55 protein-coding genes (2 of these 55 running past the window's edge) are annotated in these 57,671 nt (G+C 38.9%); 30 read left to right on the top strand and 25 right to left on the bottom strand.

The window, feature by feature from the left end; translation table 11 throughout:
• From tnaA to KSK37_RS11190, 3 genes are all read right to left on the bottom strand, one after another.
• Positions 1-1,147, bottom strand: the 5' portion of a protein-coding gene (gene tnaA, locus KSK37_RS11200) for a tryptophanase TnaA (protein WP_217201577.1). The gene continues 230 nt to the left of window position 1, outside the view; the window shows 1,147 of its 1,377 coding nt (coding positions 1-1,147); the start codon lies at positions 1,145-1,147; its stop codon lies beyond the left edge, outside the window.
• 70 nt (positions 1,148-1,217) lie between these two features.
• Entirely contained in the window at positions 1,218-1,838 is a 621-nt protein-coding gene (locus tag KSK37_RS11195) for a DUF502 domain-containing protein (RefSeq protein WP_088359216.1), read from the bottom strand.
• Between the two features lie 70 nt (positions 1,839-1,908).
• Positions 1,909-2,487, bottom strand: coding sequence for a MiaE family protein (locus tag KSK37_RS11190; protein ID WP_088359217.1), 579 nt, complete (start codon positions 2,485-2,487; stop codon positions 1,909-1,911).
• 156 nt (positions 2,488-2,643) lie between these two features.
• Here KSK37_RS11190 and KSK37_RS11185 point away from each other — a divergent pair, with 156 nt between their 5' ends.
• A complete protein-coding gene (locus KSK37_RS11185; RefSeq protein WP_088359218.1) occupies positions 2,644-2,895 on the top strand; it encodes a hypothetical protein in 252 nt (83 codons plus the stop codon).
• A 36-nt stretch (positions 2,896-2,931) separates the two neighbouring features.
• On the opposite strand, the gene KSK37_RS11180 is transcribed toward KSK37_RS11185, so the two are convergent.
• A complete protein-coding gene (locus tag KSK37_RS11180) occupies positions 2,932-4,023 on the bottom strand; it encodes an acyltransferase family protein (protein ID WP_217201575.1) in 1,092 nt (363 codons plus the stop codon).
• Positions 4,024-4,224: 201 nt separating this feature from the next.
• Here KSK37_RS11180 and rplU point away from each other — a divergent pair, with 201 nt between their 5' ends.
• The 4 genes from rplU (at position 4,225) to KSK37_RS11160 (ending at position 6,915) form a co-directional block, all read left to right on the top strand.
• Entirely contained in the window at positions 4,225-4,650 is a 426-nt protein-coding gene (rplU, locus tag KSK37_RS11175) for a 50S ribosomal protein L21 (protein ID WP_088359220.1), read from the top strand.
• Between the two features lie 26 nt (positions 4,651-4,676).
• Positions 4,677-4,934 carry a 50S ribosomal protein L27 gene (gene rpmA, locus KSK37_RS11170; protein WP_088359221.1) on the top strand — a complete coding sequence of 86 codons (258 nt, stop codon included), beginning with the start codon at positions 4,677-4,679 and terminating at the stop codon, positions 4,932-4,934.
• 82 nt (positions 4,935-5,016) lie between these two features.
• Positions 5,017-5,949 (top strand): hypothetical protein, encoded by a 933-nt coding sequence (locus KSK37_RS11165; protein ID WP_217201573.1) that lies wholly within the window; start codon positions 5,017-5,019, stop codon positions 5,947-5,949.
• A gap of 120 nt (positions 5,950-6,069) precedes the next feature.
• Positions 6,070-6,915 carry a UDP-2,3-diacylglucosamine diphosphatase gene (locus KSK37_RS11160; RefSeq protein WP_217201571.1) on the top strand — a complete coding sequence of 282 codons (846 nt, stop codon included), beginning with the start codon at positions 6,070-6,072 and terminating at the stop codon, positions 6,913-6,915.
• Between the two features lie 48 nt (positions 6,916-6,963).
• On the opposite strand, the gene thiL is transcribed toward KSK37_RS11160, so the two are convergent.
• Together thiL and KSK37_RS11150 are read right to left on the bottom strand one after the other, a co-directional pair.
• Positions 6,964-8,016: a thiamine-phosphate kinase gene (gene thiL, locus KSK37_RS11155; RefSeq protein WP_217201568.1), complete on the bottom strand. Its 1,053-nt coding sequence runs from the start codon at positions 8,014-8,016 to the stop codon at positions 6,964-6,966.
• A gap of 51 nt (positions 8,017-8,067) precedes the next feature.
• Positions 8,068-8,595: an acyl-CoA thioesterase gene (locus KSK37_RS11150; protein WP_088359459.1), complete on the bottom strand. Its 528-nt coding sequence runs from the start codon at positions 8,593-8,595 to the stop codon at positions 8,068-8,070.
• Positions 8,596-8,725: 130 nt separating this feature from the next.
• Between KSK37_RS11150 and KSK37_RS11145 the strand changes: the two genes are divergently transcribed.
• Both KSK37_RS11145 and KSK37_RS11140 read left to right on the top strand, forming a co-directional pair.
• Positions 8,726-9,931: a BaiN/RdsA family NAD(P)/FAD-dependent oxidoreductase gene (locus KSK37_RS11145; RefSeq protein WP_343216990.1), complete on the top strand. Its 1,206-nt coding sequence runs from the start codon at positions 8,726-8,728 to the stop codon at positions 9,929-9,931.
• Positions 9,932-9,998: 67 nt separating this feature from the next.
• On the top strand, positions 9,999-10,322 hold the full coding sequence (locus KSK37_RS11140; RefSeq protein ID WP_144264859.1) for a bacteriophage spanin2 family protein: 324 nt from the start codon (positions 9,999-10,001) through the stop codon (positions 10,320-10,322).
• A 77-nt stretch (positions 10,323-10,399) separates the two neighbouring features.
• On the opposite strand, the gene KSK37_RS11135 is transcribed toward KSK37_RS11140, so the two are convergent.
• From KSK37_RS11135 to rsfS, 7 genes are all read right to left on the bottom strand, one after another.
• Positions 10,400-12,517, bottom strand: coding sequence for a cation:proton antiporter (locus KSK37_RS11135; protein WP_217201566.1), 2,118 nt, complete (start codon positions 12,515-12,517; stop codon positions 10,400-10,402).
• A 3-nt stretch (positions 12,518-12,520) separates the two neighbouring features.
• Complete coding sequence (locus tag KSK37_RS11130; RefSeq protein WP_217201564.1) at positions 12,521-13,075, bottom strand: hypothetical protein; 555 nt, start codon at positions 13,073-13,075, stop codon at positions 12,521-12,523.
• 85 nt (positions 13,076-13,160) lie between these two features.
• The gene (locus tag KSK37_RS11125; protein ID WP_217201562.1) at positions 13,161-13,814 is read right to left on the bottom strand and encodes a phosphatidylserine decarboxylase family protein; all 654 of its coding nucleotides are present in this window, start codon (positions 13,812-13,814) and stop codon (positions 13,161-13,163) included.
• Between the two features lie 6 nt (positions 13,815-13,820).
• Positions 13,821-14,696, bottom strand: a complete 876-nt coding sequence (locus KSK37_RS11120) for a phosphatidate cytidylyltransferase (protein WP_217201560.1) — start codon at positions 14,694-14,696, stop codon at positions 13,821-13,823.
• 60 nt (positions 14,697-14,756) lie between these two features.
• Complete coding sequence (locus tag KSK37_RS11115) at positions 14,757-15,338, bottom strand: LUD domain-containing protein (protein WP_217201559.1); 582 nt, start codon at positions 15,336-15,338, stop codon at positions 14,757-14,759.
• Positions 15,339-15,454: 116 nt separating this feature from the next.
• Positions 15,455-17,449 (bottom strand): ATP-dependent zinc metalloprotease FtsH, encoded by a 1,995-nt coding sequence (gene ftsH / locus KSK37_RS11110; RefSeq protein WP_217201557.1) that lies wholly within the window; start codon positions 17,447-17,449, stop codon positions 15,455-15,457.
• Positions 17,450-17,500: 51 nt separating this feature from the next.
• Positions 17,501-17,863: a ribosome silencing factor gene (gene rsfS, locus KSK37_RS11105; RefSeq protein ID WP_088359232.1), complete on the bottom strand. Its 363-nt coding sequence runs from the start codon at positions 17,861-17,863 to the stop codon at positions 17,501-17,503.
• Between the two features lie 87 nt (positions 17,864-17,950).
• Here rsfS and KSK37_RS11100 point away from each other — a divergent pair, with 87 nt between their 5' ends.
• Complete coding sequence (locus KSK37_RS11100) at positions 17,951-18,667, top strand: biotin--[acetyl-CoA-carboxylase] ligase (RefSeq protein WP_217201555.1); 717 nt, start codon at positions 17,951-17,953, stop codon at positions 18,665-18,667.
• On the opposite strand, the gene KSK37_RS11095 is transcribed toward KSK37_RS11100, so the two are convergent.
• The 4 genes from KSK37_RS11095 to KSK37_RS11080 are packed head-to-tail and all read right to left on the bottom strand — an operon-like array spanning position 18,661 to position 21,994.
• Positions 18,661-19,755: an LptF/LptG family permease gene (locus KSK37_RS11095; RefSeq protein WP_088359234.1), complete on the bottom strand. Its 1,095-nt coding sequence runs from the start codon at positions 19,753-19,755 to the stop codon at positions 18,661-18,663. The two genes, KSK37_RS11100 and KSK37_RS11095, sit on opposite strands and share 7 nt — an antisense overlap.
• 19 nt (positions 19,756-19,774) lie before the next feature.
• Entirely contained in the window at positions 19,775-20,911 is a 1,137-nt protein-coding gene (gene tgt, locus KSK37_RS11090; protein WP_217201553.1) for a tRNA guanosine(34) transglycosylase Tgt, read from the bottom strand.
• Between the two features lies 1 nt (position 20,912).
• Positions 20,913-21,281, bottom strand: coding sequence for a DUF4296 domain-containing protein (locus KSK37_RS11085; protein ID WP_217201551.1), 369 nt, complete (start codon positions 21,279-21,281; stop codon positions 20,913-20,915).
• The gene (locus KSK37_RS11080) at positions 21,278-21,994 is read right to left on the bottom strand and encodes a polyprenol monophosphomannose synthase (RefSeq protein WP_217201549.1); all 717 of its coding nucleotides are present in this window, start codon (positions 21,992-21,994) and stop codon (positions 21,278-21,280) included. Before KSK37_RS11080 ends, KSK37_RS11085 begins: the two co-directional genes overlap by 4 nt.
• Positions 21,995-22,137: 143 nt before the next feature.
• Here KSK37_RS11080 and KSK37_RS11075 point away from each other — a divergent pair, with 143 nt between their 5' ends.
• The 4 genes from KSK37_RS11075 (at position 22,138) to KSK37_RS11060 (ending at position 26,055) form a co-directional block, all read left to right on the top strand.
• Positions 22,138-22,779, top strand: a complete 642-nt coding sequence (locus KSK37_RS11075; RefSeq protein ID WP_246566526.1) for a DUF4271 domain-containing protein — start codon at positions 22,138-22,140, stop codon at positions 22,777-22,779.
• 10 nt (positions 22,780-22,789) lie between these two features.
• The gene (locus KSK37_RS11070) at positions 22,790-23,530 is read left to right on the top strand and encodes a uroporphyrinogen-III synthase (RefSeq protein ID WP_088359462.1); all 741 of its coding nucleotides are present in this window, start codon (positions 22,790-22,792) and stop codon (positions 23,528-23,530) included.
• A 127-nt stretch (positions 23,531-23,657) separates the two neighbouring features.
• Positions 23,658-25,712 (top strand): S9 family peptidase, encoded by a 2,055-nt coding sequence (locus tag KSK37_RS11065; protein WP_217201547.1) that lies wholly within the window; start codon positions 23,658-23,660, stop codon positions 25,710-25,712.
• Entirely contained in the window at positions 25,702-26,055 is a 354-nt protein-coding gene (locus KSK37_RS11060) for a hypothetical protein (protein WP_088359239.1), read from the top strand. The genes KSK37_RS11065 and KSK37_RS11060 overlap by 11 nt, the downstream gene beginning before the upstream one ends.
• Before the next feature lie 20 nt (positions 26,056-26,075).
• Here the strand turns inward: KSK37_RS11060 and KSK37_RS11055 are convergent, their stop codons facing one another.
• Positions 26,076-26,570 (bottom strand): SRPBCC family protein, encoded by a 495-nt coding sequence (locus KSK37_RS11055; RefSeq protein ID WP_217201545.1) that lies wholly within the window; start codon positions 26,568-26,570, stop codon positions 26,076-26,078.
• Between the two features lie 191 nt (positions 26,571-26,761).
• On the opposite strand from KSK37_RS11055, the gene KSK37_RS11050 reads away from it, so the two are divergent.
• Together KSK37_RS11050 and KSK37_RS11045 are read left to right on the top strand one after the other, a co-directional pair.
• Positions 26,762-28,312, top strand: coding sequence for a sensor histidine kinase (locus KSK37_RS11050; protein ID WP_217201543.1), 1,551 nt, complete (start codon positions 26,762-26,764; stop codon positions 28,310-28,312).
• A gap of 97 nt (positions 28,313-28,409) precedes the next feature.
• Positions 28,410-29,096 (top strand): response regulator transcription factor, encoded by a 687-nt coding sequence (locus KSK37_RS11045; RefSeq protein ID WP_088359242.1) that lies wholly within the window; start codon positions 28,410-28,412, stop codon positions 29,094-29,096.
• 72 nt (positions 29,097-29,168) lie between these two features.
• Here the strand turns inward: KSK37_RS11045 and KSK37_RS11040 are convergent, their stop codons facing one another.
• Complete coding sequence (locus tag KSK37_RS11040) at positions 29,169-29,696, bottom strand: SPOR domain-containing protein (RefSeq protein WP_217201541.1); 528 nt, start codon at positions 29,694-29,696, stop codon at positions 29,169-29,171.
• Between the two features lie 187 nt (positions 29,697-29,883).
• Between KSK37_RS11040 and KSK37_RS11035 the strand changes: the two genes are divergently transcribed.
• From KSK37_RS11035 to ypfJ, 12 genes are all read left to right on the top strand, one after another.
• A complete protein-coding gene (locus tag KSK37_RS11035) occupies positions 29,884-31,251 on the top strand; it encodes a c-type cytochrome (protein WP_217201540.1) in 1,368 nt (455 codons plus the stop codon).
• A 21-nt stretch (positions 31,252-31,272) separates the two neighbouring features.
• Complete coding sequence (locus tag KSK37_RS11030; protein ID WP_217201538.1) at positions 31,273-34,371, top strand: TAT-variant-translocated molybdopterin oxidoreductase; 3,099 nt, start codon at positions 31,273-31,275, stop codon at positions 34,369-34,371.
• Between the two features lie 20 nt (positions 34,372-34,391).
• Positions 34,392-35,792: an NrfD/PsrC family molybdoenzyme membrane anchor subunit gene (gene nrfD / locus KSK37_RS11025; RefSeq protein ID WP_088359246.1), complete on the top strand. Its 1,401-nt coding sequence runs from the start codon at positions 34,392-34,394 to the stop codon at positions 35,790-35,792.
• The gene (locus KSK37_RS11020) at positions 35,779-36,300 is read left to right on the top strand and encodes a DUF3341 domain-containing protein (protein WP_088359247.1); all 522 of its coding nucleotides are present in this window, start codon (positions 35,779-35,781) and stop codon (positions 36,298-36,300) included. The genes nrfD and KSK37_RS11020 overlap by 14 nt, the downstream gene beginning before the upstream one ends.
• A gap of 1 nt (position 36,301) precedes the next feature.
• Positions 36,302-37,009 (top strand): c-type cytochrome, encoded by a 708-nt coding sequence (locus KSK37_RS11015; RefSeq protein ID WP_217201536.1) that lies wholly within the window; start codon positions 36,302-36,304, stop codon positions 37,007-37,009.
• Between the two features lie 13 nt (positions 37,010-37,022).
• Positions 37,023-38,354 carry a quinol:cytochrome C oxidoreductase gene (locus KSK37_RS11010; RefSeq protein ID WP_088359249.1) on the top strand — a complete coding sequence of 444 codons (1,332 nt, stop codon included), beginning with the start codon at positions 37,023-37,025 and terminating at the stop codon, positions 38,352-38,354.
• A 77-nt stretch (positions 38,355-38,431) separates the two neighbouring features.
• Positions 38,432-39,574: a hypothetical protein gene (locus KSK37_RS11005; RefSeq protein ID WP_088359250.1), complete on the top strand. Its 1,143-nt coding sequence runs from the start codon at positions 38,432-38,434 to the stop codon at positions 39,572-39,574.
• A 1-nt stretch (position 39,575) separates the two neighbouring features.
• Positions 39,576-40,112 (top strand): adenine phosphoribosyltransferase, encoded by a 537-nt coding sequence (locus tag KSK37_RS11000; RefSeq protein WP_088359251.1) that lies wholly within the window; start codon positions 39,576-39,578, stop codon positions 40,110-40,112.
• Positions 40,113-40,241: 129 nt separating this feature from the next.
• The gene (locus KSK37_RS10995) at positions 40,242-40,952 is read left to right on the top strand and encodes a YfgM family protein (protein ID WP_217201534.1); all 711 of its coding nucleotides are present in this window, start codon (positions 40,242-40,244) and stop codon (positions 40,950-40,952) included.
• A gap of 15 nt (positions 40,953-40,967) precedes the next feature.
• Positions 40,968-41,486, top strand: coding sequence for a 6,7-dimethyl-8-ribityllumazine synthase (gene ribH, locus KSK37_RS10990; protein WP_217201533.1), 519 nt, complete (start codon positions 40,968-40,970; stop codon positions 41,484-41,486).
• 64 nt (positions 41,487-41,550) lie between these two features.
• Positions 41,551-43,629: an LTA synthase family protein gene (locus KSK37_RS10985; protein ID WP_217201531.1), complete on the top strand. Its 2,079-nt coding sequence runs from the start codon at positions 41,551-41,553 to the stop codon at positions 43,627-43,629.
• Positions 43,630-43,676: 47 nt separating this feature from the next.
• Complete coding sequence (gene ypfJ / locus KSK37_RS10980; RefSeq protein ID WP_088359255.1) at positions 43,677-44,528, top strand: KPN_02809 family neutral zinc metallopeptidase; 852 nt, start codon at positions 43,677-43,679, stop codon at positions 44,526-44,528.
• A 121-nt stretch (positions 44,529-44,649) separates the two neighbouring features.
• Here the strand turns inward: ypfJ and KSK37_RS10975 are convergent, their stop codons facing one another.
• From KSK37_RS10975 to KSK37_RS10965, 3 genes are all read right to left on the bottom strand, one after another.
• Positions 44,650-44,892: a YtxH domain-containing protein gene (locus KSK37_RS10975; RefSeq protein WP_088359256.1), complete on the bottom strand. Its 243-nt coding sequence runs from the start codon at positions 44,890-44,892 to the stop codon at positions 44,650-44,652.
• A gap of 214 nt (positions 44,893-45,106) precedes the next feature.
• Positions 45,107-46,732 carry an L-glutamate gamma-semialdehyde dehydrogenase gene (gene pruA, locus KSK37_RS10970; protein ID WP_217201529.1) on the bottom strand — a complete coding sequence of 542 codons (1,626 nt, stop codon included), beginning with the start codon at positions 46,730-46,732 and terminating at the stop codon, positions 45,107-45,109.
• Positions 46,733-46,817: 85 nt separating this feature from the next.
• Positions 46,818-47,468: a metal-dependent transcriptional regulator gene (locus KSK37_RS10965; RefSeq protein WP_217201528.1), complete on the bottom strand. Its 651-nt coding sequence runs from the start codon at positions 47,466-47,468 to the stop codon at positions 46,818-46,820.
• A 340-nt stretch (positions 47,469-47,808) separates the two neighbouring features.
• Between KSK37_RS10965 and KSK37_RS10960 the strand changes: the two genes are divergently transcribed.
• Both KSK37_RS10960 and KSK37_RS10955 read left to right on the top strand, forming a co-directional pair.
• The gene (locus KSK37_RS10960) at positions 47,809-48,840 is read left to right on the top strand and encodes a threonine aldolase family protein (RefSeq protein ID WP_217201526.1); all 1,032 of its coding nucleotides are present in this window, start codon (positions 47,809-47,811) and stop codon (positions 48,838-48,840) included.
• The gene (locus KSK37_RS10955; protein WP_217201525.1) at positions 48,837-50,180 is read left to right on the top strand and encodes a M20/M25/M40 family metallo-hydrolase; all 1,344 of its coding nucleotides are present in this window, start codon (positions 48,837-48,839) and stop codon (positions 50,178-50,180) included. Before KSK37_RS10960 ends, KSK37_RS10955 begins: the two co-directional genes overlap by 4 nt.
• A 231-nt stretch (positions 50,181-50,411) precedes the next feature.
• Here KSK37_RS10955 and KSK37_RS10950 read toward each other — a convergent pair whose 3' ends face one another.
• On the bottom strand, positions 50,412-52,466 hold the full coding sequence (locus KSK37_RS10950) for a DUF5689 domain-containing protein (RefSeq protein WP_217201523.1): 2,055 nt from the start codon (positions 52,464-52,466) through the stop codon (positions 50,412-50,414).
• 17 nt (positions 52,467-52,483) lie between these two features.
• Positions 52,484-55,207, bottom strand: coding sequence for a TonB-dependent receptor (locus KSK37_RS10945; protein WP_217201522.1), 2,724 nt, complete (start codon positions 55,205-55,207; stop codon positions 52,484-52,486).
• Positions 55,208-55,445: 238 nt separating this feature from the next.
• On the opposite strand from KSK37_RS10945, the gene KSK37_RS10940 reads away from it, so the two are divergent.
• Both KSK37_RS10940 and KSK37_RS10935 read left to right on the top strand, forming a co-directional pair.
• Entirely contained in the window at positions 55,446-56,648 is a 1,203-nt protein-coding gene (locus KSK37_RS10940; RefSeq protein ID WP_217201520.1) for an endonuclease/exonuclease/phosphatase family protein, read from the top strand.
• An 81-nt stretch (positions 56,649-56,729) separates the two neighbouring features.
• On the top strand, positions 56,730-57,146 hold the full coding sequence (locus tag KSK37_RS10935) for a DUF6146 family protein (protein ID WP_217201519.1): 417 nt from the start codon (positions 56,730-56,732) through the stop codon (positions 57,144-57,146).
• 74 nt (positions 57,147-57,220) lie between these two features.
• Here the strand turns inward: KSK37_RS10935 and KSK37_RS10930 are convergent, their stop codons facing one another.
• Positions 57,221-57,671 carry the 3' portion of a superoxide dismutase gene (locus KSK37_RS10930; RefSeq protein ID WP_217201517.1) on the bottom strand. It continues 146 nt past the right edge of the window, so the window shows 451 of its 597 coding nt (coding positions 147-597); its start codon lies off the right edge, out of view; its stop codon occupies positions 57,221-57,223.

Raw genomic sequence — 57,671 nt, 5'->3', positions numbered from 1 at the left:
CGATCTCTACGGTGCGGATGCCGGCTTCCTTATAAATTTCGTTTGCCAAAGTCTGTGCAGGATATTCTTCTCTTGGGATATTCGGCAAAAATTTCAGGGAATCTACGAACACGGCATGTCCGCCAATCGGCTTCTGCACGGGGATTCCGAACTCAATCAGTCTGTTCCCAAGATATTCCACCTGGGAAATACGGCTTTCGAGGTATTCGAATTCTGTAGCTTCATTCAAACCAACAGCCAGCGCAGCCATGTCGCGGCCCGCCATTCCGCCGTAGGTGATGAAACCTTCGTAAATAATGGTAATGTTGGAAGCGGCTCTGAAAATGTTTTCGTCATTCAAAGCGATAAACCCGCCGATGTTGACAAGGCCGTCTTTCTTGGAACTCATCGTCATCCCAACACCGTAAGAGAATACTTCTTTCGCAATGTCTTTGATGCTGCGGTTTTCCTGTCCGGCTTCTCTTTTCTTGATGAAGTAAGCGTTCTCCGCAAACCTCGCGGAATCGAAATAAATGGGGATTCCGTAACGGTCTGAAAGTGCTTTTACCGCTTTCATGTTTTCCAGGGAAACGGGCTGTCCGCCGGAAGAGTTACAGGTAATGGTAATCATGCAGAACGGAATTTTTTCTTTCGGATAGCTTTTATAAACTTCCTCGAGTTTTACGAGGTCGATATTTCCTTTGAAAGGGTGGAGGTTTTCAATGTCGAATGCTTCATCCACGGTACAGTCGATGGCATGGGCTTTCCTGATTTCGATATGTCCTTTGGTGGTATCGAAGTGAGAGTTACCGGGAACCACATCGCCTTCTTTCACCAAAACGGAAAACAGCACATTCTCCGCGGCGCGTCCCTGGTGGGTTGGCAATAAATATTTGTATCCGGTAAGATTCTGCACGGTTTGATGCAGTTCTTCGAAACTTCTGGAGCCGGCATAACTTTCGTCTCCGGTCATCAGTGCGCCCCACTGACGGTCGCTCATCGCCCCGGTTCCGGAATCGGTCAACAGATCGATAAAAACCTGCGACGATTTCAGGTTGAATAAATTATAATCGGCTTTTTTCAGCCAGAGCTCTCTTTCTGCTCTGGTAGACTGGCGAATTTCTTCGACCATTTTAATTCTGTAAGGTTCTGCGTAAGGTAATTTCATTGGAGGTATAAGTTTAAGGTTGAAGAAAAAAAATTGAGATTAACAATTAATCTCAATACTTAGCCTCAACTCATTCCGGCGCTTTGAATACATTATCATCCGAATGGAAACCTGCTACACCGCCGCTTACGGCAAACTTCATCGCCTGCGCCGCACTCACGTTTTCAAGCAGCACGATATTCTCCGCAAGCACGAAGACCACCCAACCGGAAACAGCGTAAGAGTGGGGAAGGTATACCGAAACATAATCGGGAAAACCTACGGACGAAAGATCTTTCTGGGTAAGAAAACCGATGCGCCAGACTTCAGGGTTATCAGCGGTTTTAATAAGAACCGGCTGGTTGAATTTCTTTTTATCCCCAACGAAGGAGGTCATTACGTCTTTCAGTGAGGTGTAGATGAATTTGATGCCGGGTGTGTGTTCCAGAATGTAATCGAAACTGTCAACCACGATGCGGCCGATGATGAATTTATTTCCTAAATATCCTACCAGCGCTGTTCCCAGAATAACGATGAGGAAAGTAATTCCCGGATATAATTTTTCGGAAACGGCAGGTATAATATTGTCGATACTGGAAACAATGTACCAGATAATCCAGATGGTGACAGCAAACGGACCGATAATTAATAATCCCTGAAAGAAAGATTTCGCCAGGGTATTGAGGAGTTGTTCGAAGCGGTTGCGGTCCATTTTAAGTTTTCAGCATTTTTTGTTATGGTGGTAAAAATACTAAAATTCCGAAAATATCCGTTAAAAACTTCTACCCGTGGATGGTTTCTTTTTTACCGTAGGATTTGATGATTTCGGCTTCATAATCCAGCCATTCTTCCCATCTTTTATTCACGGTTTCCGGATCGCCGAGCTGTCTTGCAAATCCGATAAAGGTGGTGTAATGTCCGGCTTCGGAAATCATTAATTCTTTGTAGAAAACCTTCAGTTCTTCATCCTGGATGTTTTCTGTAAGCACTTTGAAGCGTTCGCAGCTTCTGGCTTCGATCATCGCTGCAAAAAGAAGTCTGTCGATAATATATTCTTCCCGGGTTCCCTGAACGAGGAATTTGTAGAGCTGTCCGACGTAATCGTCTTTTCTTTCCCTGCCGAATTCGTAGCCGCGTTTTTTAATGATCTCGTGAACCATCTGAAAATGTTCGAGTTCTTCCTGCGCAATTTTTAAAAGCTCGGTGATGATTTCGGGATATTCCGGCATCATGGTAATGAGCGTAATGGCGTTGGTGGTTGCTTTCTGTTCGCACCATGCATGATCGGTAAGGATTTCCTGAAGATTTCCTTCTGCAATATTGGCCCAGCGCGGATCGGTTAAGAGTTTCAGTTTAAACATCGGTAGAGTTTATGGCAAATTTAATTAATATTTATTCTTGGTTTCAATATGATTTCGGCAAGCAAAACGAAAGATATTTAATGATTATGGAATTTAAAAACCAATTTCTGGCATAAATGTTGAATATTAAAAATTATAACATTAAAAAATAAAATTATGAACACGCAATTATTAGCAGGCAAGCTCGAAAAATTCGGAATTTTAATTCTTACTTTCTTCTTCAGTGTTATGGCATTCGCACAGGATGCAACGAAATCTCCGGATCTTAACGTTGACGTTACTACAACCAAAAGTACTACAACAACAGAACAGTGGTTTACAAATCCTATTTTCTGGGTTATCGGTGCACTAGTGCTTATCGTTATTATCGCTATCGTAGCAAGAGGAAACAATACAAGCAGAGACTAATATTATATTTTAGGTATAATAAAAGGCCGTTTCAGTTTATGCTGAAGCGGTTTTTTTTCGCAGGATCTCCAAGATTTTCCACCCGAAAACATCAAGTTTTTTCAGGCCTCCAGCAATCAGAACCGCCAACCCTACATTGATGAGGTAGATTAATATCATCAGCATCCACCACTGAATTTTATCTTTCAGACCCACCACGATGAAATATACCAGTGAAGAACTCATGCCTTGGGCAAAATAGAAAAAGATGGCATTTTTCCCGATATAAGTAATGAAGCTTTCTTTGGTGATTTTCAATCTGTTGTAAAGCACAAAAAGCGTCAGAAGTGAAAAGCATGACCAGAAAATATAAAGCAGTTTCGGCGGAAACTTTGCCTTATTCATTTTCATGAAAAGTTCTTTTCCTGAATTCCAGAAAAGAAAGATGAAAACCAAAAGTAAAATTCCATATAAAAAAGGAATCCATTTGGCTGGAATTTTTTTTCCTTTTAACTGATGAGCCGATAAAAATAAACCGAGATAGAATGCGACATAACCAACCTGTCCTGTGGGATAAAACTGCGGCAAAACATTGAAAATCAATGTAAGTCCGAAGCATATTCCGATAAGCCAGTTGATGTGTTTCGGGAAGAACCTTAAGATGAGAACGCCGAAAACCGTCAGGATAAAATATACTTTCAGGTACCAGAAACTTCCCATCACAACGGGAAAAGTGTCTGCATTGGTGTATTGATGAAGATACCAGTTCCCCAGATTTTGCCATTGCGGAACATCGGAAATACTTTGCGGAACATATTTCGCCCCGAAAGTGGAATAAAAATCTCTCATCCATTGCAGCCCGAAAACATTCAGGCCGAAGACCTTGAAAAGGTAATCGAGAAAGAAAAGAAAGGTTACAAAAATCATGAAGGTGATCTGCAGTTTCAGGAGCCTGTAAAGGGTTTTCTCTACATTTCCGCCCGAAGTAAGCCCGCTGAGCGCATAGAATAACGGCACATCAATCAGCAAGGAAAGAACCCGGACTTCTGTCGGAATATAAAACTGCCCGGACCAGAATGCGGTGTGAATAAAAATAATGGCTAATGTGGCAAAACCTTTGGCAAAATCAATGTATAAATCTCTTTTCATGGTGCTAAGAAAATCAAATTTAATTAAAAATTGTTTCGAAATTATTTTTCTCAGAAAATATTAATGGGTTTTAAATCATTATAAAATTAATTTTCAGTGCTTTCTAAGCAAGTATTCTCAAAAAAAATGATAGTCATTGTGGATAACCCGAAAATATTTCTTACTTTTGCACCTCGAATTAACTAACAAAATTTATAAACAATGTTTGCAATTGTAGAAATAGCAGGGCTTCAATACAAAGTTGAGCAAGACCAGAAGTTGTTTGTGAACCGTTTAAAAGGAGATAAAGGAGGAAAAGTTTCTTTCGATAAAGTTCTTCTTACTGTAAACGGTACTACAACAATCGGCGCCCCGGCTGTAAGCGGTATCACTGTTGATGCTGAAATCTTAGATCACGTGAAAGCTGATAAAGTAATCATCTTCAAAAAGAAAAGAAGAAAAGGTTACGAAAAGAAAAACGGTCACAGACAATCTTTAACTCAAATCGTTATTACAGGAATCACTGGTTTCGATAACGGTAAAAAAGAGAAAAAAGCTGAGCCAAAAGCAAAAAAAGAAGCGGTAGCAACTGAAGAGAAGCCTGCTAAAAAAACAACCAAAAAAGCAGACAGCGAAACTGCTGAATAATTTTAACCCAAAAACCTTAAAATAAAATGGCACACAAAAAAGGAGTTGGTAGTTCCAAAAACGGTAGAGAATCTCATTCCAAAAGATTAGGTGTGAAGATTTTCGGAGGTCAGGAAGCTATTGCCGGTAACATCATCGTGAGACAGAGAGGTACACAGCACCACCCAGGTGATAACGTGGGAATGGGTAAAGACCACACTCTTCACGCACTAGTTGACGGAAAAGTAGTTTTCAGAAAGAAACAAAACAACAGATCTTTCGTATCTATTGAACCAAACGCATAATTATTAGCGTTATAAAAAATAAACCTGACTGCATTCGCGGTCAGGTTTTTTTTATATTTTTACTGCCCAAAATAAAAAATCTATGAATTTGAAATCTACCGTTTTTGCTTTACTGCTTTCTTTGCTTATTTTTATGGGATGTTCCAGGGATGAAGGCCAAACGTCATCAAACAGCTGCGGAAAAGTGACCAATGTAAACTTTCAAACTTATCCGAAAAGTGTTGTGTTAAATTTTGCAGCAGGAAGCGGTGCTAATTCATATAAGATTGAATACGGGCCTACAGGTTTCTCGCAAGGCAGCGGAAAATCAGTAACCACTTCAAATACAAATTTGGAAGTTGGAGATTTAAGTTCTTCAACCACTTACGATTTCTATATTACCGGGATCTGCAGCAGTTCGGAAACTAGCGCTCCGTACAAATTATCCAGCGTTACCACACAGCAGAGCAATTGCAATGGGACGACAACCGCTCAGTTTTATCAGTATGATCCTATTCAAACGATTATGCAGATTTCATACAACGGCGGAAGTTTTTCTTATCACGAAGTTGAGTTCGGACCAAGTGGTTTCAACATTGGCTCCGGAACAAGAATCAAGGGAGGTAACGGCGAAAACAGTCTGTATTTTAATAATTTAGAGCTTAATAAAACGTATGATTTCTATGTAAAAACGACTTGCCTTATAGGGGATTCCAATACTTTTAAGAAATTTACTTACACCGCGACTCCGACCTGTCCCAAACCGTTCAATTTAAACAGTTACGTTATTTCCGGAAGTTGCAATGTAGGTTTGGGCGCCACAAGAGGCTTTTCATGGAGTTCCTACGGTTCTCCGCAAAGCTATACAATCTCTATCGTTCAGGGGGTTACCGATCCTCCGGGAGCGCAAACCTTTACCACTTCGAACACATCCATCGCGATCAGCAACATGTACTGCAACTGGAAAGCTTTTTATGTGAAAGCAAATTGCTCCAATGGTACAGGCGGCGAATGGGCGGGGCCATTTGTTTTCTGATAAAAACTGTGAGAAACCAAAATGTTTTCCCAGCTGAAAGGTTGGGATTTTCCGTTCATAAAACTTAAACTTCCATTCACTATTATTTCACATTCAAATATTAACTTTGGAAAAACTCAAATGGAAAAAAGAGAGGTAGAAATCGTTGTGCTTTCAGACATACATTTGGCGACTTACGGCTGCCACGCGACCGAATTGGTGGCTTATCTGAAAAGTATCAAACCGAGGCTTCTCATTCTGAACGGCGATATTATCGACGGATGGGCATTCTCAAAGAAATATTTCCCAAATTCCCACATGGCGGTGCTGAGTGAGTTTTTCCGGATGATGAAAAGCGAAACTCAAATCATCTATATTACCGGAAACCACGATGAATTCCTAAGGAAATATTCAGATTTAGCGATGGGAAACCTCTTCCTTACCGATAAATATCTTCTGGAAATCAACGGAAAAAAACACTGGTTTTTCCACGGCGATATCTTCGATCACACCACAAAAGGCGGCGCTAAATTTATTGCAAAAATCGGAGGAATCGGTTATGACTGGCTGATTCTTGTCAACCGCGCGATCAATTTCCTTCTGGAAAGCATGGGACGGAAAAAAGTTTCTCTCTCCAAAAAAATTAAAAATTCAGTAAAAAATGCGGTGAAATTTATTGGAGATTTTGAGGAGAAAGCCATTGAGCTTGCCATTGAAAACAAATATGACTATGTGATTTGCGGACACATTCATCAGCCTGCAGACCGTTTGGTAACCAAAGAAAACGGTTCTGTTCATTACCTGAATTCCGGTGACTGGATTGAAAACCTATCCTATCTGGAATTTAATAACGGCGAATGGAAGCTGCTGTTTTTCGACGAAACCCAATTTGAAAAGCCGGAAATTGAAACCAACGATATTTCTGTAAATGTGCACGAACTCATTCATCCGAATGTTTTCGCTGCTTTTGTGGGGAACAAAGTCTGATCCTTTTGAGACAGCGAAAACATTGAAAAATAAGCGGCAGATACTTAATTATTTATTCAAAAACGCATCCCAGCCCTGCGCATTTAAAGCAATCAGTTCATTGCTTCCTCTTGCTACAAGGAAATTTCCCTGATCCAGTTCTACGGCATGACCGATAATACTGAAATCCGGATGATTCCTGATTTTCTCGAAATCATCAGGTGAAATTGTAAACAGCAATTCGAAATCTTCGCCGCCGTTCATCGCGCACATTGCGGGATTCAGATTCAATTCGTCCGCAGTAGAAATCGTTAAAGAATCCATAGGGATTTTCTCTTCATACAGTCGGAAACCGACTTTGCTTTGATCCGACAGATGCAGGATTTCCGAAGATAAACCGTCAGAAATATCAATCATCGAGGTAGGCCGAATGCCCAGCTCTTTGAGTGTTTTTTTGATGTCGGTTCTTGCTTCCGGTTTCAGCTGCCTTTCCAGGATATAATCATAACCTTCCATTTCTGGCTGCATATTCGGATTGGCAAGATAGACGGAATGTTCTCTTTCCAGGATTTGCAAACCAAGATACGCGCCGCCTAAATCTCCCGTTACCACCAGCAGATCATTAGGTTTTGCGGAGCTTCTTTTAACTATGTTTTCAGAATTTTCCAAACCAATCGCCGTGATGCTCATCACCAAACCTGAAGTAGAGCTTGTTGTATCGCCTCCGACTAGATCCACTTTATAGTGTTTGCAAGCGAGGGCAATTCCCTCATAAATTTCTTCCAGTGCTTCCACCGGAAAACGGTTGGAAACGGCTAAAGAAATAAGGATTTGAGTTGGCGTTGCATTCATCGCTGCAATGTCACTAAGGTTCACTACAACAGCTTTATAACCTAAATGTTTCAACGGAACATATCCCAAATTAAAATGAACACCTTCCGCCAGCATATCAGTGGTAATCACCATTTTTTGGTTGGCCGGATCAATCACCGCAGCGTCATCACCAATGGAAACTTCAGTCGATGAGTTTTCAAAACTAAATCTTTCGGTTAGATGTTTGATTAAACCAAATTCGCCGTACGCGGAAATTGGAGTAAGTTTCGGACTTTTATCTTCGAGCATATTTGTAAAATTTGAGAACGTTTAAAATGAGAAAATTATGTGGATAAGAAGTTAATCTTCTTTCGTTTTTCTCCACGTAAAGGTATCTTTTTTATGAAAAGCCTCCACATTTTCGGGTTTGAAAGGTAAGTTTCTGAGGTCATCACGCGTTAAAACTTTTGTGGTTTCGCTGCTGAATTCCTTCATTACCTCCAGAATATCATCAGGTGGCGAAGTGGATTTTCTAAGCATGGTGTCAATCCATACTCCTGTGGCTTCAGAGGTAGCGCAATGCGTGCCGTCCGGAAGATAGAATTTGTGAACAAACTGGTAAATACTCGCGTCCTCAGACATTCCTGATATTTCCGCGCTTACGTAAACAGTCTGGTCGGCATAAATTTCTTTGAAAAAAGAATATCTTTCGTGCAGAATCACAGGGCCGATTCCCCATCTGCTGAGTTCCTTCAGGCCCATTTTATGGGTGTTCATAAAAGCCATTCTGGTCTGCGCGCAGTATTCGACGTACGATGAATTTGCCAGGTGCTTGTTGGCGTCGATATCGCTCCAGCGAACTTCAAATTTATAATGATAAAGAGACATTTGATATTTTTTGTAAGGAGCAAAATTAAGCATTAATCATGGGTTAGAAAAATCGTATTTTTGCATGATTCCCGGGGAACCAAAATTAAGACCCTAACGTAAAATAAAAGCCCGCGGAGAGCGAAATCTTGTGAAGAAACAAATCATCATTATTGGCGGAGGAGCTGCAGGTTTTTTCTGTGCGGCTAATTTGGACGAGAATAAATTCCATGTCACAATTCTGGAGCAAAATTCAGATGTTCTACAGAAAGTAAAAATTTCCGGAGGCGGAAGATGCAATGTTTCTCATGCCTGTTTTGATCCCAGAGAACTGGTGAATTTTTATCCGCGCGGAAATAAAGAGTTACTGAGTATTTTTCATAAATTTCAGCCTGGAGATACCATGGACTGGTTTGAACAGCGGAATGTTGCCCTGAAAATTGAAAACGACAACCGGATTTTCCCCGAAAGCAATTCCTCACAGACAATTATCAATGCATTGGTGAACGAAGTTTCAGGGAAAAGATTCACGGTCAAAACGCAGTCTGTAGTATTATCAATTGAGGCCACGGAAACACAGTATCTTATTAAGACGAATAATGCAGACTATCTAGCGGATTATGTAATTTACTGCACCGGAAGTTCTCCGAAATCATTAAAAATGCTGGAAAATCTTGGTCACAAAATGGTAGAGCCCGTTCCTTCGCTTTTTACATTTAATATTAAAAATGATGTTCTGAAAGATTTAATGGGAACCAGTTTTTCTAACGCAGAAGTTTCGATTCCCAAATTAAAAATGGACGAATCGGGACCGATGCTGATTACACACTGGGGCCTTTCGGGGCCTGCAGTCCTGAAAATTTCTGCATGGAAGGCAAGAGAACTTGCGGACTTGAAATACCGCTTTGAAATACTTGTCAATTTTCTGGGAATCGATAGTGAAGATGCGGAACAGATTTTCAAAAAATACCGGCAGGAAAATCCTAAAAAATCTATCGGCACCTCCAAAATTTTCGACATTACCACCAGATTCTGGCACCGGATTCTTTGGCTTTCGAAGGTGGATTTAGACAAAAATATTTCGAGTATTTCGTCTAAGGAACTTCAGCTTATTCTGCAGCACCTGTGTAAAAATTTAATGACAGTTTCAGGAAAATCTACTTACAAAGACGAGTTTGTAACAGCCGGCGGAGTAGATTTAAAAGAAATAAATTTTAAAAATATGTCGTCGAAAATCTTGAAAAATTTCTATCTGGCAGGGGAAGTTCTTAATATTGATGCTGTTACGGGTGGGTTCAATTTTCAGGCCTGCTGGAGTGAGGCATGGCTAATGGCTCAGGATTTGAATACACTCTGATATTATTGCCTCACAATGATTTTTTAAAGATTTATTTTTATTAAATTTGAAAAAATAAATAAGTATAATGAGAAGATTAGCACCCATATTAGCTTTACTGATATTTTTCACTATTGCCTCTTGCCATACACGGGTTGTGAGCAGTAACAGACCGATGCAGAACAACTCTCTTGAACTGTACCAAAAATATACTTTCCAGACGAATGATGCGAGGATCATAAAGATGGAGGTTCTGAAAATGGACGCGGAAAATATTTACGGGAAAACCAAAACAGGTGAAGAAGTAGTATTGAGCAAAAGCAATGTAAGGGAAGCCAAAAAAGTCGACGTGCTGTCATCAATTGCAGTAGGCCTTGCTGCGATCGCAGCTGTAGTTTTTGTTCCTATTTAAGGATATTTCATACATGAGAAAAAAGGAAGCAGTCGTAAACTGCTTCCTTTTTTTTATGCTTAACAGAAAGGGTAAATTTATTTGAAAATCTTCCCTACAATGTTCCCGATTTCCACAAAGTCATCCGCATTTCCGATATCGCGGGTGTGCTTACGGTATTCGGTTTCATTTTTTCGGTACGGGAAAATCAGGAGATAGTTTCTGTTTTTGAAATATTCGTTAAGGTAAGCCGGAACGTTTTGCATCTGCGGCAGAAATGAGACCATTTCACGGTTTGCCATAAATAAGATGAACGCATCATCATCCTTCATTTTATCGAAGATTTTCTGCATTTCAGTCCAGTCATTGAAAATGATAAAAGATGCATCGATATTAACTTTTGCACGGATATTTTCGATCACTTTAATCGTTTTTGCGCCCCCATAAAATTCTATCTTCGATCCTGAATTTCTGGCTATATTCCATACTTTAAGCAATGAATGGAAAAAGCCGGCTTCCAAATGTGCGTTTTCCGGCAGAACTACAAAATATTTCTGAACCGTAGAAATGGGCTGAATGGCATGATACACCAGCGTATTTACAGAAAAATTATTGAGGTAACCACCGTACAGATTAAAAACAAAACTTGCGGACAAACCTTTATCCGGATCTACGGCGATTAGAAGGTCTGTGATTTTATGTTCCTTAATTTCGTTGCTTATCCCCGCCTGGACATCATTGTCAAATCGCTTTAGTGGGGTGATTTTAACATCGGCGGAGGCGCCAATTCTTACAGAATTATCCAGTACTTTGCCGGCGTTTTTTTCAGAAGACTCATTACTGTCATTATTAATAACATTAATTGCGAATAGGTTTTCGGTATTCTTTTTAGATTTTAAGAGAAGTGCGAGATTTGTCATCGCAGCCACTGTTTTCTCATAATGCAGAGCCAGAAGAATTCTCTCATCATCGGGATCCGTTTCCGATATCATATTTTCATTATCAGCCTCGATAATTTTTTCAGCATTTGTCTGTGTGATGAATGAAGAGATCGTGCAGGACACTAAAATTAAAAGGATACTTCCGTTCAGCACACTCTCATTTAGAAGTCTGATAGGCTCTCCGGTTTCGGTTTCACCAATCACAATGTTATATCCTACCATTACCGCGGCCAAAGTTGCTGCTGCTGAAGCAGAACTCAATCCAAAAATAATTCCGCCTTCAGGTTTTGTAAAAGAGAAAGTTCGCTGAGTAGCAACGGATGCAAGGTATTTCCCGCCTATAGACACGGAAATCATTACCAATGCCACTTTAATGGTTTCAAAATCTTTAAAGAACACTTTAGCGTCTATTAACATTCCCACACTGATTAGAAAGAAGGGAATGAAAATAGCGTTTCCTACAAAATCTACCCGGTTCATCAGTGCGGAATTTTGCGGGATCAGACGGTTCATTGCTAGACCTGCGAGAAACGCACCTATAATAGCTTCAATACCTGCCATCTCCGCAAGAAGAGCGGCGAGATAAATCATTACCAGTAAAAAAATATATTGGGAAATCTTATCTTCTACCTTTTTGAAAAACCAACGGCCTATAATAGGAAAGCCAAAAAGAACAACTGCGCCAAATAGGATAATACCCACTGAAAGCTGGATCCAGAAAGAAGCGTTCACTTCACCGGTCGTCATTCCTACCACCACTGCCAATACGAGTAACGCCAGAATATCTGTAATCATGGTGCCTCCTACGGTTATGTTTACCGCAGCATTTTTAGCAACTCCCATTTTACTGACCATCGGATATGATATCAGCGTGTGAGAAGAAAAAAGACTTGCAAACAGAAAGGAAGTAAGTAGGTTGAAGTCTAAAAAATAGTATGCTGTAAGAATTCCCAGTATAAACGGAATGACAAAGGTATAACCGCCGAAGCCTAAACTTTTCCATTTGTTCTTTTTAAATTCCGCCAGATCTATTTCCAGACCAGCCAGAAACATGATATAGAGAAGTCCGGTTGTTCCTGTTACCACAATGCTGCTGTCTCGTGCGAGAATATTGAATCCGTTCGGTCCTACGGCCGCACCGGCGATAATTAGACCGAGTAAATGCGGGACTTTTATCTTATTGAGCAAAAGAGGTGCAAAAAGAATGATAATCAGCACCACTAAAAACTTCAGGACAGGATCCTCGAGTGGGAATGTGAGATGTGAGAAATCCATGATTTATTTTTGGTTTTTTTCTAATTCAACAGAGAATTTCGCTACGCAGCCGTCTTTACCGGTAAAATCGCGGCTTCCTTTTATTTTTCCGTCCTGAAAGCTATTGAGCTTAAAAGTAATCTGGGAACTGTTATTGAGATTTGCACTCGGCTCTGAGGAAAATATAAGGTCATCACCACTTATTTTTGCGGTAAACAATCTTTCGCCGCCCGTCTTATTCGTCATCTTTAGTCCTTGGGGCATAAATTCCCATACATCATTTCTCTGGTCGCCGATTACATGTTCTGGGCAGGTAGATTCTGTGCAGATCATTTTGCCATTCCATTTTCCTAAAATATTCAGGGGTAAACTATTATTTGCGATGGCAGAGTCGTTTGCATTTTTCAGGCTGTCGCGCATCGCGATCAGTTCCTGAAATTCGGCTTCTTTAGCTGCAAATTCTTTTTCTTTAACTATTAATTCCTGTTCCCTCGTGTTAAGATTATTTTCTTTCTGGGATTCTGTGCAGGAATGGAATACTAAAAGCGCAGCAATACATATAATAGATGGAAGTTTCATTGAAAGGAATTTAATATTTTTAAAAATAACAAAAAAAGCCATGACCCGAAAATCATGACTCTACTATTTTTTATAAAAGCGTGTATTAAGCTTTCATTTTTGCAATGACATCAATTCCACCTTTAGTTTTATCACCTATTTTACAGGTTATTTCCGTATCTAACGGTAAAAAGACATCCATTCTGGATCCGAATTTAATAAAACCGAATTCATGGCCAGCTTTAGCCGTATCATTTTCGTTACAATAGAAAACAATCCGCCGGGCAACATACCCTGCAATCTGGCGGAAAACCACTTTATGATTGGTTAAACTTTCAACAGCGACTGTTGTTCTTTCGTTTTCGGTAGATGATTTCTCGTGCCACGCTACGAGGTATTTCCCGGGATGGTATTTTTTGTAAATCACTTTTCCCGAAACCGGATATCTGCAGATATGAACGTTCAGCGGAGACATAAAAATAGAAATCTGAATCGCTTTTCCTTTTATGAATTCATCTTCTTCCACTTCTTTGATCATTACTACCTTTCCGTCAACCGGCGCAATCACATTTTCTTTATGATCCTGAATATCACGGTTCGGAACGCGGAAAAACCAGAAAATCAATCCGTAAATAATCAATAGGGGAAGGATAATCAAAAGAGACCATTCTTCCAGAAAATAAACCGAAAGAAATGCTGCTACTGTAAAAGCGATGCTTGCAACAAGAATGGTTCCGGTAGATTCTTTATGTAATTTCATGAGTTTTTATATAAATTTTTCTAAAATAAAATACAAATATACGACAGGAGCGCAGATAATAAAACTGTCGAGTCTGTCTAAAATTCCTCCGTGTCCCGGAATAATATTTCCGGAATCTTTTACCCCGAAGCTTCTTTTGAGCTGGCTTTCAACCAAATCTCCCAATGGTGCAAAAATAGAAATTAAAAATCCTACTACCATCCAGTTTCCGCGTAAATCCGGATTAAATTTTTCAATAAAAAAAGCGACCACTAATGTCAGTATAACACCGCCTGCAAAGCCTTCCCAGGTTTTTTTCGGTGAAATTTTTGGAGCCATTTTATGTTTTCCGAAAAATTTACCGGTGAAAAAAGCGAAAGAGTCACTGCTCCAGATCAGCACGAAGAGGAAGAAAACCTCTAACGTAAAAGTTTCATCAACGGAAGAAAATTTAGGAAGTCCTAGTGCAAAGCCAAACGGAAGCGCCAAATAAATCACAGTAAAAATGAGTTTTCCGTTATCGTAATATAGTTCCTTGGAGAATCTGAAGAGGGTAATAACGGCAATCACAATAAGTGAAAGTGCTAAAATTTCCGATAAGTTAAAATCGAAATAAAAGCCGTGAAGGAAGAATCTCTTGGAAAAACGGTAAAAAATCAAAAGAATCAATGGGAAAACCAGCCATTTCTCCCAGCTTTTGGGATTGAATTTCATCATCTTCATGCATTCCCATGCTCCGATGAAAAGGAAAAATGTGATTAAGCCATAGAAGAGATTTTGCTGCTGAACAAGGTTTGTAGAAACTTTATTAATAAGTTGTGCGCCAAGCGGCGTAGTACAGAGAACAACGAGCAAACCGTAAATTGCGCCTCCGAAAATCCGTTGAACTAAATTTTTATCCAAGATTTAATGATTATAAGTTAGGGGAATATTTCTTTGAAATTTTTGAAAAAGTCAGAGAATTTAATCTTCGAGCAAAAGTAAGAAAAGTTTTGTATTGTCCTTGTTCGGAGTGTCTAATTTAGAATTGCTTCCGCTGATTGAGGTAAGGTTCCGGATATTTCCGTTGCGTTTTATCTTGCTCATCGCATCATTCAGATTGGTGACAATCTGTGATACATTGGCCATGATAATAATTTTACTTGGAAGTCTTGAAGAATGATAGTGGAGAATATTATTGTGGGAAAGCATAATTCTGCCGTCGTAAGCAATTAAATATTCGCAGGTGATGAAGGCAGCATCATTAAAGAGCTCAAGTTCTTTTGTGTAGGGAACTTTCACCACATCGAGAAAGTTTTTCAAATCGTGGTCCCAACAGAAAACAGATTTCACATCTTCAATTTTCAGAATGTGATTAAGGGTTTGCAAAGCTTCAGCTTCATCTGCACAGTAATTAAAAAATCCGCCGGAATGCGTAAAAAGCTGCGCAAATTTATAATCAAGATCAGCGTTTTTCAACTGATCTCCAAGTTTCACCAAATCCTGATTATCTTCCTCATCAGGCTGGTTTAATATTTTTCCGACAATTTTTTTGAAAAGACTCAATTTCTATTGAATTATGCGATTGTAACTACAAAAATAAAAAATATTATTTGAGGAACTAAATTTATAAAAAAAATCCTGATAATTTGTATGTTAACGTAATTATCAGGATAATATTTTTAAATCTGCGTATTTGATTCAGGTCCCAGAACTGTTTCCGGGGAGTCGCTTTCCGTATGCTGGGTGTTGGATACCGGATGTTCGGTCAGTTCCGGATCCCATGCTCTCTGTCCGAAAACCTCTTCCAGATCTTCTCTGAAAATGACTTCTTTTTCCAGAAGTTTTGACGCAAGAGCATCCAGTTTGTCTTTATTGGCTGCTAAAATATCTAAAGCTCTCTGGTATTGAGTTTCAATGATTTTAGAGATTTCTTCATCGATCATATTCGCAGTGCGTTCAGAATAAGGTTTTCCAAAACTGTATTCTGACTGACCTGAACTGTCGTAGTAAGAAATATTGCCTAATTTGTCATTCAGACCGTAGATCGTCACCATCGCCTGAGCCTGTTTTGTCACTCTTTCCAAATCGGAAAGGGCTCCGGTTGAAATATTTCCGAAAATCGTCTGTTCTGCTGCTCTTCCGCCTAAAGTCGCACAAAGTTCATCGTACATCTGTTCGGTAGTAGTTAGCTGTCTTTCTTCAGGTAAGTACCAAGCTGCACCCAGAGAACGTCCTCTCGGAACAATGGTTACTTTCAGAAGCGGAGCAGCATGCTCAACAAGCCACGAAATAGTAGCGTGACCCGCTTCATGATAGGCAACTCTTCTTTTTTCTGAAGGCTTAATGGCTTTGTTTTTCTTTTCAAGTCCACCGATGATTCTGTCTACTGCGTCAAGGAAATCCTGCTTAGTAACTGATTCGTGACCATTTCTTGCAGCAATTAATGCAGCTTCGTTACAAACGTTAGCAATATCAGCACCGCTGAATCCCGGGGTTTGTTTTGCGAGGAATTCTCTGTCGATATTATCGTCAAGTTTTATTTTAGCCAGATGAACGTTGAAAATTTCTTTTCTTTCATGAAGTTCAGGAAGGTCAACATAAATAGAACGGTCAAAACGGCCAGCTCTCATTAATGCTTTATCCAGAATATCCGCTCTGTTGGTTGCTGCCATTACGATAACGTTGGTATCTGTTCCGAAACCATCCATTTCTGTAAGCAGCTGATTCAGGGTGTTTTCTCTTTCGTCATTTCCGCCTGTGAAATTTCCTTTTCCTCTTGCTCTACCAATCGCATCTATTTCATCAATAAAGATAATCGCAGGAGATTTTACTTTAGCCTGAGCAAATAAATCCCGAACTCTTGAAGCTCCAACTCCGACAAACATCTCTACAAAATCAGAACCTGAAAGGGAGAAAAACGGAACTTTAGCTTCACCCGCCACAGCTTTTGCCAAAAGGGTTTTACCTGTTCCCGGAGGACCAACCAAAAGAACTCCTTTCGGAATTTTACCTCCTAATTTGGTGTATTTTTCTGAGTTTTTAAGGAAATCTACGACCTCCTGAACCTCTTCTTTTGCACCTTCCAGACCGGCAACATCTTTAAACGTTACCTGAACTTTATCTTTTTCATCAAACAGTTTCGCACGCGATTTTCCGATGGAGAAGATCTGTCCGCCGGGACCGCCGCCTCCGCCGCCCATCATTTTTCTGAAAATAACGAAGTAGAACAGTGCCATAATCGCGATCCAGAATAAAGCTGTGAAAAGCAGTTCGGTCATCGGGTTTTTGCCGATTCCGTAGTCTTTTTTCGCAATGAGTGTTGGGTTTTCCTGTTTGATTTTATCAAATTTTTCAAGGAAAAGCTGCAGATCACCAAAACTTAAAGTATAATCGGGTTTTGGAGCAAAATCAAATGCGGAAAAAGGGCTTTTTTCTTTTGCTGTCTGTTTGTTCGCAAGCTCTGTTTTAGCCGCTTTTGTAAGAAATACATCAGCTTTTTCCGTGTCTTTGTATATCATTACATCCTGAACCTTTCCCTGCTGCAGTAATTGGTAAAAGCCTTCTTCATCAATCGTATTCGAAGCGGAGTCTCCGTTTAGATTCGAGAAGAAGAAAAGCAGTACCGCTGCGATCAGTATTGGGAAAAACCAGTTAAATCCTTTATTGTTATTCATATCTTTTTTATAAAAAATTTTGACGAAAAAGGATTCCGTCAAATCTGTAAATTAATTTTCTATTTTGGTGATTTTTGCATCTCCCCAAAGTTCTTCAATATCATAATATTCCCTGGTTTCTCTTTGGAAAACGTGTACGACAACAGAAACGTAATCCAATAAAATCCACATGGCGTTTTCAGTTCCTTCTACATGCCAAGGACGGTCCTGTAATTCGTTTCTTACTTTTTTCTCAATATTTCCGGAGATTGCTGAAACCTGTGTGTTAGAGTTTCCTGTGCAGATGATGAAGGTCTGTGCTACCGAATTTTCGATGTTCGATAAGTCAAAAATCATGATGTCCTCACCCTTTGTATCTTGTATTGCCTCAACGATTTTTTCTGTAAGCAACTGTTTTTCTGTAATTCTGTTCATTAAAAATTTTGTATAATCTGCAAATTTATTGTTTTTTTATTTAATTTAGGTCAAATTTGCCCGTTCTAACTCTTAAAGTTTTCATAAATGACATCAATTATTTACCTGAAAGAATGCGCTTCAACAAACGAAGAAATTTCTCATTTTCTCACTCCTGATGACATTGATTTTCATGCGGTTTACACTTTCAGTCAAACGAAAGGCAAAGGGCAATATGGTAATTCCTGGGAATCTTCAGAAAATTTAAATTTAGCTTTTACGCTTGCGGTTCCTTCTGACCGTATTAAAATACCGAATAATTTATTCAATTTTCATACCGCGGTACTGTTGGCTGATTTTATTGCCATAATGACAAAAATTCCGGTAGAAATAAAATGGCCGAATGATATAATTATTAAAAATAAAAAGGTATCGGGGATTTTAATTGAGAAAAAAAACATGCACGGAACTCCGTATTTTATCATCGGAATCGGACTCAATATTTTGCAGACTGATTTTGTTCATCTTCCGAAAGCGGGTTCACTATTGACGCAAACGGGTTTGACATTCAATCCGGACGAAGTGGCTCACTCGCTCTATAATTTTTTACTGGAGCATTTAGCGCATGAAATTGCAGAAGAAGAAATTCTTGAAAAACTCAATCAGAAATTATTCAGAAAAAATGTTGTTTCGGTTTTCAATCTAAATGGGTTAAGACAAAATGGCATTATTAAAAATGCTGATGAAAACGGTTTCCTTTGGGTGGAGCTGGAAAATGACGGTCTGAAAAAATTCTACCATAAAGAAATTGAACTTCTTTACTGATTGGCGCGCTTAAAATAAAGAAAGAGCGCAACCGGACCGAATACAAGATTTGGCAGCCACATAGCAAACAGTGGTGTTAAAGTCTTGTTTTCTGAAACTACTTTCAATACTTCAAAAGAAAAGACAAATACAAAGGCCAGCGCAATTCCGATGGCGAGGTTAAGACCAAGGCCGCCACGTTTTTTCTGCGATGATAAGCTCAGTCCCAAAATGGTGAGAATAATTACCGAAATCGGCATTGAGGTTCTCTGGTAAAGCTCATTCAGGTAACTGTTCAGGTTGGCGTTTCCTTTTTCTTTTTCGCGGTTGATGAATTTAATAAGTTCCGGCGTGGTTTTATTCTGGCCCAGCAAAACATCAGGGAAAAGCTCTTCGGGCGGATGTCCGAAACTTTTGGTCATTGAATTTCCGTTGGACAGTTTTTCTGTTTCGTCCTTATTAATGGTTTTTTCCAGGTAATTGTTCAGTAGAAAGTGATTTTTTGTCTTTTCCCAGGAAAATTCGTTCGCATTGAGCTGATAAATTAATTTCCTGTTTTTATCAAACTTCTGATAAATAAATCCTGATCCGCGTTTTTCTTTTTTGTTGTAACTTTTAATGAAAATATATTCGGTTTTCGATAGTTGTGTGGATACTTCGGCGCTGCCCGTGAACTGTTCGCGGTTTACTGCGCTGTAAGTATAAGGTTCGAGTTCATTTTTCTTAATATTGGCGAGCGGCAGCACAAAATGATTGATAAGGAGTGCAATAACCGCAATGAAGCTTGAAGTCATCAAATACGGTCTTGCAAAACGGTGGAAGCTGGCTCCGGAGCTGATTACAGCGACAATTTCAGTGTTGTTTGCAATTTTTGAGGTAAAGAAAATAACCGAAATAAAAACCAAAATCGACATGAAAGTAATGATCAGGTTGATGATCCAGTAAGGATAAAAGTTAACGAGGAATTCAGTTACGGTAAAACCGTTGGACTCAATCCTTGGCGCTTTCGCCTGCACATCGATGACCAAGACAATAATCGTCAGCAAACCCAACATGAACCCAAAAGTCCCGAGGTATTTTTTGATGATATATAGATCTATTATTTTCATTGAATTTCAGAGCAAATTTTTAAAGTCTTTGTTTGAGCACAGGAATAACAGAATCTTTCCATTCATAAAAATCGCCTGCTACGATGTGCTCTCTTGCCACTTTTACCAATTCCAGATAAAATGCAAGGTTATGAACCGAAGCGATCTGTTTTGCTAAATACTCTTTCGCCACAAAAAGATGACGGACATACGCTTTCGAATATGCTGAATCTACATAACTCGTACCGAATTCATCCAAATTCGAAAAATCGTTTTCCCACTTTTTGTTTTTCATGTTCATGATGCCGTTCCAGGTGAAAAGCATTGCATTTCTTGCGTTTCTTGTCGGCATCACGCAATCCATCATGTCAACGCCAAGTCCTATAGATTCGAGGATATTCCACGGAGTTCCTACTCCCATTAGATATCTCGGTTTGTCTTTCGGTAAAATATCGGTTACTTCATCGGTAATTCGGTACATTTCCTCTTCCGGCTCGCCTACTGAAAGTCCGCCAATCGCGTTTCCTTCAGCATTTTGTTCCGAAATAAATTCTGCAGAAATTTTTCTCAAATCAGAATAGGTAGAACCCTGGACGATTGGGAATAATCTCTGTTTATGGCCGTAAATTTCAGGGTTTTCGTTCGTCCAGTTGATGCAGCGTTTCAGCCACCGGTGGGTCATTTCCATGGAGTCTTTTGCCAGATTGTAATCACATGGATATGGCGTACATTCGTCAAAAGCCATGAAAATATCTGCTCCGATCTGGCGCTGGATTTCCATTGATTTTTCAGGAGAAATAAAATGAAGGCTTCCGTCAATATGAGATTTAAATTTCACGCCTTCTTCGGTAAGCTTTCTTGATTTTGACAAAGAAAACACCTGATAGCCGCCGGAATCTGTAAGGATAGGCAAATCCCAGTTCATGAATTTATGTAAACCGCCCGCTTCCTGCATGATCTCCATTTTAGGGCGCAGATTAAGATGATAAGTATTTCCCAGAATAATCTGTGCTTTTATGTCTTCTTTAAGTTCGCGCTGGTGCACTGTTTTTACTGAGGCCACCGTTCCCACAGGCATAAAAATTGGGGTTTGGATGGTTCCGTGATCTGTAGAAATGGTTCCGGCTCTCGCTTTTCCGGTTGTGGTTTTGTTGATTTCGAAAAATGGGGACATCATATTATCTTGCAAACGCAGGTACGTTTTTGTTTTCTTTTAATTTTTTCTCAATATATTCTTTAGCAGCCGGGTCTTTTGTCAAGACAATTTCCTGGGCATTGTTAAGGATTTTGTCTATGTCTCCGGTTGCAGTGTAAAATTTGTAACTTTCAATGAAATCAGCAGCATTGATATTTTGCTTTTTCAGTGCATATCGGGTTGCGTTTTCAATATTGGTATCAGGGATGAAATTGTTGAGCTGATCATTCATCGCAAATTCTGCAATAAGTTCGGACATCTTATCTTTTTCAATAAGGTTTTTGGGTGGATCTATCAGTTCGGAGCAGCTCAGCATCAGAAATGATAAAATAACAAAAAACAGATTTTTCATAATTTCCCGATGATTGATTTCCATTTCAGGTTTAAAACCCCAAAAACGGCTTCGTGAATAATGCCGCCATTCATTTTGCTTTCACCCAATTCTCTGTTGGTAAAAATGATAGGAACTTCAACTATTTTAAATCCTTTTTTAAATGCGCGGAACTTCATCTCGATCTGAAATCCGTAACCTTTTAACTTGATATCATCCAAGCCGATTTCTTGCAGCACTTTTCTCGAAAAACAGACAAATCCTGCAGTGGTATCGTGAATGGGGATTCCTAGAACAGCGCGGACATATTTGGACGCGAAATAGGAAAGTAAAACTCTTCCCATCGGCCAGTTTACCACATTTACTCCTTTGGAATAACGCGAACCAATGCTCATGTCGGCCTTTTTACAGGCTTCAAATAATTTGTTCAGATCTTTCGGGTTGTGTGAAAAATCGGCATCCATTTCAAAAATGTAATCGTAGCTGTTTTGCAGCGCCCATTTAAAACCGTGGATATATGCTTTTCCTAGCCCGTCCTTTACTTTACGGATGCTTAAATGCAGAACGTGCGGGTGGTTTTTCTGTAAGTTCTTTACGATTTCAGCCGTTCCGTCGGGTGATGAATCGTCGACGATAAGGATATGGAAATCCTCTTCCAGCGTAAAAACTGCTGAAATAATACTTTCAATATTTTCCTTTTCGTTGTACGTCGGGATAATGACGAGTTTCTTCATCCGTGTAATTAATTTGCAAAGATAAACTTTTCCTGCTTTCTTTTTTTGCAATTTCTGTGCACCGGAATAGCCATACTTTTAATTGGTAATAAAACTCAGAATTTATTGCTTTTATATTCTTATTTTTGCAAAAAATTGATCAATTGATAAGAATTGCACAGCAAAACGATTGGGTTGTATTTATACTGATCGGCTGTATTTTCCTTTATATATTTATGCTTATTTCTTTGCGGCGGGATTCTACTGTGTTAGAGTTTCTGACTCAGAAGTTTGCTGATTCCACCAATAATTATCTGAGCTGGATCATTATAAGCATTGTATTTTCCATTGTGTTTGCCGTATTTCTTTCATTTTATGTGCCCACAGTTCCTCAAAAGGTAAGCGAGATAAAACTTTCAGGATATGAACTGAATAATTTCGGATTTACATTCCTGACGGTAGGATCATTTTATTTTGTAAAAAACATTTTAACCTATATTTTCTTTGCCGGAACTGGATCTATAAAAAAATGGCAGCTTTTTTATTTTACAGCCTCCAAGTTTTATTTCTGTTTCTCGTTGGTGGTGATGATCTTATGTGTAGTGAACAGCTTTTATACGGTAGATCAGTTACAGATGTCGAGCTACTGTTTTATCGGGTTTTCGCTGATCTTTTTGTTTAAACTCCTTTATTACCTCTTCCACAATAATGGCATCCTGCCCGAAGCATGGTATTATAAATTTTTGTATATTTGCACCCTCCAAATTATACCGGTTTTGGTACTTTGGAAAGTATTATTTTTTTAATTATTTGATGATGAAAATTAAATCTATATTAGTTTCGCAACCTGCGCCCAACGAATCTTCACCATATCTGGAGATGGCAAAAAAGGAAAAAATCAAAATTGATTTCAGACCTTTTATTCATGTTGAAGGCGTAGATGCTAAAGAACTGAGAACACAAAAAATTGACCTTACCCATTACACAGGTATAATTTTCACCAGCAAAAATGCAGTGGATAATTATTTCCGTCTTGCGGAAGAAATGCGTTTCGCGGTTCCCGATTCAATGCGGTATATCTGCCAGTCGGAAGCTATTGCGAACTACCTCCAGAAGCATATTGTATACAGAAAAAGAAAAATTTCTTTTGGTGAGAAAACTTTCGCTGATCTGATGCCGCTGTTCAAGAAATTTCCGTCGGAGAAGTATTTGCTTCCAGCTGCAGAAACTTTAAGTCCGGATATTCTGAAAGTTTTAGAAGCTTCGCCTATTGACTGGACGAAAGCAACAATGTACAGAACGGTATCCAGCGATCTGAGCGACATCAGTATTAAAGATTACGACATGCTGGTATTTTTCAGTCCTCAGGGAATCAGATCTTTAGGAATGAATTTTAAAGATTTCAAACAGGAAGACACCAAAATTGCTGTTTTCGGTAATACTACGGAATTAGCCGCTACAGAAGCCGGGCTGAGAGTTGATGTAATGGCGCCAAGCAAAGAAACTCCGTCGATGACGATGGCTATTGAAAAATACATTAGAACGATGAATAAATAATATTTTATTCCGATTTTGATATTTAAGGCCGTCTTTTTCTCTGATTAAGATGGTTTTTATTTTTTATAAATCATAACTTTATGGGCTTTTTAATCAAAAGAAAACGTCCATCCAATTACGCTACATTATGAATGCTCCAAAAGCAAAAAAGATAGAAAAATTTCTCGAAATTCATGGCGACAGAAGAGTTGATGATTATTTCTGGATGAATGACAGAGAAAATCCGGAGGTTATCAAATATCTGGAAGATGAAAACGCTTACTGCGATTTCGTAATGAAAGATACTGAGGAATTTCAGAAGTTTCTTTTTGATGAAATGAAAGCCAGATATAAAGAAGATGACGAAAGTCTGCCTTATTTTTTCAATGAATACTGGTATATTGTAAGATATGAAAAGGGAAAAGAATATCCGATATTCAGCAGAAAATATCAGACTTTAGAAAACGGAGAAGAAATTCTGCTTGATGTAAATATCCTTGCGGAAGGGGAAAAATTCTTTGAAATAGGAAGCGTCGCCGTTTCTCCCAACAATAAACTCATGTCTTTTTCCTCGGATAATTTGGGAAGACGCATTTATACCATCAGTTTTAAAAATCTTGAGACTGGTGAAGTTTTTCAGGATCAGATTTTAAATACAACAGGAAAAGCGGTTTGGGCAAATGACAACGAACACGTTTTCTACATCAGAAAAGATCAGAATCTGCGTGCCTTTCAGGTTTTTATGCACAAGCTGGGAACCGACGCCTCACAGGATGTTTTGGTTTTTCATGAAGAAGATGAAACTTTTGATGTGAACGTTTTTAAAACCAAATCTTTAGAATATATTTTCATTTCAAGTTCAAGCACTATTTCTGATGAGATGCGTTTCATTCCTGCGGACAATGTTTTGGCGGACTGGACTATTATTCAGCCAAGAATTGATGATCTGGAATATTCTGTGGAACATTACGAAGATGAATTTTATATCATTACCAATACCGATGAGGCCACTAATTTCAAGATTGTAAAAACGAAAGTTGCACATCCGGGAATGGAAAACTGGGTAGAAGTAATTCCGCACCGGAAAGAAACTTTATTGGAAGGTTTTGAGATTTTCAAAGATTACCTGGTTATTGAAGAAAGAACCGAAGGGCTTCTTTATATTAAGATTATAGAAAACCAAACCGGGAACTCGCATTATCTGGAATTTTCAGATCCGACTTACACTGCTTATATTGGGTTGAATTTAGAATTCAATACCGAAAAACTGCGGTTTGGCTATACTTCGCTGACGAAACCAAGTTCTACTTTGGAATACAACATGAAGGAAAGAACCACCAAAATTCTTAAAGAGCAGGAAGTTTTAGGCGGAAAATTCTCCACTGAAAATTATATTTCCGAAAGAATCTGGGCGCCTTCCCGAGACGGAAAAAACCAGGTTCCGATTTCTTTGGTTTATCACAAAGACACCAAAAAATCTGCAGATACTCCGTTGCTTTTGTACGGTTATGGAAGTTACGGTCACACTGTGGACGCAAGTTTTTCAAATGTGAGACTTTCAATTCTTGACAGAGGATTTATTTATGCAATTGCCCACATCCGCGGAGGCGAATATTTAGGAAGAGAGTGGTATGAAGACGGCAAAATGCTTTATAAAAAGAATACTTTCTTCGATTTTATTGATGCAGCCAAGTATTTGGTTTCCCAAAATTATACCTCAGAAAAACATCTTTACGCAATGGGCGGAAGTGCGGGCGGACTTCTGATGGGTGCGGTGATTAATTTCGAGCCGGATCTTTTTAACGGAATTGTAGCGCAGGTGCCTTTTGTGGACGTGGTGACGACAATGTTGGATGAGACTATTCCTCTGACGACTGGCGAATTTGACGAGTGGGGAAATCCGAAAAAGAAAAAATATTACGATTATATGAAATCGTATTCGCCCTATGATAATATTGAGGCCAAAAATTATCCGAATATGCTCATCACGGCAGGTTTGCACGATTCTCAGGTTCAGTATTGGGAGCCCGCGAAATGGACGGCAAAACTCCGGGAGCTGAAAACAGATTCAAACATGCTGCTTTTCAAAACCGATATGAGCGCTGGTCACGGCGGTGCTTCAGGAAGATTCGAATCTTTGAAGGAGGATTCTTTAGAATATGCTTTTTTACTTAAATTAGAAAATAAAATCGATGGAAAATAAATCAGACAGCCAGCTTTGGGAAGAAGTGGAAGCGTTTTTCGTTGAAAATTTTGATACCGATAAACATCCGCAGATCGACACCATATTGTTTTTAATCGGTGTTCAGGAACTGGGAAGCGGACAGCAGAAATATACGAAAGACGACAAGCTCAATATCCTGCATATTGCGGTTTGCAGGCTTTTAGAACCTTTCGGGTACTTTAAATTTTCGCATTACGATGATGACGGTTATCCGCATTTTGATGAAGTGGAACAGTTGCCGGAGCTGAAACCGAATGAACAGCAGATTCTGATGAAAAAAGCGATCATTCAATATTTTATGGATGAAGAGCTTTTCAAATAACAAAAAGACTGATTGTGAGATCAGTCTTTTTTAATGAGAAGTTCTGAAAGCTGATTCAAGCCTGTTTTGAAACCTTCTTCAAAACCCATTTCTAGAATCTGTTTCATGTCATTTTCAGAATTGAAATGGATATTCACGGTCAGTTTTGTGCCTTCTTCAACGCCGGTAAAACCGATCAGCCAGTTCACCGAAGGAAATTCAGTGTTGAGATTTCCGTTTTCGTCCGTGAAAAAGTCGGAGCAGGAAATGCTTCTGTGGAAAGTGATTTCCTGATAATTTACGCCGGCAAAATGCGTTTCGTTTTCCGGTCCCACCATTGCGTAATTCCAGGTACCGCCTTCACGAAAATCTAATTTTCTGGTTTCGCATTTCCAGGGTTTTGGTGCCCACCATTGATCCAGCAGTTCTGGTTTGGTAAAATAATCCCAAACAATTGCGACGTCCTCGTTATAAACATTCATGAGGTAAATGCTCGCCGTATCAAAATCCTTATTAAATACAATTTCAGATTCCATAATGGTAAATTTTAACAAATTTAATCCTTTATTTTTTATGTGACTGATTTCAAATAAGATATATTAGGGTTTTAGAAATAATATGTTAAAAAAAAGTATTTTAAGAAATTAAACACAATATTTGTACGTTTTTTATGTTTTAATAATCATAAAATCAGTAATTTTAACAATTCAAAATTAAAAATTCTGTAATGAATAATAAGTTTATTCCGTTTATCTCTGTACTGATGACGATTTCAATGATTGTTTTCGTCACGTTACAGTTGTACTGGATTAAAGAACTCTACTCCGCCCTTAATCAGGATTTTTCGAATAAGGTATATTCTGCATTAGAATCGTCTTCATTAAAAACGCAGCAGCTGGAAGTGGAAAAATATCTGAATAAGGATTATAAAAATTTCGCCAAAAATGTTGTAGACAGCAGCAATCAGCCTACGCAAACATATATTCAGCAGAACTCGGATTCTGCAAACAGATCTACCATTACTTTCCAGAAAAGTATTGTCGAAAACCAAAATTTCCCAATCTCTCAGAAGGGCGACAGTTTGAAACTTACCAAACTTTACACAGACGAAGGTATTCTGAAAATCAAAAAAGAGCGGAACTCTTCGCAACCGCTAACCGCGCAGCTAAGCAAAGACATCAATAACAATACTTACGCGCTGAAGGAATTTGCCAAACTGAGTGCTTCAAATTTACCTATTGAAAAAAGGGTAGATGCGGAAACGCTGGATTCTGTGCTTTCAAAAGAATTAAAACTGAACGGACTCAATACCAAATTCGGTTTTGCAGTGATGGACAGTAAAAACAGAATTACCAAGGTAGTGAACAGTATTTATGTTGACCAAAAAGACAAAGGAAATTACACTTATCCGCTTTTTACTGACAGCAAAGACCGTACGCTTTATACCATTTCCCTGGTTTTTCCGCGCAAAGATTATTCACTGGCGAAAAATAATCTGCCGATGCTTCTCGGAACTTTCATGTCGTTATTGACGATTTTAGGAATTTATATTATTTCCATTAATTATATGATGCGTCAGAAAAAAATTGCGGAGGTGAAAACCGACTTTATCAACAACATGTCGCACGAGTTTAAAACGCCGCTTGCAACCATTTCTGTAGCTACCGATTCTTTGGCGAATGATAAAATTGCAACCAATCCGGAAAAAGTGAAATATTATTCGGGTCTGATAAAACAGGAAAATCTCCGGATGAAAAAGCAGGTGGAAAACGTGCTGAACATGTCCAAGCTTGAACGTAATGAAGTGAAATTATTCCTTAGAGAAACCGATGTTAGATCCCTGATTAAAAGAATTACAGAATCTTTCGGTTTGATTGTAGCTCAAAGGAACGGAACGTTAACCCAGGAATTTAATACGGAAAAGTATAATTTCAAAATTGATGAATTTCATATTTCGAATGCCTTGGTGAATTTACTCGACAATGCCAATAAATACTCGCCGGAAGTGCCAGAAATTAAAGTAAAAACCAGAAACGAAGGAAGCTGGTATGTCGTGGAAATTTCAGATAAAGGAATGGGCATGGAAACTGATAACCGATCTCGGATTTTTGAAAAATTCTTCCGCGAAGAAACCGGAAATATTCATAATGTAAAAGGACAGGGGCTTGGGCTTTCGTATGTGAAAAAGATTGTCGAACTGCACAAAGGACAGGTTATCGTAGATTCCCAAAAAGGAAAAGGAAGTACCTTTACGATAAAGCTGCCGATGAATCTTTAACTGTATTGAGTAATTAAGTGATACTATTTTAACATCAAAAATTAAGGCAGGAAGGAGACTTTTAACCTTAATCAACCAAATTTAAATAAATGAAATTATGAGCAACAGAATCTTATTAGTAGAAGACGACCAAAGTTTTGGGGCTGTTTTAAAGGATTATTTAACCATAAATAATTTTGAAGTCACCCTTGCAACCGATGGCGAACAGGGATTGAAAGAATTTACAGAAAACGAATTCGATATTTGTATTTTTGATGTCATGATGCCGAAAAAAGACGGTTTCAGTCTTGCGGAAGATGTAAAAAGAATTGATAAAAACACCCCGATTATTTTCCTCACGGCAAGAAATATGCGCGAGGATATTCTGAAGGGCTACCAGTTAGGCGCGGATGATTATATCACCAAGCCTTTTGATACGGAGCTTCTGCTTTACAAGATTAAAGCGATTTTGCAGAGAAGTGCAGTTCTGGAAGATGAAGAGCAGGAGCAGTTCAAAATATCCAATATTTTCTTTGATTCAATGCTGCGTCAGCTGAGAGTTGGCGATAATGAATACAAGCTTTCACCAAAGGAAAATGAATTGCTGAAATTGCTTTGTATGCACAGAAACGATTTCATGCCGAGAGATCTGGCCTTGAGAAAGATCTGGAAGAAAGAGAATTATTTCACCGCAAGAAGTATGGATGTTTATATCGCGAAACTGAGAAAACTTTTGCGTGACGATGAAGGTCTGGAAATCATCAACGTTCATGGTGAAGGTTTCAGACTGTTGGTGAAAAATTAATTGCCGATAAGACAAAAACTAAAAAAAGCTCCGGAACTTCCGGAGCTTTTTATTTGGTTGATCAGATGTTTATTATTTTGCTTCTACACAGAAAACACGGTATTGAATAGCAATTGCGCCGTTAAAATGCTGCTTGATTTTCGCAAGATCAGCTGCAGCGCTTTGCTTCGTCAGATAACTTCCTGCAAGCACTTTATAATTAGGTCTTAAGGATGCGTCAATTTCTACTTTCATATTGGGGAACCTTCTGCGGAAGAACATTCCGACTTCCCGGGCTTCTTCATTGGTTTTTACAACAGAGAGCTGAATCTTGTATCCCATAATTCTTGGGTTTCTTCTGCATATTTCCGCTCTGGAAAGTTCTTTTTCGGGTACAACAATCTTTGGAGCTGTAGATTTCGGAGCTCTATCTTCACCGTAACCTATGTTGGTGGTGGCACATTTGTCTTCGATATTTACCAGCAGATCATTCACTTTTTTATCCATGCTGATGGTAAGTGGAGTTCCGGATATGGTGTCGTTTTTTACAACTTGCTGTGCGTCAATTACATTAATTACAAAGAAAGAAAGGGCGGTGAATATTTTAAGAATATATTTCATCAAACATTAATTTGGGCAAATTTATAACAAATAAAAATTATACCAACATTTGTTATTTAGAATTGATACAAATTAACCCAAATGATGGATTGCTCATTTTTTCTGCCGTTAAATTTCTGTTAAAAGTCTTATTTTTGCCCAATTGAAAAGTAAACTCAAAATATTTTACTAACCCAAGATTTTATAAATGATTAGTTGGAGAAAGCATTACAAAAGGAGTCTTATCGCAATAGGATTATTGCTGTCGACCAGTGCTTCTATTTACGCTCAAGGAGATGCCAAGAACGGTGAAAAGCTTTTTAAAGCAAACTGTACGGCGTGTCACGCATTAGATAAGCAACTTGTTGGTCCTGCATTAGGAGGCGTAGTAGACAAGCTTAAAAAGGAGCAGAATCTGGATACAGACTGGCTTCACAAATGGATTAAAGACAATAAGGCATTAAGAGCTTCTGGTGACAAGTATGCCAATGAAGTTTTTGAGAAGTTCAACAAAACTGAAATGCTTCAGTTTCCTAATCTTACAGATCAGGATATTAACGACATTTTAGAGTACACCACCAATCCTCCAGCGGCCGCACCTGCTGCAGAAGCGGGCGCAGCGGCAGCAACTGATACCAATTCAGTGGCAGCTCTGGAAGCAGCAAAAAAAGAATCTGTTAATTCAAAAATTATCCTGATTTCATTGCTTGCTATTGGCGGTCTCTTGCTTTGGTTGCTGTTAAAACTGAGGCAGTTGGTAAAACTTCAGGAAAGTGAAGAATTATCAGTGCTTAACGCGACAAGAACTACTTCTCTTGCAGATCTTTATAAGAGATATCACTTTGTAGGAAAAGGTATTCTGGTTGTATTAGGAGTATTAGCTGCTTACGGAATATGGAACTGGATGATGTGGATTGGGGTATATAAAGGATATAAGCCTGAACAGCCGATTCACTTCTCTCACAAGATTCACGCAGGTGAAAATAAAATCGACTGTCAGCTTTGTCACTCTTCCGCGAAATACGGTAAAGTATCAGAAATTCCTTCGATGAACGTTTGTATGAACTGTCACCGTACGATTTCCGAATATAACGGAAAATATATGGAGCCAGGTAAAGATAAATCTTTCTACGACGGAGAAATCCAGAAGATATATGCTGCTACCGGATGGGATCCTGCGAAACAGCAGTACACCGGCAAAACTCAGCCTGTTGAATGGACAAGAATCCACAATATGCCTGATTTTGTTTACTTCAACCACTCACAACACGTTGTGGCAGGAGAGCAGGCAATTATCACTTCATACAACAAGAAAAACCCTGAGGCTAAGATTGATGTAGTTTGTAAAGCTTGTCACGGACAGGTGGATACCATGAATGTGGTGCATATGGCAAACGACTTCACCATGGGATGGTGTATCGAATGTCACAGAACAACAGAAGTTGATATGAACAACGGTTATAATAAAGAGTACTTCAAAAATCTACACGAAAAACTGAAAAAACAATACGGTTCAGGTACTAAGATTACGGTAGATGCTATTGGAGGGCTTGAGTGTGGTAAATGTCATTATTAATAACAAAAATTAGAAGTATCAATGGCTTCAAATAAAATACAATTCAGAAGTATTCACGAACTGAAAGATCCAAGCTTAAACGGTAAGCTGGCTCAGAAAGAGTTTCAGAACGAAATTCCGGTGGATGAATTATTGGGAGACGATCAGTCGAAAGAGTCAGGAACTTCAAGAAGAGATTTTCTTAAGCTTTTAGGATTCTCCACAGCTGCAGTTACTTTGGCTGCCTGTGAAGCTCCGGTGATCAAAACCATCCCTTACGTGGTGAAACCCCACGAAATCATCCCGGGAGTTCCAAATTATTACGCATCAACCTATTTTGACGGGTACGATTTCGCAAGTGTTTTAGTAAAAACCAGAGAAGGAAGACCAATCAAAATTGAACCGAATCCGTTGGCTAAAGAATTGGGTAAAACCAATGCAAGAGCACAGGCAGCAGTACTTTCACTTTATGACAATGATAAAGTAAAACAGCCAAAACTTGACGGTAAAGATGAAACCTTCGATAAAGTAGATGATTTCGTTCTTAAAGGTTTATCAGATGCGCAGGCAGGAGGAAAGAAAATTGTGATTTTATCACATTCTTATGCTTCTCCGACTTTCAAAAAATTATTTGCAGATTTTAAAGCAAAATATCCTACTGCGGAACTGGTTACTTATGATGCAGTTCCTCACACCGCAGCTTTAGATGCTGCGCAGGAAGTTTTCGGACAGAGAGCATTGCCGGTTTACGATTTATCGAAAACACAGTTGGTGGTTTCTTTCCAGGCAGATTTCTTAGGCGACTATAACGGAGGTTCATTAGAAACTTCATATGCCGCAGCAAGAAAGCCAGGTCCGGATATGTTGAGACACATTCAGATTGAGTCCAACATGTCTTTAACAGGTGCCAACGCTGATACCAGAATTAAATTGAAGCCAAGTGCAGTAAACAAAGTTCTTGTTGAAGTGTACAACGGTCTTAACGGAGGTACAACCAGTAAGGAAGCTGCCGAAATCGTTAAAGAATTACAGGCAAAAGGCAGCAATGCTGTTGTTTTTGCTGACGGTTCTAAAGCGGCTCACGTTTTAGCACATTTAATCAATCAAAAATTAGCATCATCTGCTTTCACAGGTAAAGCAAACTTCCTTAAGGAATTTGATGCTGCTAAATATCAGGAATTTTTAGGTTGGATGAATTCAGGTCAGGTTGGGGTATTGATTACCAACAATGTAAACCCGATTTACTCCAGCAATAGAGGTGAAGATTTCAAAAAACTGTTGGCAAAAGTGACTTGTGTAGTTGCTGTCGCTGATAAGAAAAACGAAATGTACAAAGCGGCAAAAGCTGTTATTCCAGTAGCAAACTGGCTGGAGTCATGGGGTGATATGGCGCCTCAGACAGGTATCTATACCTTAATGCAGCCAACCATTCAGAAAATTTACAAATCAAGACAGATCGAAGAATCTCTATTGGTTTGGATGAACGGTAAAAACAATGCAGCCAATAATTATTACGATTATTTAAAAGCGAATGCAGCCACTCTCATCGGTGGAACTACTTTCAATAAAGCACTTTACAATGGTGTAATTGAAGGTGGAAGCGTTATAGGATCACTTTCTTATACAGGCGGTAATGCTGCACAGGCTGCCACTGAATTAAATAACTTTAAAGCATCCGATTTGGAATTGGTGCTTTATACCAAAACTTCGATAGGAGACGGAACTCAGGCAAACAACCCTTGGCTGCAGGAATTACCGGATCCAATTACGAGACTTTCGTGGGATAACTATTTAACGATTTCTCCAAGAGATGCTCAGAAATTAGGTATTGACAACGACCTGAACGCAAGAATGCAGTTAGGTGGATCTGTTGTAAACCTTACCGTTAACGGCGTGAAAATTAACAATGTTCCTGTGTATATCCAACCGGGTCAGGCAGAAGGTTCTATGGGACTGGCTCTTGGTTACGGAAAGAAAGATTCAGGGAAAGTTGCTGAAACCGGTGTTAACGCATATCCTTTATTTGACGGTTCAAATTCAGTTTTATCCAATGTAACTGTTGAGAAAACCGGAGAGGCTCATGAATTTGCAGGAATGCAGCTTCAGAATACCTTGATGGGACGTTACGAGATTGCAAGAGAGGTTCCTTTGGATACTTTCTTAAATGTAAAATTCGATGACGAGAAATTAGGATGGAACAAACCATTGGAATATCACACCATCGGTGGAGCTTTACCAGCTGGTAAAATCGACCTTTGGGATGCTTTCGATGATACGGACGGCCCACACTTTAACTTATCTGTTGACTTGAACTCATGTACGGGTTGTGGAGCATGTATTATTGCATGTCAGGCTGAAAACAACGTTCCGGTTGTAGGTAAAGAAGAGGTGAGAATGTCCAGAGATATGTACTGGTTGAGAATCGACCGTTACTATTCTACCAACATTCCTGCTGATATCGATTTGAATAAAGACGGAAAACTTTCTCAGGAAGAGGCCATCACTGCTGATCTTAATGTTCCTGGAATGTATGGTCATTTTATGGATAAAGAAAGCGGAATCTTAAACCATCCTGCAGACAATCCTGATGTGATCTTCCAGCCGGTGATGTGTCAGCACTGTAACCATGCACCTTGTGAAACAGTTTGTCCGGTAGCGGCAACTTCTCACGGTAAACAGGGACAGAACCAAATGGCTTATAACAGATGTATCGGAACAAGATACTGTGCGAATAACTGTCCTTACAAAGTAAGAAGATTCAACTGGTTTACTTATAACCTGAATGATAAATTCGACTTCAATCAGAATAACGATTTAGGAAGAATGGTACTGAACCCGGATGTGGTTGTAAGAACAAGAGGGGTAATGGAAAAATGTTCAATGTGTATCCAAATGACACAGAACACGATTCTTGAAGCGAAGAAAGAAGGAAGAAGAATAAAAGATGGTGAATTCTCTACAGCATGTGTGAACGCTTGTTCTACAGGTGCTATGAAATTCGGTGACATGAACGACAAAACTTCAGAAGTTAGAGCGCTATACAACACCAACAGAAGATATACTTTGCTTGAGGAAATTGGTACAAAACCAAACGTTTTCTATCATACCAAAGTGAGAAACAGAAAAGAAAACAATGTTTAAAAATAATAAATAGGTAAAAAATGTCAGGACATTACGAAGCTCCGATAAGGGAACCTTTAATTATTGGTCACAAAACTTATCACGATATTTCAGAAGATATCGCAAGACCTATCGAAGAAAGAGCCGGAAAACTTTGGTGGATTTCATTTTGGATAGCTTTAACACTATTCATCTACGGATTTGGCTGTATAGCGTACACCATTGGTACCGGTATCGGTGCATGGGGACTCAACAGAACCAATAACTGGGGATGGGATATTACCAACTTCGTTTGGTGGGTAGGTATCGGTCACGCCGGAACCCTGATCTCCGCGGTACTATTATTATTTAGACAAAGATGGAGAATGTCGGTAAACCGTTCTGCTGAAGCGATGACGATTTTCGCCGTTGTACAGGCTGCGATCTTCCCGGTAATTCACATGGGTAGAGTATGGGTAGGTTATTGGGTATTCCCTTTGCCGAACCAGTTCGGTTCTCTTTGGGGGAACTTTAACTCGCCGCTTCTTTGGGACGTATTTGCGATCTCCACTTACTTCTCTGTATCCACCGTGTTCTGGTTTATGGGACTTATCCCTGACTTTGCGATGATCAGAGACCGTGCAAAGACACCTTGGACCAAAAGAATCTACACCTTCCTTTCATTCGGATGGGGTGGTAAAGCAAAACACTGGCAGCGTTTCGAAGAACTATCTTTGGTATTGGCAGGTTTGGCAACTCCACTGGTATTCTCGGTACACACCACGGTATCTTTTGACTTTGCTACTTCGGTAATTAAAGGTTGGCACTCCACCATTTATCCGCCATATTTCGTTGCGGGTGCGATTTTCTCCGGATTCGCAATGGTACAGACGCTATTGCTTGTTGCAAGAAAAGTTTGTCACTTAGAAGATTATATTACCATGTATCATATCGAAATTATGAACATTGTAATCATCGTAACCGGCGGTATGGTAACGGTAGCATACGCAACCGAGTATTTTATCGGATGGTATTCCGGATCAAGATATGAAGACTTTACTTATCTTTCTCCGGGAGCAGCAACAGGTCCTTACTGGTGGGCTTTCTGGGCATTGATTATCTGTAACCTTGTAATCCCTGCATTATTCTGGTTCAAAAGAATCAGAACCAATATCATCGCAACATTTATTATTGCACTGATCATTAATATCGGGATGTGGTTCGAGAGATTTGATATTATCGTAATCAATATTTCAAGAGATTATTTACCAAGTTCATGGACGATGTTTAAACCTACAATTATTGACGTAGGGGTGTTCCTTGGAACAATAGGATTTTTCGGAGTATTATTTTTATTATACGCCAGAACGTTCCCTGTTATTGCACAGGCCGAGCTGAAGACTATTTTGAAAATATCAGGTGAAACTTATAAAGCAAAAGAAGAAGAAGATGAGCACCACTAAAAGAATATTTGGTATTTATGCTGACGACGACGATTTAATGAACGGCGTTCATGCATTCAATGATAAAGGAATCAAAATTGACGAAGTATACACTCCGTTTCCGGTTCACGGGCTCGATAAAGCTTTAGGCTTAAAGAAAACAAGAATTTCCGATGCAGCATTTTTATATGCAGTATACGGGGTTACCATAGGAAGTTTGGTTACATGGTACACTATGAATCATGACTGGCCGCAGAATATCGGTGGTAAACCGGCATTCGACTGGGCGCACAACATGCCTGCTTTCGTGGTTCCGATGTTTGAGTTGATGGTTTTCTGTGCAGCACACATGATGTCGCTTACCTTTTTGGCAAGAAATAAAATGTATCCTGGTTGTCCTCCACAGAATCCTGATCCGAGAACTACCGACGATAAATTTATGATGGAATTTGTAACCGATGATGTGGATGCAGTAAAACAAATCCTGATTGATACCGGAGTTGAAGAAATAACTGTAAAAGAAGCTTAAAATGACAAAGAATATTATTAAAATTACAGCTATCTTAGGTTTTGCAGCAATTTCATTAAGTTCTTGCAGCAAGGAAAATCCACCTTTGGTCTATTTTCCTGATATGTATTATCCTGTAGCTTATGATCCTTTGATGAAAGCTGAGGATGCATACTCTACTCATGAAAACGAAATTCCTGCATTTGTAAAAAATAACGGTGCTACAGGTTTAGGTCCGGTAAACGGAACAGTTGTACATGATAAAGATGCAGTAGCAGATGTAGCTGCAAATGAAAGAATGACACCGGATCAGTATAATGCCGGATACGAGGAATCTAAAGCAATTAACGCTTCCCCTCTCAATCCTGCAAACCAGGCAAAAGATATTGAAAGAGGTAAAGGATTGTATGATAAAACCTGTTCAGCTTGCCACGGTACCGGAGGTGACGGACAGGGACCGATTGTGGTTAGCGGAGCTTATGCGGGAGTACCTAAATATGCTGACAGACAAATCACAGTAGGATCAGTTCATTATGTTTTAACCAACGGTAGAAATGCAATGGGATCTTATGCAGGACAACTTACCCCGGGTGACCGATGGAGAGTTGCAATGTATGTAATGAGCGCTTTCAAAGGCGGAATTGGACCTGCAGCCACTACAGCAGCTCCTGCAGCGGCAGTATCTGCACCGGCAGCTTCAACAAGTGTAACAACTAGTCCTCAAAAATAAAAAGTATTAAAAAATGTATAGTTTTTCACCTAAATTAAGATTATATTCAATCATATTTATCGTTCTGGGATTAGTGCTTTTTGGAGCAGGTTATTTTATGAATCACGGAATGGATGATGCCAGAATTGAACATATGATGGAGGCTGTTCACGCCGGAGGAAATCATGCACCAACCAATTCAAGTGAAATGGTAGGGCCTCAGGATCATGCTGCGCATTTGGAGCATGCGAAAATGCAGGTTCACAATCAGCCGTTAGCTGCCATTCATACAGTTGCTGTATTTTTGTTTGCTTTGAGCTGCTGTGCACTGTTTTTCTATTGTATTCAGAATGCTGCTCATGCAGGTTGGTCTATTATTATCTTAAGAGTGATGGAAGCAATTGCTTCTTACATTCCTTACGGAGGCGCGATCGTTGTCATCATTATGATTTTGAATATTACTCATCAGGGTCACCTGTTCCATTGGATGGATCCGGAATTAACAGAACCTGGAAATATTCATTTTGACGCCATCCTTTTCGAAAAGAAAATATTCTTAAACATTCCATTCTATGCGGTTAGAACGCTTATTTATGTAATTGGGGCATCTTTCTTTGCATGGAAACTGAAATCGCTTTCTAAAAAAGTGGACGATACCAAAAGCAGAAAAGTGTATGCAAGCTACTATAGCTGGAGTGTAGGATATATCGCATTCTTCGGTTTTGCATCTGCAGCCTGGGCTTGGGATTGGTTGATGTCAATTGACCCTCACTGGTATTCTACAATGTATATCTGGTATGCAATGGTTAGCTGTCTTTCTTCAGCAATTGCTGCGATTATTCTTATAAGTGTTTATCTGAAGAAAAACGGATTCCTTCCGCAGTTCAATGATAATCACCTGCATGATTTAGGAGTTTTCCTTTTCGCTACAAGTATGCTTTGGACGTATACCTGGTTTGCACAGTTCATGCTGTACTGGTATGCGAACGTTCCGGAAGAGGTTAATTATTTCTTCGGGAGATTCAAGTACTATTCTCCGACATTCTTACCAATGCTGATCGTTAACTTCCTTATTCCGCTTTTGGTTTTAGTAAGTTCAAGCATCAAAAGAAATTATATGGTAGTGACGGTAATGGCAGTTGTAGTACTGTGTGGTCACTGGTTAGATTATTTCAATATGGTAATGCCGGGAACCGTAGGACCTTATTGGAAAACACCTGAGGTATTATTACTCAATTTAGGATCTGTATTATTCGGAGTTGGTTTATTTATCTTTGTAGTAATGACTGCACTTTCTAAATTAAAACTTATTCCTGAAGGTAATCCATTCCTTAAAGAATCTAAAATTTACGAATATCCGTTCTAGTAGAACTGAATATCTTTTAAAATATAATCCCGGCTTTATGTCGGGATTTTCTTTAAATTTGTAATAAACCACGCACTATGAAAAAAGTTCTGTTTTTATTTTTCTTCTGTTTGCTGTTGATCGCCTGTAAAAAAGACAAGGTAGATGCAACGACAACCAAAACATTTCAGTCGAGTATTAATGATATGGCATCGAGTTTAAATACCCTTCAACAGGTAAAATTCAGTGAAGCTTTATACATCCTGAAAACTTTCGGAGTGGAAGCTGAAGGAGACGTGAACGAGCTGAATGCCTTAGGAAAGCTAATCAACGGAAAGAAAGTTCCCGAGATATTCGCCCTTGCCGACAAAGTCGCCCAACAGAACGGAATAGACTGGACAAGCACAGGGCCGCCGTCTTTAGGTGAAATGAATATTTTTGGAAATGACATGGCGAAAGAATCTGATCCGAATGATATTTCAGCAAATTCTTTAAGTGTTACTACAAAACCAATAGCTATTGACAGTGTTTTGGGTCCCAAATCGCTGCAGATTATTCCGCGTTTGGTAGACGCTTCCGGAAAAGCGATTGCCTTCTCCGGCGCCGGTCTGGAAGCAATACTTGAGGTGTTCAGCAATGGAAACAGAATTCTGACTTCAAAAAATTTAATGCAGGATAATAACTTCAAAGGTTTTAATTTAAGATTTGCCTCTCTGCCGGCCGATAAAATTTCAAATAACCAAATCGATATTACTGTTTCTGTAAAAACTACAAAGAAGACCTATAAAATGTCGAAAATCGGAGTTGCTGTGAATCCGAAAGCATTATTGATGCCTGCAGGAAATCCTGCTCTTAATCCGGCGAATCCGTCAGCGGAAATCCCTTCCGTGATAACTGACGAACCAACGGTGACGACTGCACCAACTGCTGATCCTAAAACCAGTGTTTCCAAATTTCTGAACAGTCTCAGCACGAAAAACCTGAAAGCTGCTTACGAAACCTCAGACAATCCGAACTGGGGTTCTTATGAAACGTTTTCAAATCCTAATTCAGGGTTTGGCGGGGTGAAGAGCATCAATGTTAAAAATATTACAACCAACAACGCCGGAGCTAATGATGCAAGCGTAAATGCCACATACGACGTTACCGATAAAGACGGAAAAACAACTTCGCTTCTGGTTACTTTTGGTTTGAAAAATGTAAACGGTGAGTGGAAAATTTCAAGCTATAAAATCAATTAAAATGAAAAATCCTGAACTGATCCAGAAATTAGAAAATACGATAGAAAATATCCCGGATTTTCCCAAACCCGGCATTCAGTTTAAAGATATTACGCCTATTTTTCTCAATCCGAAACTTTATGAAGACGTTATCGCGGATCTTGTAAGTTTCAGCCGTGGGAAAGTGGATGCCGTTTGTGGCATTGAAAGCCGCGGATATCTCTTCGGAATCGCCGTTGCTGTTGCACTGGAAGTTCCATTTATTTTAATCCGAAAAGCGGGAAAACTTCCTCCGCCTTTCATCAGCGAAAAATACGATCTGGAATACGGCTCGGCTGAAATAGAAATGCGCACCGGACAGATAAAACCCGGACAGAGAATCCTTATTCACGATGATCTGCTGGCGACTGGTGGAACAACAGAAGCTGCCGCGAAACTCGTTGAAAAACAGGGCGCAGAAGTTGCTCAGTTCAGTTTTTTGATCGGGCTCAGAGATCTTCACGGAGAAGAACGGCTGAAACAGTTCAATGCTGATGTACACACTATTTTAGAATATTAATACTGTTGGTACATTACCATAAAAACCCTGCTGTTTACGGTGTTATTGATAAAGAAAATGTTTTTTTGGACATAATTTTGTAAATCGTTATAAAACAGTTAAATTTGCACTTCAATTTTTAATACTATTATGGCAAAAGATAAAACGCACACCAACAAAAAAGAACTTGAAGGTAAGGAAACTGTAGAGATTTTCAGAGATTTAGACAGAGGCGCTCTGGATACTGAACGCTTTCTTGAAAAACATTCTAAAACTTTAATCACTGTTTTCGGTGCTTTGGTAGTAGCTGTTTTGGCATATTTTGCTTTCCAGCAGTTTTATGTAGCGCCACGAAATGAAGAGGCGACTTTAAGTTATCTTGCCGCACAGAAAAATTTAGCGGACGGAAAAGAAGATCTTGCTTTGGGAGGGAAAACGGCTGCAAATCCTGGTTATCTTGGTACTTACAATGAATATTCAGGAACTAAAGTAGGAAAGCTTTCTGCTTATAATGCAGGTCTTCTGAAATTCAAAGAGGGGAAATATCAGGAAGCTTATGATTTATTAGATAAATTTTCTTCCGACAATAAAATCTTAATGGCTTTGAAATATGGTGCGATGGCTGACTGCCAGGTAAATCTAAACAAAAATGACGATGCACTGTCACTTTTAGATAAAGCTACTTCTGCTTCAGATGATCCTTATACTTCTTATTATTTTACAAGAAAAGCAGGTTTGGTTGCACTGGCATTGAAAAAGAATGCGGAGGCTAAAAAATATTTCTCAGCGATCGACGAAAAGTACCAGGATTATGATAACGGAATGTCTGATTCTTATATTGAAATGGTAAAATATTACTAAATAAAAAAAAATAAAATGGCAACTGTAAATCTTTCAGATTACAAACCATTACAGATTAATGATGCCGGTTCTTTTAGAATTGGCATTGTTGTTTCTGAGTGGAATGATTTTGTAACCGATAACCTTCGCGACGGAGCAGTAGAAGTACTGAAAAAAGAAGGCGTTAAAGAAGAGAATATCGATATCTTTAAAGTTCCGGGAGCATTTGAACTTAATTATGCTTCAATGCAGCTCTGTAAAGAAAGAAAATTCGATGCGGTAATTGCGATTGGATGCGTCATTCGCGGGGAAACTCCGCATTTCGATTATGTTTGTTCTGCTGTAGCACAGGGAATTAAAGACTGTAATATTTTAACCGATGTTCCCACCATTTTCTGTCTGTTAACTGACGATACCAAAGAACAGTCCATTGCGAGAAGTGGCGGAAGTCTTGGTAACAAAGGCATTGAAGCTGCGGTAACCGCATTGCAGATGATCGATTTCAAGAAAAACCTTTCCGAAAAGAAAGGAAATATTGGTTTCGGAAATTTGTAGTTTTACAACAAACTGAAATCTCATATATTTTTAAATGCTGTGAGATTTCATAAATATTTTTAAAATGGATCTTAAAAAAATAAAGCCGTTTCTCTTACTCGGGAGTTTTTATCTCCTGGTTTCCTTCATCCTGCGGATTGTTTTCATCTTTCATCCCATTACCAATGCGAGTTTCGGCGTTTTCGAAAGCTTGAAGATTCTTTTTGTCGGCTTAATCAGCGACATTTTTGTTTTCATACTTTCCAGCAGTTTACTGGCTCTGTATTTTCTGTTTTTGTCCGACTCAAAATACAGAAAGCCCTATGGATACATTATTTTTGGGATATTGATGTTGGCGCTTATTTATACCGCTTTCGTTCCCGGAAATATTTTCAAACAGTACGGAGGTTCTTTCCCGGAAGTTGCGATTGCTTTTGTAGGCATGAAAACCATGTTTTTCGGTTTGCTGCTTTTTCTTCCGGCACAAAGGGTTAAAATCCGAAATATTCTCTATTTCATCACCTTATTTCTCTATGTATTACTGATTATTTTCAATGCTGTAAGCGAATATTTTTTCTGGAATGAATTCGGCGTACGTTACAACTTTATCGCGGTAGATTATTTGATTTATACCAATGAAGTTATTGGGAATATCATGGAAAGTTATCCTGTTGTTCCGCTGTTTTCGGTGATTTTAATTTTTACGTTAGCAGTCACATGGTATATCTTCAAAAAAACTAAAAACGAGCTTTTAGATCTTCCGAATTTCAAACAGAAACTTATTTTGCTGGGATCATTCCTTGTCTTGTGCGGATTAAGTTTGGTCATTATTCCAAAACTGGATTCTGTTAAAACTGAAAATACTTTTGCTCAGGAAATTCAGGCAAACGGTTTTCCTAAGTTTTTCAAAGCTTTCACCCAGAAAGAACTCGACTATTTTCAGTTTTATCCGACATTGAATGAAACGGTGGCGGAGCAGAATTTCCTGAAACAGTTTCAGCCGCCAGCTTTGGCAAGAAACATTACTTCAGAAAATCCTGAATTAAAGAAAAATGTAGTTTTAATTTCCATTGAAAGTCTTTCCGCTGATTTTCTTGAGCATTACGGAAATACCCAAAAAATAACACCTTTTCTTGACAGTTTAGCGGACAAGTCACTGCTGTTTACCAATCTTTACGCAACCGGAAACAGAACAGTCCGCGGTCTGGAAGCTTTAACGCTATGCATTCCTCCGACGGCTGGTGAAAGTATTATCAAAAGAGAAAACAACAAAAACAAATTCACGACCGGAAGTGTTTTCAAATCGAAAGGCTATGACGTGAAATTCTTATATGGCGGTTATAGCTATTTCGACAATATGGAAGATTTCTATAAAGGAAATGGCTACGATATCGTGGACAGAAATAACTTTAAGCCTGAAGAAATAACGTTTGGTAACGTTTGGGGCGTTTCTGACGAAGATATGGCGAAAAAGGCGATCGAGGTAATGAATCAGGAAGCAAAGTCGGGAAAACCGTTTTTTAACCACTGGATGACGGTCTCCAACCACCGGCCATTTACCTATCCTGAAGGTAGAATTGATATTCCCGGAAATGCAAAATCGCGTGACGGCGGAGTGAAATACACGGATTATTCTCTCCGTAAGTTTTTTGAAATGGCAAAAAAACAGGATTGGTATAAAAATACAGTCTTCGTAATTGTCGCCGATCACTGCGCCTCAAGTGCCGGAAAAACGGAACTTCCAATGGATAAATACAGAATCCCCGGAATGATTTTTTCCGAAGGTTTTATTGCCCCGCAGCAATTTAATCAGTTAATGTCACAGATTGATGTGATGCCTACTTTGTTCGGGTTGCTGAATTTCAGTTACCAGTCGAAGTTTTTAGGACAGGATGTATTTAAAGATACGTTCCAACCGAAAGCTTACGTTGCAACTTATCAGGATTTAGGTCTTATTAAAGATAATTATTTAACGGTGATTTCTCCAACGAAAAAGGTGAGACAGTATTCGCTGGTTTTGCAGAAATCTGATCTTCCGGAAAACTTCAAACTTTATTATGATGAAACTCCCGTGAAAAACACGGTACAGAATTTGGTTGATGACTGCGTTTCTATATTTCAGTCAACCAGTTATTGGCTGGAAAAAAATAAACTGAATCGGTAAGAAATTTTTGTAATTTTAATTTCGAGTTTAATAATAAAATATTCATTATGAGATGGACAAATGACAGAAGCGGGAATGTAGATGACAGACGCGGAGCCGGAGGAGGCGGAATGCTTGTAGGCGGAGGTTTGGGAACCCTGATTATCGCCGCAATAATTTTCTTCCTGGGAGGAGATCCTTCAGCTATCCTTTCCTCGGGAGCGGGAAGCTCTCAGCAGACAGAACAGAGAGATTTGACACCTGACGAGTTAAAAGTCCGCGAGTTTGTTCAGATGGTAACAGGTCAAACTGAGCAGACCTGGGGTAAAATATTTCAGGAAAACGGAATGCAGTATGAGGCACCCAAAGTAGTAATGTTCGAAAGTGTTACACAATCGGGCTGCGGAACCGCACAGGCTGCTATGGGACCGTTCTATTGCCCCGCAGACCAGACGGTTTATATGGATATGAGTTTTTTCCAGGAATTGCAGCAAAGGTTTGGTGCCCAGGTTTCTGAGTTTTCTATAGCTTATGTATTGGCGCACGAAATCGGGCACCATGTTCAGACGCTTCTTGGAACCACTCAGAAAGTAGATCAGCTGAGATCGAGCGGTAGATATTCCGAAGCAGATTTAAACAGAGTATCGGTAGCAACTGAGCTTCAGGCCGACTTTTATGCCGGCGTTTGGGCAAAACAGACTGATAACCGTGAAAAGATTTTGGAACCCGGAGATATCGAGTCCGCGATCTCTGCAGCGGAGGCAGTAGGAGATGATAATATTCAGAAACGTTCGCAGGGTTATGTCAATCAGGAAGGATTTACGCACGGCAGCTCAGCGCAGCGAAAAGAATGGTTTATGAAAGGTTACAGTACCGGTGATATCCGGCAGGGTGACACTTTCAACGCTTTGCTAAAATAAATTAAATCCCGATTCGTTCGGGATTTTTTTATGTAACAGCATTTAAAATTTAGTTCGAAAAAACGAAACCGCGGTATAAAAAAATTACACCGCGGTTTCTACTAATATAAAAACTATATTTTTAGTTCTGATTTACAGAACTTTCAGCTGAAGTTTTTGCCTGATCCATTTTGTTCTGAACCTGTGAAGCAACGTCGCTTGCTTTTGATTTTAAATCACTTCCGAATTTGTTGAAGTTATCTTTTGCTGTGTTGAACGTATCTTTAACAGCCTGTTTTTCTTCCGGAGTTGAATTTTTGTATTTCCACCAAGCTACTGCTCCAAGTCCTAATAAAGCTAATAAGCCATTTCTTTTAGTACTCATAATTTTAAGTTTTAAGTTGTTTTCTGAAAATTTATTTGATAACTGTTTAATTGTAAAAAGCGTGCCACATATTTGGATCAAAGCATAAAATTTTGTTAAATATTGCTGTGAATATTTTGGCTTTGAAATTATTCAATACTTTAAAGGAAGATTAGGAGTACAATAAAAAAACTCTGTCTAAAAGACAGAGTTTCAATTTATTTGAGAAAATATTTTATCCTAAATACGGATATTTATAATCTGTTGGAGAAACGAAAGTTTCCTTGATGCTTCTTACAGAAACCCATCTCATCAGATTCATTTTCGATCCTGCTTTGTCATTGGTTCCCGAGGCTCTGGCACCGCCAAAAGGCTGCTGTCCTACAACCGCTCCGGTAGGCTTATCGTTGATGTAGAAGTTTCCTGCTGCATTTTCTAATGCTTTGTACGCTTCATCAATCGCATAACGGTCCTGTGCAAAGATTGATCCTGTTAATGAATACGGTGAAGTTTCATCAACCAGTTTTAATGTATCATTCCAGTCTTTATCTTCATAAACAAAAACAGAAAGGATAGGTCCAAAGATTTCTTCACAAACCGATTCGTATTTCGGATTGGTTGTTTCAATTACGGTAGGTTCTACAAACCAGCCTTTCGAATCATCACATTTACCGCCGAAGATTACGTTTGCTTCTCCTGATTTTTCAGCTCTTTCAATATAACCTTTACATTTCTCGAAAGAATTTTTATCAATAACAGCGTTCACATAATTTGAAGGATCTTCCGGGCTTCCAATCTTTATGGTTTTCAGCTGAGCTTCCATTACTTTTTTCACATCGTTCCAAAGAGACTGAGGAATATATGCTCTGGACGCTGCTGAACACTTTTGACCCTGATATTCGAATGCACCGCGTACCAAACCGGTTGCTACAGCTTCCACATTTGCGGAAGGATGCACCATCACAAAATCTTTTCCGCCGGTTTCCCCAACGATTCTTGGATAGGTTTTATACTGATGAATATTGTCACCGATCATTTTCCACATTCCCTGGAAAACTTTTGTAGAACCTGTAAAATGCAGACCTGCAAAATCCGGATGGGCAAGAACTTTCTCGGCGGTCTCTTTACCGTCTGTAAAAATCATATTGATAACTCCAGCTGGCAAACCGGCTTCGGTTAGAATATCCATAATAATTTTAGCCGAAAGAACCTGCTTGTCTGAAGGTTTCCACACCACAACATTTCCCATCATTGCCATACAAGTTGGTAGATTTCCGGAAATAGCCGTAAAGTTGAATGGCGTTACCGCAAAACAGAAGCCTTCCAGAGGACGGTATTCAGATCTGTTCCATACTCCGGCGTCAGAAACGGGTTGATCAGTGTAGATTTCCGTCATAAATTCGACATTATATCGGAGAAAATCGATGAATTCACATGCTGCGTCAATTTCAGCCTGATGAACGTTTTTACTTTGCCCGATCATGGTTGCCGCATTTAGTGTGTCCCTGTATGGGCCTGCGATCAAATCTGCTGCTTTTAAGAAAATAGCTGCACGCTGCTCCCAGCCTAAATTATTCCATTTTTCTTTAGCAGCCAATGCAGTGTTAATGGCATCGTCCACATTCTGCATTGTTCCTTTATAATAGAAACCTAGATCATGCTTGTGATCCTGTGGTGAGCTTATTGCGATTTTATTATCAGATTTTACTTCTTTTCCGTTGATAATCATTGGGATTTCTACCTTTTCGCTCCACATCTTCTTGTAAGTGGATATAAGAGATTTCACTTCGGAAGACCCTGGTTCATAAGTTCTTACCGGTTCGTTCACTGCGTAAGGAACTTGCGAAATTGCTTTTGACATATTTTTAATTTTTATTGATTTTATTGTGAATGATACAAAGTTAAGTGAAATGCAGCAATGTTCCAAAAACAGCACTCCGGTCGGGCTAATGTTTAACGAGGATCTTTTCGCAGACCATTTTACTTAAAACCGTCTTGTTTCCCGGGATTTTCACCGACATTGTTTTGTCGAATTTTTCAATATTGAGAATTTCAATTTTTTTTCCCAGCACCAATTTTTTTTCGTTCAGGAAGCTAAGAAAATCATCATCGGTGATCGTAACGGCGGTGAAAATAACCTGTTCCCCGACTTCGCAGCTGCTTAGTTTTTTTAAATCCTGCGCAATTACGTTTCCGTCTTTATCCGGAATAGGTTCGCCGTGAGGATCAAATTTTGGATAATTAAGAATTTCATCCATTTTATCGAAGAAAGTTTCAGAATGGATATGCTCTAGTTGTTCAGCGATTTCATGGACGTTTTCCCATCCGAAATTCATCTTCTCCACGAGGAACATTTCAGTCAGACGATGCTTTCTGACAACCAGAGCTGCCTGCTTTTTCCCAGAGTCGGTAATCTTTAATGGTTTGTAGCTTTCATAATGTACCCAGTTTTTGTCTGCAAATTTCTTCATCATGTTATTTACGCTGGGCATTTTTACATTCAGAAACTTGCTGAGTTCGTTGACAGTTACCGTATTTTCGTCGTTTATTAAATGGAAAATTGCTTTCAGGTAATTTTCTTCAGTAAGGGAGATCATAAAAGTTAGATTGTAGTATGTACAAATCTAACAATAATAATCAACAACTAAAAACGCACAAAGGAATTGTGCGTTTCAAGTTTAAGATCAAAAAAGACTGTACTGTATATGAATGAAAAATGGGTTGAAAGACTTTTACAGTGTTTAGTACAGGTTTTCTGATATTAATTAAAAAGAGGTTATTAGTTTTTGTTTTTCGCTGTTTTTTACATTACAAAGATGTGATAATTAATATTGGAAAACATAGGTCTTTTCCCCGTTTTTTCATCGTGAAATCACCCTTTTTTTTCTACTTTTATGAGATGAATTTACGCTCAATTAATTACTTAAATATTTACTGATGAAATACTCATTTAAAAATGATTATTCCGAAGGCTGTCACCCAAGAATTTTGGAAGCTTTGGTAAAATATAATCTTGTTCAGCAGAATGGTTATGGCCTTGATGACTACTCGCAAAACGCCGCTAAACTTATTCTGCAGAAAATAAATAATCCAAAGGCAAAAGTACACTTTGTATCTGGCGGTACCCAAGCCAATTTAATTGTAATTTCCGCATTTCTAAGACCGCACGAAAGTGTTGTTGCTGCGGAAACGGGCCATATTTTCACCAATGAAACCGGCGCTATTGAGGCAACTGGGCACAAAGTGCATGGCGTAGAGACCGCAGACGGCAAACTGAAACCTGACGATATTCAGAAAATCCTTAATCTTCATACCAATATTCCGCATCAGGTAAAACAGAAAATGGTGTATATCTCCAATTCGACAGAGGTTGGGACAATTTATTCGAAAGTTGAACTTCAGAATCTGTACGAATTCTGCCAGGAAAAAAATCTCTATCTTTTTCTTGACGGAGCAAGACTTGGCCATGCTTTAACTGCCGAAACCAACGATCTGACTTTGGAGGATATTGCAAAATATACCGATGCTTTTTATTTGGGAGGAACTAAAAACGGCGCTTTAATAGGTGAAGCGATCGTAATCTGTAATGAAAATCTGCAGGATGAATTTGGATTTCATCTTAAACAAAAGGGTGCAATGCTGGCCAAAGGAAGGCTTTTGGGAATTCAGTTTCAGGAATTGCTGAAGGATGATCTGTATTTTGAATTAGCCAAAAGCGCCAATCAGAAGGCGATGGAAATTAAAAAAGCTTTCGAAGAGAAAGGCTGCAGTTTTCTGTCCGAAACATTTACCAACCAGATTTTTCCAATCTTAACTCAAAACCAAATCGGTCAGCTTTCGCAGAATTTCGATTTTTATGTATGGAAAAAAATTGATGAGGAGAAATCCGCGGTGCGTTTAATTACTTCCTGGGCGACAACAGACTCTATTGTAGCTGATTTTATTAATGAAATTAAAAATTTAAAATGAGAAAGACGGTTTTATTTCTTAGTGTTTTAACCTCGCTTTTCATCAGTGCACAGAAAGTTGAAAAAGACCCCGAAATTTCGGGTTATGTAACAAAGGTCAATAAAGATTCTCTTAAAGCTAATATTGAAAAACTGGTGAGTTTCGGAACGCGTCACACCATGAGTTCAACTTCAGATCCCAATAAGGGAATTGGTGCAGCGAGAGAATGGGTTTTAACTAAATTCAGAAATTATGGCCAGAACTCCGGCGGAAGAATGGAAGTTTTTCTTCAGAATACAGATTTACAGCCTGACGGAAAGCGTGTCAGCAAACTTACCAACCTTGGAAATGCAGCAGCGCTTTTGAAAGGAACTGATCCCAGTGATAAAAGAATTATTATCATTTCCGGTCACCTGGATTCCAGGGTTTCGGATGTAATGGATGCAAACAGCGTCGCGCCGGGCGCCAATGACGATGGAAGCGGAGTAGCGGCGGTGATTGAAAGCGCGAGGATTCTAAGCAAATCAAAATTTCCGGCGTCTATACTTTTTGTTGCGGTAAGCGGTGAAGAACAGGGGCTTTTAGGAGCAAAAATGTTAGCCGACAAGGCAAAAGCAGAAAACTGGGAAATAGAGGCCGTTTTAAACAATGACATGATTGGAAACAATAGTTTTGACGCTCCAAAAAATTCGGGGAAACCTAAGCTTAGAGTTTTCAGTGAAGGTTTACCGGCTTTCGAGACGGAGAAAAAAGCTGGCAATATCAGAAGTTACGGTCTTGAAAATGACGGCGCAGCGCGTCAGCTTGCCCGCTATGTAAAAGAAAGCGGAGAGAAATATGTTAAAGATATTGATATCAAGCTGATTTACAGAAACGACCGTTTTCTGCGGGGCGGAGATCATACGCCTTTTGTGAATCATGGTTTTACAGCGGTTCGCTTAACTGATTATTATGAGAATTATGACCATCAGCATCAGGACCTCAGAACTGAAAATGGAAAGAAATATGGTGATTTGGTTGAATTTATGGATTTCGACTATTTAAAAACGAATACTGCGGTAAATGTTGCTGTCTTAGCCAATCTCGCGAAATCTACTCCTAAACCAGAAAACGTTTTGATGGATGTCAAAGAACTTTCAAATTCCACTAAACTGAGTTGGGAGAAACCTTCTGCCGGAAAAGTAAAAGGCTACAAGGTATTGATTCGGGAAACGGACAGTTCCGTATGGACTGAAAAGATTTTCACCAAAGAAACCTCCATCACACTACCTTACTCCAAGGACAATTTTCTTTTTGCCGTGCAAAGTGTATCAGAATCCGGGAACGAAAGTTTACCTGTGATTGCTAAGGTATCACGGTAAAAAGATAGGTTTTTCGATAGTTTAGAACAGTATACAGCGCTTTTAAATGGAAATCCGTCTCATAATAGAGACGGATTTTATATATAAGAGAAGGAACGCTCATATTAACTTTAATTCTTTATGAAAAAACTTGGAGTTCATTAATGGATAACAACCGTTCGAAACGATGTTAAAAATAGAAATCCGCCTCAATTTGGTATTGAGGCGGATTTCTTTAATATTATGCGAATCTTATTTCGCTCCTTTCACTGTAAAGTTATCAACTTCCCAAGTAGTGGAGAATCCTGCTACAGAAGTATATTTAAATGCAATAACTACATCCTTATTAATAAAATCTTTAAGATTTACTCGCCCGGAACCTACAAAACCAGAGAAGCCACCTAAATCGCTATCCAAAGCTGGATTCATTTTAACCCAAGTTGTTGTAGCCGGCACTCCGGTGAAATTACTGGAAACATAGACTTCTAAAGGGTTACCGCTGAATCTTCCATCAGTCTCAAAAGTGAAGTAAGCTTCCTGCATTCCAGCTAGTGATATTTTTTTAGAAACGAGCCAATCTTCGTTAAGCTGACGGTTACCATCCATAATGGCACTTGGTCTTGGATTACCAAAAGTAGTAGTTGCCCACACCTGAGTACCTGTTACATTGACAGCAGTCCAGTTATCTAAAGTATCAAAGCCATCCTGGAATAATATATTGTATACCGGCGGAACAGTTCCGTCGCATCTTGCACCATCAATGTCTGCATCAGCCTGTCGAGGAATTCTCAACTGATATGCCCCGTTTTGGAATGTTACCACTGCATACACATTTCCTTTTCCGCTATCCACTTCAGCACCTTTAAAAGTTGCAGTTGTACTGGTTGTAAGAAGAATTGTATTTCCTTCGCAATCTTTCAAAGTTCTTTCTGTTGAAGTTCCTGAAACATAAGTCTTTCCTAACTCAGCATCAGTAAATTCAAGATCTTTAATAACAACCCATCTTCCAACGTCTGCCATTGTAAGTTGTTTAATCTTTCTTTCTGTCGGAACCACTGTAGTTGCAGGATTGTTACTGTCAAAGAAGTATTTATACATATCTGCTTCAGCAATTGCCCCAGCAGGACCTCCGAAGCCAATCTGCATTTCTCCATTTATAGCAGGTGCGCTGCCAACAGATAAACCTTTAAGCTTAATAAAGACTTCTTTACCAACCTTAAATCTTGGATCCTGATACAAATTGGTTTTATTAATATTTACACGGATACCTCCTGTAGCATCTTCAATATAAATCTGTCTAACAAAGTTATTGGTTTGATCATTTGCAGTGACTTTCCCTTTCAGTAGGAAATCTCCTGAAATCGGTAAAACTGATGCAAGCTGTTTCACTTCCGCAACAGTTTTTGCGGTTAAACTGGCCTGATCTAAACCACAAGGATTGGTAGTAATACCGTCTTTTCTTGGGAAATGAGTCATATCTGCCAAATCACTTACTTTGTTGATGTACATTTGGTATGAAGAATTAAATTTACTGAAGATCCCAATAAATTTACCTTTCCCTGCAGGCAATAACTGATTAGCAAATGAAGCGAAACCACTGTTTCTTACTACTCTTGCAGTAGATGACAGGGTTGGGTCATTTAACTGTCGGTCTACAGTAAAACCTTCCGGAGCGTAAATGTTACAAAGCACTTTTTGATCGAATTCTGCATCATTAACCTGAATTAGTGCACCTAAAAGCTTGTCATTTGAACTCATCTGAGTTAAAGTCATCACTTTTGGAATAATGTTTTTTCTGATCGTACATGATCTGAAAATATGAGCTGGCATCGCTTTTTCAGGAATTCTGGAAACAGCATCAGCGCCGGTTGCAATAGCTTTATCGTCTTCAATCCCTAACTGTACTAATCCTCCGTAAGTTCCTAAGGCAAGACCTTTTAATTCAATATAAATTTTAGATCCCTGAGGGTACTTTGTATAAGTACTTACCGCATCTACACTGATGGTAAAACCTTCAGTAGGATTTACCGGGTCATCCTGAATGTAAATAGTCTTATAAATATTTCCACTTTCATCCGTTGAAGAAACATATCCTTCCATTATCGCGGTGGAGTTCGCCGGGAAAACATACCTTGTACTTCCGTGCAGCGCTTTTACCTGAGTGATGGTCATGGTTGCCGTTAGATCCTTACACTGGTAGTTATCTAAATTCGGATCATTGTATTTATCATCATGCACGCAGCCTGTTACCAGAAGCGATGCGAAGGCGATGAATAAAATCTTTAAATATGAACTGTATTTTTTCATTGTAGTTATTTTACTTATTAGAACCTTAAATAAACATTAGCAAAGAAAGTAGTTCCTCTGTCGTACCATAATTTTGGTCCAAACCATGGCTTGTCTCTTTGTGAGTCTGCGAACGCTTCCGGAAAGTTCACCGCTCTCCCTTGTTCGAATCCGCCGGTTACATAATCTCTGTTATTTAAGATATTGTTTACACTTAAACTGATTCCCATTCTGTATTTGCCCATTAGGAAAGATTTTCCGGCATTGGCGTTCAACATGAACTGATCATCAAACTTTTTCTGAGCCGTAATTAAAGCAATTGCTTCAGGTGTAGCTCCATTATAGTTATCTCCTGTGGCAGGGTCTGTATACATAGCCTCTGTTTTATTAAGGGCAGAGAAATCTAAATACTGATCCTGAAGATAATTTGCAGTCGCTCCGATCCACCAGTATTTCGGTGAGTTATATCTTAAACCAAACGAGTAGGCTTTTTGTGGAGTACCCGCAACTTTATAATCTTTAAGTTTTGCGGTTCCCCATTCTCTTACTCCAAAATCATCATCAAATGTTTTTACTGTAGGGTTATTGGTAATTTTATAATCACCATAACTTCCTACTGCAGTTGCGCTAAGCGTTGGTGTAATTTTTACTTCAGCACCTATTTCAAGTCCCTGATAACTCTTGTCAATACCAGATAATACTTCAGCCACCAATGCGTTGCCGCTGTCTCCTGATCCGTCGGTAATATCCGCATAATATCTGGAAATTTCAGTCGCGTTTTTAATGGTAGTATAATAGCCGCTTAATCGCAGTTTAAGAATTTGTCCTCTGATGATATAACTTAAATCATTAGAATTAATCATTTGATTTTCTACATTCGGGGTAATCATATTGGTTACCCGCGGGCTGATGAAAATTTCATTTAAGGTTGGTGCTAAACTGAAGAATGCACCATTGTAAACGATAAAGTTTTTACCGTTCACTTTATACAATACTCTTCCTTTAAGGCCGGCATCGAATGAATTGAATATTTCACTTTTGCCTTTGCTGTCTGCAAAATTGTGATGTCTGAATTTACCGTCTCTCTGTGATTCAGCAAAAGAAGTGAATACCGATGCGGTTACATTCCATTTAGCGAAATCGATTTCCGTGGATGCATTGAATGCATACTGGTTTCTCAATAAATCATAAGAGTACTGAGTTCTGTCGCCAACACGTACTTTCGTATCAGGATTGTCCAAATCGTATGGCTGATCGTTTCCGAATGCATTGAGATTGTTTGCATAAGAAGCACCTAAAAGATCTTTTACCTCTCTGAAGTTATCAGATTTTAAGTTCTGATAGCTGAAATTCAGATTCAGTTTCCAGTTATCTTCCAGCTTAGTATCGAAGTGGGAAACAAAATTTAAGGTTTTATCCTTATTAACATCTTCTACGATAGAATAGACCGCTCCGTGATCGGTTCCGTCCATATTCGTTTTGTTAATATAATTTGCCTGATAAAGATCTTCCCAGTTGATTTGGGCCTGTGCTTTAAATTCCTCCTCGGTTAACAAACCATATCCTGGTAATTTTCTGTAATAAGTGGGATTCGGATCAGCACCGTGGAACCAGTCTAAACGGCTTCTTCCGTCTCTTCCGGTCTGGTAAGAAAGCGTGTTGTTCCAGTTACTGGTTTTACCAAGTTTCAGATAATCACTGATCATGAACATTGGTTCAAATACTTTTCTGATTCTGGAATTTCTTTTCTCTCCATCTTGCCATCCCCAATAAGCATTATAATCTTTACCCATTAAATCATAGGTTTCCTGAGTATTTGGAGAATTGTTTGCTCTGTATGTTGGTGATCCGAAAGCAGTTACGTTGATCGCGTGTCTGCTGCTGAATTGTTTTTCCACTGCTAGGAATAAACCCTCAGCATCTTGATATGTACCATCAATAACTCCGTCATCTGCCCATCTTCTACTTGCTGAAAGAGTGAAAGCCCAACCGCTTTTAGACAAACCTGAAGAATAGGTTGCCATTGCTCTGTGGAAATAACTTCTGTTCGTATAAGAATAAGCTAGTGAAGTCTGTTTTCTATAGCTTGATGCTCTTGTATTATAATACACCACACCTCCAAGATTACCGAATGCATATTCAGAAGGGGTAATATTATCTACAGATTCAAAAGGATATCTGGTAACATCGTTCAAACCTCCCCAGTTGCCGAAATCTACCTTACCGTCATCGTTTTTAGACATTGAAACACCATTGAAAAGTACATCTTCGTAACGGTTCTCCACGCCTCTTGGTCTGAACCAGTAAGCTCCAAGCTCAAACGCAGTCACATTCTGAAAAGTATCTCTACCTGAACTTAAAAGTCCTACGGTAGGCTGCATTGAAGATCCTCCCTCATCAGAATCACTTGAAGAATCATCAATTACCATTACTCCTGCATTTATAGCTGGTGCTGGAACTAAGCTGATTACCCCAAGATCTTTTCTTTTTTGGTCAGCAGTTACATCAAATTCAATAATTTTCGGATCAAAACTTTGCTTTGAAACGGTAATTAAGTAATGGCCCGGCTGCAAATCTACAAACTGAAAGTAACCAATTTTATCGGCTTTCACATTTTCAGCAGATTGTCCAAGATCAATCTCTGCACTCTCAACTGGTTTTCCTTCCTGATCTTTTACATATGCATAAACAGTAGTTTGTGCGAAATAAAAAGACGCAGGTAGCAAAGTAAACAATGAGATTAAGGATAATTTTTTTATCATAACAAATTATTTATTTCTCCCTATTGATAACAATTTTTTAAGGGGGAACAAATTTAAACTTATTTTTTGTTAAGTTAAACATTTTTAACACTTTATTAGAAGGCTATCCGTTAATATTTCTTAATATCTTTATAATTCGATGTTTATCTATGATTTTTATTTCGTCTTTGTCATTCGGATAATATTTAGCCATTTACTTTGGAAATTATTACTACTTTTACCCTCTTAAAATTTTCAAATGAAAAAACATTTTATCTTATTCGCTGTTTTTACTTGTGGGGTACTTTTTTCCCAACAGAGACAGGTTCAGAGAGCTACGATAGCTTTCCTCAATGTAGAAAATCTTTGGGATACCGTTCCTTCTGCAGATTATATTGATGGGACAAAAGATATCCACAACCCTGCTTTCCACAGAAGTGTCCCTTTAGATTCCTTGAAATATCTCGAAACTACTGAAGATTATAAAGGGGAATGGAGCGATGAACTCCTGATCGGAAAAAAAGTAATCAGATATCAGATACTTGCAGATGATTTTACTGCAAACAGCCCTAAAAACTGGGATACTAAAAAATATAACCAGAAACTCGCCAATGAAGCAAAAGTAATTTCCGAACTTGGTAGACAATACACTAACGATTATCCTGTAATTGTTGGCCTACTGGAAGTGGAAAACCGACAGGTGGTGGAAGATCTTGTAAAGCAGCCTGCATTAGTGAAGGCCAATTACGGCGTTGTGCACTATAATTCTTACGATGCCAGAGGAATTGATATCGCGATTATTTACCAGAAGAACAGATTTAGGGTCACAGAAACTTATGTGAAAGATATTAAGATCTTTAATGATGAAGGAAAAAGATCTTACACCAGAGGTGTTTTAGTCGTAAAAGGTACGCTGGACGGTGAAAAAGTGGGTGTTTTCTTAAACCACTGGCCATCAAGAAGTGGTGGAGAGGCTGCTTCATTACCAAGACGTGCTGCTGCAGCAAAAGTATTGAAAGATGAAATGGATAAGTTAAGAGCTGAAGATCCTGAGAGAAAATTATTCGCAATGGGTGATTTCAATGATGATCCCGTAAGCCCAAGTCTTAGAAAACATCTGGGAGCTGTTGGTGAGCCAGATCAGCTTTCTGAAAAAACGCCTTATTATAACCTGATGGTAAAGCTTTACAAAGCAGGCGTCGCATCATTGGCTTATCGTGATGCACCGAATCTATTCGACCAGATTATTGTTTCAAAAAACCTCTATTCTCCGGAAAAACTATCGCCAACGTACAGCATTTTCAAAGCGGAAATCTTTGCGCCTTCTTACCTTGTCAACAGTGAAGGACAATGGAAAGGTTATCCTTTGCGTTCTTGGGACGGTGACCGCTTCACAGGCGGCTACAGCGATCACTTTCCTGCAGTGTCCGTAATCCAGAGAGAATACAAACCTGCCAAATAATATATTCTAAAATTTATATAAAAACCGAAGTTTTATCAGCTTCGGTTTTATTTTTTCATAACTTTATATGAAATTAGAACAATGAAAAAATTATTTTCTTTAGTGCTTATTTTTATTTTGGTTTTCAGCTGTGCTCCGCAAAATAAAGTTGCAGAGAAAGACCAGAAAACAGAAATAAAACCTGCAAAGAATGACGATGGCGAATGGGATTTGCAAGTATTCGATACCCAGTACGATTATTTCCTCAATGCCATTGCGAAGCCCATGAATATGTATTCTGAAAGTTACCTGAAAAACAAAAACACTTTTCTGGTCAGCGAATGGAATTCCTATTATTTTGCCGGCCGATACCGAAACGTTATAGAATCTTCGATAGATTATGATCCGCAGGAAAACTACGGTATAAAGTTCGAATATAAACTGTATCAGGTTTTCGCTTACGTTCATTGGAAATATGGATTAAAAATGAATGGTTTAAGCCAAAGCGATGTGAGATAAGTTCTCTTTAATTTTTAAACAATAAAAAAGGTTCAGAAATTTTTCTGAACCTTTTTTATTAAAATATGAAAGTCTTATTTGTTGAATTTTTCCTCCACTTTATCCCAGTTGATTACTTCGAAAAACGCCGTAACATAATCTGGTCTTCTGTTCTGGTAATTCAGATAATAGGCATGCTCCCAAACATCAAGTCCTAAAACGGGAGTTCCCTGACAGTCCGCAACCGGCATTAAAGGATTGTCCTGGTTCGGTGTGGAGCAAACTGCAGCAGAGCCATCTTCCTTCTTGCATAGCCAAGCCCAACCTGAACCAAATCTTGTTTTCGCCGCTTCAGCAAAATCATTCTTGAATTTTTCAAAACCGCCGTATGCTTCGATTGCTGCTTTTACATTTCCTACAGGCTCTTTGCTTCCGCCGGGAGTTAGAATTTCCCAGAAAAGTGTATGGTTAAAATGCCCTCCTCCGTTATTTCTTACAGCAGGCTTGTCGGTTCCTGTTTTGCAGATTTCCTCGATGGTTTTTCCT

This window comes from Kaistella soli (genome assembly GCF_019038595.1).
In the GTDB taxonomy this organism is placed as follows: Bacteria; Bacteroidota; Bacteroidia; order Flavobacteriales; family Weeksellaceae; genus Kaistella; species Kaistella soli.
The sequence above is the reverse complement of the archived record's forward strand: the minus strand, read 5'-3'. Positions and strand labels throughout refer to the sequence as shown.

Bases quoted from the DNA above. Each gene is read 5' to 3' on its own strand.
- KSK37_RS11195 (WP_088359216.1), bottom strand. From the start codon at position 1,838: ATGGACCGCAACCGCTTCGAACAACTCCTCAATACCCTGGCGAAATCT.
- KSK37_RS11190 (WP_088359217.1), bottom strand. From the start codon at position 2,487: ATGTTTAAACTGAAACTCTTAACCGATCCGCGCTGGGCCAATATTGCA.
- KSK37_RS11185 (WP_088359218.1), top strand. From the start codon at position 2,644: ATGAACACGCAATTATTAGCAGGCAAGCTCGAAAAATTCGGAATTTTA.
- KSK37_RS11180 (WP_217201575.1), bottom strand. From the start codon at position 4,023: ATGAAAAGAGATTTATACATTGATTTTGCCAAAGGTTTTGCCACATTA.
- rplU (WP_088359220.1), top strand. From the start codon at position 4,225: ATGTTTGCAATTGTAGAAATAGCAGGGCTTCAATACAAAGTTGAGCAA.
- rpmA (WP_088359221.1), top strand. From the start codon at position 4,677: ATGGCACACAAAAAAGGAGTTGGTAGTTCCAAAAACGGTAGAGAATCT.
- KSK37_RS11165 (WP_217201573.1), top strand. From the start codon at position 5,017: ATGAATTTGAAATCTACCGTTTTTGCTTTACTGCTTTCTTTGCTTATT.
- KSK37_RS11160 (WP_217201571.1), top strand. From the start codon at position 6,070: ATGGAAAAAAGAGAGGTAGAAATCGTTGTGCTTTCAGACATACATTTG.
- thiL (WP_217201568.1), bottom strand. From the start codon at position 8,016: ATGCTCGAAGATAAAAGTCCGAAACTTACTCCAATTTCCGCGTACGGC.
- KSK37_RS11150 (WP_088359459.1), bottom strand. From the start codon at position 8,595: ATGTCTCTTTATCATTATAAATTTGAAGTTCGCTGGAGCGATATCGAC.
- KSK37_RS11140 (WP_144264859.1), top strand. From the start codon at position 9,999: ATGAGAAGATTAGCACCCATATTAGCTTTACTGATATTTTTCACTATT.
- KSK37_RS11135 (WP_217201566.1), bottom strand. From the start codon at position 12,517: ATGGATTTCTCACATCTCACATTCCCACTCGAGGATCCTGTCCTGAAG.
- KSK37_RS11130 (WP_217201564.1), bottom strand. From the start codon at position 13,075: ATGAAACTTCCATCTATTATATGTATTGCTGCGCTTTTAGTATTCCAT.
- KSK37_RS11125 (WP_217201562.1), bottom strand. From the start codon at position 13,814: ATGAAATTACATAAAGAATCTACCGGAACCATTCTTGTTGCAAGCATC.
- ftsH (WP_217201557.1), bottom strand. From the start codon at position 17,449: ATGAATAACAATAAAGGATTTAACTGGTTTTTCCCAATACTGATCGCA.
- rsfS (WP_088359232.1), bottom strand. From the start codon at position 17,863: ATGAACAGAATTACAGAAAAACAGTTGCTTACAGAAAAAATCGTTGAG.
- KSK37_RS11100 (WP_217201555.1), top strand. From the start codon at position 17,951: ATGACATCAATTATTTACCTGAAAGAATGCGCTTCAACAAACGAAGAA.
- KSK37_RS11095 (WP_088359234.1), bottom strand. From the start codon at position 19,755: ATGAAAATAATAGATCTATATATCATCAAAAAATACCTCGGGACTTTT.
- tgt (WP_217201553.1), bottom strand. From the start codon at position 20,911: ATGATGTCCCCATTTTTCGAAATCAACAAAACCACAACCGGAAAAGCG.
- KSK37_RS11085 (WP_217201551.1), bottom strand. From the start codon at position 21,281: ATGAAAAATCTGTTTTTTGTTATTTTATCATTTCTGATGCTGAGCTGC.
- KSK37_RS11080 (WP_217201549.1), bottom strand. From the start codon at position 21,994: ATGAAGAAACTCGTCATTATCCCGACGTACAACGAAAAGGAAAATATT.
- KSK37_RS11070 (WP_088359462.1), top strand. From the start codon at position 22,790: ATGAAAATTAAATCTATATTAGTTTCGCAACCTGCGCCCAACGAATCT.
- KSK37_RS11065 (WP_217201547.1), top strand. From the start codon at position 23,658: ATGAATGCTCCAAAAGCAAAAAAGATAGAAAAATTTCTCGAAATTCAT.
- KSK37_RS11060 (WP_088359239.1), top strand. From the start codon at position 25,702: ATGGAAAATAAATCAGACAGCCAGCTTTGGGAAGAAGTGGAAGCGTTT.
- KSK37_RS11055 (WP_217201545.1), bottom strand. From the start codon at position 26,570: ATGGAATCTGAAATTGTATTTAATAAGGATTTTGATACGGCGAGCATT.
- KSK37_RS11050 (WP_217201543.1), top strand. From the start codon at position 26,762: ATGAATAATAAGTTTATTCCGTTTATCTCTGTACTGATGACGATTTCA.
- KSK37_RS11045 (WP_088359242.1), top strand. From the start codon at position 28,410: ATGAGCAACAGAATCTTATTAGTAGAAGACGACCAAAGTTTTGGGGCT.
- KSK37_RS11040 (WP_217201541.1), bottom strand. From the start codon at position 29,696: ATGAAATATATTCTTAAAATATTCACCGCCCTTTCTTTCTTTGTAATT.
- KSK37_RS11035 (WP_217201540.1), top strand. From the start codon at position 29,884: ATGATTAGTTGGAGAAAGCATTACAAAAGGAGTCTTATCGCAATAGGA.
- KSK37_RS11030 (WP_217201538.1), top strand. From the start codon at position 31,273: ATGGCTTCAAATAAAATACAATTCAGAAGTATTCACGAACTGAAAGAT.
- nrfD (WP_088359246.1), top strand. From the start codon at position 34,392: ATGTCAGGACATTACGAAGCTCCGATAAGGGAACCTTTAATTATTGGT.
- KSK37_RS11020 (WP_088359247.1), top strand. From the start codon at position 35,779: ATGAGCACCACTAAAAGAATATTTGGTATTTATGCTGACGACGACGAT.
- KSK37_RS11015 (WP_217201536.1), top strand. From the start codon at position 36,302: ATGACAAAGAATATTATTAAAATTACAGCTATCTTAGGTTTTGCAGCA.
- KSK37_RS11010 (WP_088359249.1), top strand. From the start codon at position 37,023: ATGTATAGTTTTTCACCTAAATTAAGATTATATTCAATCATATTTATC.
- KSK37_RS11005 (WP_088359250.1), top strand. From the start codon at position 38,432: ATGAAAAAAGTTCTGTTTTTATTTTTCTTCTGTTTGCTGTTGATCGCC.
- KSK37_RS11000 (WP_088359251.1), top strand. From the start codon at position 39,576: ATGAAAAATCCTGAACTGATCCAGAAATTAGAAAATACGATAGAAAAT.
- KSK37_RS10995 (WP_217201534.1), top strand. From the start codon at position 40,242: ATGGCAAAAGATAAAACGCACACCAACAAAAAAGAACTTGAAGGTAAG.
- ribH (WP_217201533.1), top strand. From the start codon at position 40,968: ATGGCAACTGTAAATCTTTCAGATTACAAACCATTACAGATTAATGAT.
- KSK37_RS10985 (WP_217201531.1), top strand. From the start codon at position 41,551: ATGGATCTTAAAAAAATAAAGCCGTTTCTCTTACTCGGGAGTTTTTAT.
- ypfJ (WP_088359255.1), top strand. From the start codon at position 43,677: ATGAGATGGACAAATGACAGAAGCGGGAATGTAGATGACAGACGCGGA.
- KSK37_RS10975 (WP_088359256.1), bottom strand. From the start codon at position 44,892: ATGAGTACTAAAAGAAATGGCTTATTAGCTTTATTAGGACTTGGAGCA.
- pruA (WP_217201529.1), bottom strand. From the start codon at position 46,732: ATGTCAAAAGCAATTTCGCAAGTTCCTTACGCAGTGAACGAACCGGTA.
- KSK37_RS10965 (WP_217201528.1), bottom strand. From the start codon at position 47,468: ATGATCTCCCTTACTGAAGAAAATTACCTGAAAGCAATTTTCCATTTA.
- KSK37_RS10960 (WP_217201526.1), top strand. From the start codon at position 47,809: ATGAAATACTCATTTAAAAATGATTATTCCGAAGGCTGTCACCCAAGA.
- KSK37_RS10955 (WP_217201525.1), top strand. From the start codon at position 48,837: ATGAGAAAGACGGTTTTATTTCTTAGTGTTTTAACCTCGCTTTTCATC.
- KSK37_RS10950 (WP_217201523.1), bottom strand. From the start codon at position 52,466: ATGAAAAAATACAGTTCATATTTAAAGATTTTATTCATCGCCTTCGCA.
- KSK37_RS10945 (WP_217201522.1), bottom strand. From the start codon at position 55,207: ATGATAAAAAAATTATCCTTAATCTCATTGTTTACTTTGCTACCTGCG.
- KSK37_RS10940 (WP_217201520.1), top strand. From the start codon at position 55,446: ATGAAAAAACATTTTATCTTATTCGCTGTTTTTACTTGTGGGGTACTT.
- KSK37_RS10935 (WP_217201519.1), top strand. From the start codon at position 56,730: ATGAAAAAATTATTTTCTTTAGTGCTTATTTTTATTTTGGTTTTCAGC.